The sequence below is a fragment of the Mariprofundus ferrooxydans PV-1 genome (assembly GCF_000153765.1).
GTDB lineage: Bacteria > Pseudomonadota > Zetaproteobacteria > Mariprofundales > Mariprofundaceae > Mariprofundus > Mariprofundus ferrooxydans.
In genome coordinates, this window is sequence record NZ_DS022294.1 from 620,836 (window position 1) to 678,506 (window position 57,671).

Annotated in this window: 51 protein-coding genes, 1 tRNA gene and 3 pseudogenes (1 of these 55 running past the window's edge); 25 read left to right on the forward strand and 30 right to left on the reverse strand. The window is 50.5% G+C overall.

Annotation, left to right across the window (positions count from 1 at the left end; genetic code table 11):
• Window positions 1-227 (reverse strand): hypothetical protein (locus SPV1_RS14605; protein WP_231288255.1); only part of this gene is annotated, 227 nt, incomplete at its 3' end.
• Between the two features lie 361 nt (window positions 228-588).
• Between SPV1_RS14605 and SPV1_RS02860 the strand changes: the two genes are divergently transcribed.
• The 7 genes from SPV1_RS02860 (at window position 589) to SPV1_RS02885 (ending at window position 8,904) form a co-directional block, all read left to right on the forward strand.
• Complete coding sequence (locus tag SPV1_RS02860; RefSeq protein WP_018293984.1) at window positions 589-3,132, forward strand: PAS domain S-box protein; 2,544 nt, start codon at window positions 589-591, stop codon at window positions 3,130-3,132.
• Window positions 3,133-3,141: 9 nt separating this feature from the next.
• Complete coding sequence (locus SPV1_RS02865) at window positions 3,142-4,782, forward strand: recombinase family protein (protein WP_269146629.1); 1,641 nt, start codon at window positions 3,142-3,144, stop codon at window positions 4,780-4,782.
• An 88-nt stretch (window positions 4,783-4,870) separates the two neighbouring features.
• Window positions 4,871-5,125: a hypothetical protein gene (locus SPV1_RS14090; protein WP_231288256.1), complete on the forward strand. Its 255-nt coding sequence runs from the start codon at window positions 4,871-4,873 to the stop codon at window positions 5,123-5,125.
• Window positions 5,126-5,846: 721 nt separating this feature from the next.
• A complete protein-coding gene (locus SPV1_RS02870) occupies window positions 5,847-6,965 on the forward strand; it encodes an AAA family ATPase (RefSeq protein WP_018293981.1) in 1,119 nt (372 codons plus the stop codon).
• Complete coding sequence (locus SPV1_RS02875) at window positions 6,965-7,714, forward strand: metallophosphoesterase (RefSeq protein WP_009849597.1); 750 nt, start codon at window positions 6,965-6,967, stop codon at window positions 7,712-7,714. The genes SPV1_RS02870 and SPV1_RS02875 overlap by 1 nt, the downstream gene beginning before the upstream one ends.
• A 198-nt stretch (window positions 7,715-7,912) precedes the next feature.
• Window positions 7,913-8,458, forward strand: a complete 546-nt coding sequence (locus SPV1_RS02880; protein WP_009849598.1) for an HAD family hydrolase — start codon at window positions 7,913-7,915, stop codon at window positions 8,456-8,458.
• Window positions 8,446-8,904 (forward strand): hypothetical protein, encoded by a 459-nt coding sequence (locus SPV1_RS02885; RefSeq protein WP_009849599.1) that lies wholly within the window; start codon window positions 8,446-8,448, stop codon window positions 8,902-8,904. Before SPV1_RS02880 ends, SPV1_RS02885 begins: the two co-directional genes overlap by 13 nt.
• Window positions 8,905-9,145: 241 nt before the next feature.
• Here SPV1_RS02885 and SPV1_RS02890 read toward each other — a convergent pair whose 3' ends face one another.
• Window positions 9,146-10,573, reverse strand: coding sequence for a MobA/MobL family protein (locus tag SPV1_RS02890; protein ID WP_009849600.1), 1,428 nt, complete (start codon window positions 10,571-10,573; stop codon window positions 9,146-9,148).
• A gap of 264 nt (window positions 10,574-10,837) precedes the next feature.
• Here SPV1_RS02890 and SPV1_RS02895 point away from each other — a divergent pair, with 264 nt between their 5' ends.
• The 5 genes from SPV1_RS02895 (at window position 10,838) to SPV1_RS02915 (ending at window position 17,421) form a co-directional block, all read left to right on the forward strand.
• Complete coding sequence (locus SPV1_RS02895; protein WP_009849601.1) at window positions 10,838-13,474, forward strand: hybrid sensor histidine kinase/response regulator; 2,637 nt, start codon at window positions 10,838-10,840, stop codon at window positions 13,472-13,474.
• Between the two features lie 40 nt (window positions 13,475-13,514).
• The gene (locus SPV1_RS02900) at window positions 13,515-14,297 is read left to right on the forward strand and encodes a phosphate ABC transporter substrate-binding protein (RefSeq protein ID WP_231288257.1); all 783 of its coding nucleotides are present in this window, start codon (window positions 13,515-13,517) and stop codon (window positions 14,295-14,297) included.
• A gap of 53 nt (window positions 14,298-14,350) precedes the next feature.
• The gene (locus SPV1_RS02905) at window positions 14,351-15,457 is read left to right on the forward strand and encodes an ATP-binding protein (protein ID WP_009849603.1); all 1,107 of its coding nucleotides are present in this window, start codon (window positions 14,351-14,353) and stop codon (window positions 15,455-15,457) included.
• A gap of 65 nt (window positions 15,458-15,522) precedes the next feature.
• Window positions 15,523-16,125, forward strand: coding sequence for a DNA-3-methyladenine glycosylase I (locus SPV1_RS02910; RefSeq protein ID WP_009849604.1), 603 nt, complete (start codon window positions 15,523-15,525; stop codon window positions 16,123-16,125).
• A 108-nt stretch (window positions 16,126-16,233) separates the two neighbouring features.
• Window positions 16,234-17,421, forward strand: coding sequence for an SPOR domain-containing protein (locus SPV1_RS02915; protein ID WP_009849605.1), 1,188 nt, complete (start codon window positions 16,234-16,236; stop codon window positions 17,419-17,421).
• A gap of 119 nt (window positions 17,422-17,540) precedes the next feature.
• Here SPV1_RS02915 and SPV1_RS02920 read toward each other — a convergent pair whose 3' ends face one another.
• Window positions 17,541-18,467, reverse strand: coding sequence for an NAD-dependent epimerase/dehydratase family protein (locus SPV1_RS02920; RefSeq protein ID WP_231288258.1), 927 nt, complete (start codon window positions 18,465-18,467; stop codon window positions 17,541-17,543).
• A 90-nt stretch (window positions 18,468-18,557) separates the two neighbouring features.
• On the opposite strand from SPV1_RS02920, the gene SPV1_RS02925 reads away from it, so the two are divergent.
• The 3 genes and pseudogenes from SPV1_RS02925 to SPV1_RS14825 all read left to right on the forward strand — a co-directional run bounded on the left by SPV1_RS02925 (window position 18,558) and on the right by SPV1_RS14825 (window position 20,209).
• A complete protein-coding gene (locus tag SPV1_RS02925) occupies window positions 18,558-19,460 on the forward strand; it encodes a LysR family transcriptional regulator (protein WP_009849607.1) in 903 nt (300 codons plus the stop codon).
• 231 nt (window positions 19,461-19,691) lie between these two features.
• Window positions 19,692-19,958 carry a TfoX/Sxy family protein gene (locus SPV1_RS02930; RefSeq protein WP_196795092.1) on the forward strand — a complete coding sequence of 89 codons (267 nt, stop codon included), beginning with the start codon at window positions 19,692-19,694 and terminating at the stop codon, window positions 19,956-19,958.
• Between the two features lie 32 nt (window positions 19,959-19,990).
• A pseudogene (locus SPV1_RS14825) lies at window positions 19,991-20,209 on the forward strand (helix-turn-helix transcriptional regulator).
• A 56-nt stretch (window positions 20,210-20,265) separates the two neighbouring features.
• Here the strand turns inward: SPV1_RS14825 and SPV1_RS02935 are convergent.
• Window positions 20,266-21,132, reverse strand: a complete 867-nt coding sequence (locus SPV1_RS02935) for an AraC family transcriptional regulator (RefSeq protein WP_009849609.1) — start codon at window positions 21,130-21,132, stop codon at window positions 20,266-20,268.
• A gap of 258 nt (window positions 21,133-21,390) precedes the next feature.
• On the opposite strand from SPV1_RS02935, the gene SPV1_RS02940 reads away from it, so the two are divergent.
• Window positions 21,391-21,945: a hypothetical protein gene (locus SPV1_RS02940; protein WP_018294625.1), complete on the forward strand. Its 555-nt coding sequence runs from the start codon at window positions 21,391-21,393 to the stop codon at window positions 21,943-21,945.
• Window positions 21,946-22,273: 328 nt separating this feature from the next.
• Here the strand turns inward: SPV1_RS02940 and SPV1_RS14775 are convergent.
• Both SPV1_RS14775 and SPV1_RS02950 read right to left on the reverse strand, forming a co-directional pair.
• Window positions 22,274-22,660, reverse strand: a pseudogene (locus SPV1_RS14775) (GFA family protein); the annotation flags it as partial.
• Between the two features lie 183 nt (window positions 22,661-22,843).
• Window positions 22,844-23,428: a superoxide dismutase gene (locus SPV1_RS02950; protein ID WP_009849612.1), complete on the reverse strand. Its 585-nt coding sequence runs from the start codon at window positions 23,426-23,428 to the stop codon at window positions 22,844-22,846.
• Window positions 23,429-24,043: 615 nt separating this feature from the next.
• On the opposite strand from SPV1_RS02950, the gene SPV1_RS02955 reads away from it, so the two are divergent.
• The 7 genes and pseudogenes from SPV1_RS02955 to SPV1_RS02985 all read left to right on the forward strand — a co-directional run bounded on the left by SPV1_RS02955 (window position 24,044) and on the right by SPV1_RS02985 (window position 33,498).
• Window positions 24,044-24,120 (forward strand) — tRNA-Arg (locus tag SPV1_RS02955).
• Window positions 24,121-24,654: 534 nt separating this feature from the next.
• A pseudogene (locus tag SPV1_RS02960) lies at window positions 24,655-24,962 on the forward strand (YkvA family protein).
• 250 nt (window positions 24,963-25,212) lie between these two features.
• Entirely contained in the window at window positions 25,213-25,545 is a 333-nt protein-coding gene (locus tag SPV1_RS02965; RefSeq protein WP_196795093.1) for a hypothetical protein, read from the forward strand.
• Between the two features lie 104 nt (window positions 25,546-25,649).
• Window positions 25,650-26,876 (forward strand): TolC family protein, encoded by a 1,227-nt coding sequence (locus SPV1_RS02970; RefSeq protein WP_196795094.1) that lies wholly within the window; start codon window positions 25,650-25,652, stop codon window positions 26,874-26,876.
• 11 nt (window positions 26,877-26,887) lie between these two features.
• Window positions 26,888-28,027 (forward strand): efflux RND transporter periplasmic adaptor subunit, encoded by a 1,140-nt coding sequence (locus SPV1_RS02975; RefSeq protein ID WP_231288259.1) that lies wholly within the window; start codon window positions 26,888-26,890, stop codon window positions 28,025-28,027.
• A 10-nt stretch (window positions 28,028-28,037) separates the two neighbouring features.
• A complete protein-coding gene (locus SPV1_RS02980) occupies window positions 28,038-31,163 on the forward strand; it encodes an efflux RND transporter permease subunit (RefSeq protein ID WP_040881425.1) in 3,126 nt (1,041 codons plus the stop codon).
• On the forward strand, window positions 31,156-33,498 hold the full coding sequence (locus tag SPV1_RS02985; protein WP_040881426.1) for a heavy metal translocating P-type ATPase: 2,343 nt from the start codon (window positions 31,156-31,158) through the stop codon (window positions 33,496-33,498). The genes SPV1_RS02980 and SPV1_RS02985 overlap by 8 nt, the downstream gene beginning before the upstream one ends.
• Before the next feature lie 326 nt (window positions 33,499-33,824).
• On the opposite strand, the gene SPV1_RS02990 is transcribed toward SPV1_RS02985, so the two are convergent.
• The 4 genes from SPV1_RS02990 to SPV1_RS03005 all read right to left on the reverse strand — a co-directional run bounded on the left by SPV1_RS02990 (window position 33,825) and on the right by SPV1_RS03005 (window position 36,526).
• Window positions 33,825-34,205 (reverse strand): YkvA family protein, encoded by a 381-nt coding sequence (locus SPV1_RS02990; RefSeq protein ID WP_009849619.1) that lies wholly within the window; start codon window positions 34,203-34,205, stop codon window positions 33,825-33,827.
• Between the two features lie 68 nt (window positions 34,206-34,273).
• Window positions 34,274-34,990: a sulfite exporter TauE/SafE family protein gene (locus SPV1_RS02995; protein ID WP_009849620.1), complete on the reverse strand. Its 717-nt coding sequence runs from the start codon at window positions 34,988-34,990 to the stop codon at window positions 34,274-34,276.
• Window positions 34,991-35,125: 135 nt separating this feature from the next.
• Window positions 35,126-36,247, reverse strand: a complete 1,122-nt coding sequence (locus tag SPV1_RS03000) for a nickel/cobalt efflux protein RcnA (protein ID WP_009849621.1) — start codon at window positions 36,245-36,247, stop codon at window positions 35,126-35,128.
• Window positions 36,248-36,256: 9 nt separating this feature from the next.
• Window positions 36,257-36,526 (reverse strand): metal-sensing transcriptional repressor, encoded by a 270-nt coding sequence (locus SPV1_RS03005; RefSeq protein ID WP_009849622.1) that lies wholly within the window; start codon window positions 36,524-36,526, stop codon window positions 36,257-36,259.
• A 265-nt stretch (window positions 36,527-36,791) separates the two neighbouring features.
• Between SPV1_RS03005 and SPV1_RS03010 the strand changes: the two genes are divergently transcribed.
• Window positions 36,792-37,445 (forward strand): class I SAM-dependent methyltransferase, encoded by a 654-nt coding sequence (locus tag SPV1_RS03010; protein WP_009849623.1) that lies wholly within the window; start codon window positions 36,792-36,794, stop codon window positions 37,443-37,445.
• 131 nt (window positions 37,446-37,576) lie between these two features.
• The gene (locus tag SPV1_RS03015) at window positions 37,577-37,885 is read left to right on the forward strand and encodes an HU family DNA-binding protein (protein WP_009849624.1); all 309 of its coding nucleotides are present in this window, start codon (window positions 37,577-37,579) and stop codon (window positions 37,883-37,885) included.
• 82 nt (window positions 37,886-37,967) lie between these two features.
• Here SPV1_RS03015 and SPV1_RS03020 read toward each other — a convergent pair whose 3' ends face one another.
• The 20 genes from SPV1_RS03020 to SPV1_RS13895 all read right to left on the reverse strand — a co-directional run.
• Window positions 37,968-38,453, reverse strand: a complete 486-nt coding sequence (locus tag SPV1_RS03020) for a hypothetical protein (protein ID WP_196795095.1) — start codon at window positions 38,451-38,453, stop codon at window positions 37,968-37,970.
• Window positions 38,435-39,094 carry a hypothetical protein gene (locus tag SPV1_RS03025; RefSeq protein ID WP_040881428.1) on the reverse strand — a complete coding sequence of 220 codons (660 nt, stop codon included), beginning with the start codon at window positions 39,092-39,094 and terminating at the stop codon, window positions 38,435-38,437. Before SPV1_RS03025 ends, SPV1_RS03020 begins: the two co-directional genes overlap by 19 nt.
• Window positions 39,095-39,152: 58 nt before the next feature.
• Window positions 39,153-40,604: a hypothetical protein gene (locus SPV1_RS14470; protein ID WP_009849627.1), complete on the reverse strand. Its 1,452-nt coding sequence runs from the start codon at window positions 40,602-40,604 to the stop codon at window positions 39,153-39,155.
• 340 nt (window positions 40,605-40,944) lie between these two features.
• Window positions 40,945-41,598, reverse strand: coding sequence for a hypothetical protein (locus SPV1_RS03040; RefSeq protein ID WP_155806616.1), 654 nt, complete (start codon window positions 41,596-41,598; stop codon window positions 40,945-40,947).
• Window positions 41,599-42,197: 599 nt separating this feature from the next.
• Window positions 42,198-43,478 carry a sigma-54-dependent transcriptional regulator gene (locus tag SPV1_RS03045; RefSeq protein ID WP_050754703.1) on the reverse strand — a complete coding sequence of 427 codons (1,281 nt, stop codon included), beginning with the start codon at window positions 43,476-43,478 and terminating at the stop codon, window positions 42,198-42,200.
• Window positions 43,459-44,949: a sensor histidine kinase gene (locus SPV1_RS03050; protein ID WP_009849630.1), complete on the reverse strand. Its 1,491-nt coding sequence runs from the start codon at window positions 44,947-44,949 to the stop codon at window positions 43,459-43,461. The genes SPV1_RS03045 and SPV1_RS03050 overlap by 20 nt, the downstream gene beginning before the upstream one ends.
• Window positions 44,950-44,963: 14 nt before the next feature.
• The gene (locus tag SPV1_RS03055) at window positions 44,964-45,389 is read right to left on the reverse strand and encodes a ferredoxin-thioredoxin reductase catalytic domain-containing protein (protein WP_009849631.1); all 426 of its coding nucleotides are present in this window, start codon (window positions 45,387-45,389) and stop codon (window positions 44,964-44,966) included.
• A gap of 11 nt (window positions 45,390-45,400) precedes the next feature.
• Window positions 45,401-46,039 (reverse strand): CBS domain-containing protein, encoded by a 639-nt coding sequence (locus SPV1_RS03060; protein WP_009849632.1) that lies wholly within the window; start codon window positions 46,037-46,039, stop codon window positions 45,401-45,403.
• Window positions 46,040-46,132: 93 nt separating this feature from the next.
• On the reverse strand, window positions 46,133-46,834 hold the full coding sequence (locus SPV1_RS03065; protein ID WP_196795096.1) for a lycopene cyclase domain-containing protein: 702 nt from the start codon (window positions 46,832-46,834) through the stop codon (window positions 46,133-46,135).
• Between the two features lie 21 nt (window positions 46,835-46,855).
• Window positions 46,856-47,620, reverse strand: coding sequence for a cytochrome c biogenesis CcdA family protein (locus SPV1_RS03070; RefSeq protein ID WP_009849634.1), 765 nt, complete (start codon window positions 47,618-47,620; stop codon window positions 46,856-46,858).
• Window positions 47,621-47,674: 54 nt separating this feature from the next.
• Complete coding sequence (locus SPV1_RS03075; protein WP_009849287.1) at window positions 47,675-48,826, reverse strand: IS4 family transposase; 1,152 nt, start codon at window positions 48,824-48,826, stop codon at window positions 47,675-47,677.
• Between the two features lie 129 nt (window positions 48,827-48,955).
• The gene (locus SPV1_RS03080) at window positions 48,956-50,212 is read right to left on the reverse strand and encodes a hypothetical protein (RefSeq protein WP_009849635.1); all 1,257 of its coding nucleotides are present in this window, start codon (window positions 50,210-50,212) and stop codon (window positions 48,956-48,958) included.
• 6 nt (window positions 50,213-50,218) lie between these two features.
• Window positions 50,219-52,750 carry a heavy metal translocating P-type ATPase gene (locus tag SPV1_RS03085; protein WP_009849636.1) on the reverse strand — a complete coding sequence of 844 codons (2,532 nt, stop codon included), beginning with the start codon at window positions 52,748-52,750 and terminating at the stop codon, window positions 50,219-50,221.
• A 24-nt stretch (window positions 52,751-52,774) separates the two neighbouring features.
• The gene (locus tag SPV1_RS03090) at window positions 52,775-53,548 is read right to left on the reverse strand and encodes an HD domain-containing phosphohydrolase (protein WP_009849637.1); all 774 of its coding nucleotides are present in this window, start codon (window positions 53,546-53,548) and stop codon (window positions 52,775-52,777) included.
• Window positions 53,545-54,024 (reverse strand): response regulator, encoded by a 480-nt coding sequence (locus SPV1_RS03095; protein WP_009849638.1) that lies wholly within the window; start codon window positions 54,022-54,024, stop codon window positions 53,545-53,547. The genes SPV1_RS03090 and SPV1_RS03095 overlap by 4 nt, the downstream gene beginning before the upstream one ends.
• Window positions 54,014-54,502: a c-type cytochrome gene (locus SPV1_RS03100; protein ID WP_155806618.1), complete on the reverse strand. Its 489-nt coding sequence runs from the start codon at window positions 54,500-54,502 to the stop codon at window positions 54,014-54,016. Before SPV1_RS03100 ends, SPV1_RS03095 begins: the two co-directional genes overlap by 11 nt.
• Window positions 54,495-55,655, reverse strand: a complete 1,161-nt coding sequence (locus tag SPV1_RS03105) for an NAD(P)/FAD-dependent oxidoreductase (protein WP_009849640.1) — start codon at window positions 55,653-55,655, stop codon at window positions 54,495-54,497. The genes SPV1_RS03100 and SPV1_RS03105 overlap by 8 nt, the downstream gene beginning before the upstream one ends.
• Window positions 55,652-56,596: a patatin-like phospholipase family protein gene (locus tag SPV1_RS03110; RefSeq protein ID WP_009849641.1), complete on the reverse strand. Its 945-nt coding sequence runs from the start codon at window positions 56,594-56,596 to the stop codon at window positions 55,652-55,654. Before SPV1_RS03110 ends, SPV1_RS03105 begins: the two co-directional genes overlap by 4 nt.
• Before the next feature lie 4 nt (window positions 56,597-56,600).
• Window positions 56,601-57,341 carry an SLOG cluster 4 domain-containing protein gene (locus SPV1_RS03115; RefSeq protein WP_050754705.1) on the reverse strand — a complete coding sequence of 247 codons (741 nt, stop codon included), beginning with the start codon at window positions 57,339-57,341 and terminating at the stop codon, window positions 56,601-56,603.
• Window positions 57,342-57,377: 36 nt separating this feature from the next.
• Window positions 57,378-57,671 carry the 3' portion of a hypothetical protein gene (locus SPV1_RS13895; RefSeq protein WP_009849643.1) on the reverse strand. 180 nt of this gene lie beyond the right edge of the window, so only the last 294 of its 474 coding nucleotides appear in the window; the start codon falls outside the window, past its right edge — the gene reads right to left on this strand; its stop codon occupies window positions 57,378-57,380.

A 57,671-nucleotide genomic window follows, 5' to 3' on the forward strand; every position in this document is an offset into this window, starting at 1 on the left:
TTAGGCCTCTGCTCTTCCTCAAACAAACGGGAGTGACTTAATGTCACCTCCCCTTTCGCGTTAGGCCTCTGCTCTTCCTCAAACAAACGGGAGTGACTTAATGTCACCTCCCCTTTCGCGTTAGGCCTCTGCTCTTCCTCAAACAAACGGGAGTGACTTAATGTCACCTCCCCTTTCGCGTTAGGCCTCTGCTCTTCCTCAAACAAACGGGAGTGACTTAATGTCACGTCTCCCTTTCGCGTTAGGCCTCTGCTCTTCCTCAAACAAACCGTCGTGACTTAATGTCACCTCCCCTTTCGCGTTAGGCTTCTGCTCTTCCTCAAACAAACCGTCGTGACTTAATGCTACTCCCCCTTTCACGTTAGGTCTCCGTCTCTATCTATCTCATTCCTGCAGTCCTAAACATAACTGTTACCTGCCTGCGCTAATGTCCAAATGATTGTGACCTGAATCCAGCTTCATCGGCGTAGATCGCATGAAGAAAATGAACAGAAGGAGGGGGCAACCGCCCGGCTAACCTTGTTTATATTGAGGCTATTCTGTGTAGTGGCTATAATTATCAATCAGGGTTCACCCGTGGAGGTATAGATGCAAGGAGAGGCCGACAGGGTAGAGACTGGAGAATCCACACTCGACTCTCTGCATTTTTTCGAGGGCCTGGACCGGATAAACAGAGCCATCCAGGGAACTAGTGACCTGAATGAAATGATGCGCAATGTGCTCGAAGAGGTGCGTTCCATCTTCGATTGCGACCGCGCTTACCTCCTCTACCCATGCAATCCTGACTCAGATTCGTGGACAGTGCCGATGGAGTCTACCTCTCTGGAATATCCCGGTGCAGGCATCATGAATGTCGATACCCCCATGGACCCGGAAGTCGCGGAGAAAATGCGCCTTCTGCTGGCATGTGACGGAGCCTTAAAGTTCGGCCTCGGTCCTGAACACCCTCTTCCCTCCAATATTTCTCAACGATTCGGAATCAAATCCTTCATCGCAACCGCCCTGCATCCGAAAAGCGGTGACACATGGGAATTCGGCATTCATCAATGCTCCCACAGCCGTATCTGGACAGCCGGAGAGGAGCGACTGTTCTTGGAGATCGGCCGACGACTGACCGACGCTCTGACCAGTCTGCTGGTCAGGCATGAACTGCAAGAGAGCGAGGCCAAGTATCGCCGTTTTGTCGAGACCTCCAGTGAGGGAATCGTAGGCCTGAACAGCAATCACATAATTACGTTCATCAATGCACGGATGGTCGGAATGATTGGCTATAGCACTGATGAACTTATCGGACATCAACTCAGCGATTTCATATTTGAGGAAGATATCGCTGATCACGAGCGGCATATGACGCTGCGTCGCCAAGGGACTTCAGAGCAGTACGAACGCCGGTTACGCTGCAAAGATGGCAGCGAATTGTGGACACAGGTCTCGGCAAGCGTCATCAATGGTGATAGCGGAGAGTTTCAGGGCTCCTTTGCGATGCTCACCGATATCACCGAACGTAAACGCATAGAGCAGGATATTATCGCCCGCGAATGCGACTTCCGCACGCTGGTTGAGAACAGCTCTGATCCTATCCTGCGCTATGACCGCGACTGCCGGCGTACCTATGTCAATCCGGTGATTAATCAGATCAGCGGCAAGCCTATCGATTCACTGCTCGGCTACACACCTGAAGACACCCAGCTACTGAGTGACAGCGAAGCGAGAAACCTGACGACAGCCATCCGCCAGACGTTCGACAGTGATCAGGCATGCCATGTCGATTTCAATTTTATTGATCTGAATGACGAGATCCACGGCTACGATATGCTGTTAGTACCGGAACATGACGCCGATGGCCAGGTAATGACCGTGCTCGGTGTTGCCCACGACATTACCGAACGCAAACAGGCAGAGCGAAAAATTGCTGAATCCGAACAGAAGTTCCGCAGTCTGGCAGAAAGTTTGCCAGACAACATCATCCTCTATGATCGGCAAGGATTAGCCATATACATCAACCCATCTCTTGAAAAAATGCTAGGCGAAAATGCTGTAAAACTGATCGGAAAAAGCGTCCGTGAACGTCACCCAGACGGCAGTTATGAAGCCTACGCACAGGCCATTGACAATGCACTCACCAGCGGTGAGGACGATGAAATTGAATTTGTTGTCCCCAATCTGGGAACGGCGACGAATCCTGTTATTCATCAGATTCGCATTGTCGTCGAGCATGACGAACAGGGTGAAGTGACTGGTGTGCTTGCCATTGGCCGCGACATCAGCGAACAGAAAAAGGCCGAAAGAGAGTTAAATGAGAAGCAACGCCTGTTGCTGGAGGCACAACAGATTGCCCATGTTGGGAACTGGCACCACGATCTGGTAACCGACGAGATGTACTGGTCGGAGGAGTTTTTCAACATTCTCGGCATCCCTCCTCAAGAACCCTCTCTCGAATTGGGCCTCTCGTTTATCCATCCCGATGATAAGCAGAAGCTGTTCAACGATATTGAGCTACCTGTCAACAAGGATGGCGATTTTGAACAGGAGTTCCGCATCATCAGGCCGGATGGAGAGATTCGCTGGATTCATAGCCGCTGGGTACGCATCAACGGTGAGAATGGAAACGAGATCAAGCGTGTCGGTACGCATCAGGACATCACCGAACGCAAACAGGCGGAGCAGGAAATGGCGCTGCTTGAGACAGCTGTAAACCGATCCTCCGATGCCATCTATCTCATGGACGATCAGACCACACTCTTCCACTACGTCAACGATGCCGCCTGCCGTGCTCTGGGCTATAGCCGGGAGGAGCTTCAGACCATGAGCCCGCCTGATATCGATCCGGATATCACTGACCGTAAAAACAAGGAGCTGACAAAAGAGGTGGTAGAAGGTACCCCCATCGCCTTTGAGACCCACCATAAGACGAAAGATGGGCGAATATTCCCCGTCGAAATCCATGCCTCCTCCTTCGAATATGGCGACAAGACCTTCAGTCTCGCAGTAGCGCGCGACATCACCGAGCGCAAACAGGCCGAGGAGCAACTGCAGCAGGCCCAAAAAATGGAGGCACTCGGCACGCTTGTTGGCGGCATCGCTCACGACTTCAAACAATTCGGCTACATTAGCGCAAGCGCCTGCCGATAGATAGTAGGCTTGCCAATAAGGAGCTTATTATATGCAAAGAAAGCCTATTCCTATATCAGATTTTCCACGCCACAACAGTTGAAAGGTGACAGCTTACGCCGCCAACTTGAAGCAAGCCGTACCTATGCGGAAAAGCATGACCTAATTCTAGACGATAGCCTACGTGACATTGGAATGAGTGCGTATAAAGGAAAGAACGCTACTGAAGGGGCACTGAAGGACTTTATCAAACTGGTTGAAGATGGCCATGTCGACAAGGGTTCTATTTTGATTCTGGAGAGTTTGGATAGGTTATCCCGCCAGCAGGTTTTCACGGCCTTGGGGTTATTTTCCTCTCTCCTGTCAGCAGGTGTTGAAATCGTTACTTTGGCGGATGGACAGCATTACACTTCAGAAAGCATCAACGATGTGGGTCAACTTATGTTTAGTTTGATTTCTATGAGTCGCAGCCATGAAGAATCCGCCGTAAAATCCAAACGCATATCAGCGAGTTGGGAGAACAAGCGTAAACTAGCGGTGGAGTTCAAACGACCTATGACCAATCAATGTCCAAAATGGTTGCGTATATCAAAGGACAGAAGCTGTTTTAAAGTGATTGAAGCTCGTGCAAAGGTCATTAGATGTATCTTTGATCAGAGCATCGCAGGGACAGGACAACGGAAGATTGCAGCGGGATTGAATGAGCGTGGAGTTTCTACTTTTAATGGTGGTGATATGTGGCACTCGTCATACATTGCTAAGATCATCCGTAGTAAATCAGTTATAGGTGAATATCAGCCCAAGCAGAAAGGTGAGCCAATTGGTGAATCTATTCCTGGTTACTATCCGGCTATTGTAAGCGAGGGTATTTTTGATAAAGCACAGGCAGCCCGCGTCAGTAGAATAAATCCTTCATCAGCAGGTAGGAAGGGAGAAAAGTTTTCCAACTTATTTTCAGGTATGTGTAAATGTTTGGAGTGCCATTCGACCTTTCGTATGATCAAGAATGGTCGTTCTCATTTATTTCGCTGCAATAGTAACTATATGGGAAATGGTTGTAAGTGCGTCAAACGCTGGCGCCATCGTGATGTTGAAAATGCAGCATTGCTTGTAATAAGTGAGAAAATTGATTGGTTCAGTGCTTTAGGCGGCCATACAAGCAGCAAGCAAAAACTGGAATCTGAAGTAGCGATACTGAATGCAAAGCTATTGGATGTTGAAAAGCAGGTTAGTCGCTTTGCCGATCTTTTTAGCTTAGCTGAAGGTTCGATGATGACAGATGCTCGGAAAAGGTATGTGAAAGCCATGCAGAGCGCTGATGGGGTTCGCCATGATATTGAGGTAAAAGAGGCAGAGCTTCGCACCTTCACGCCAGTTCAGCATAACCTAGATAGGCTGAACCGTATTATCTTCGAACTTAGGTCAGAGACTGATGTGCACAAGCTGTATGAACTGCGTGCACAGATTAATGGGATGTTCCGTGATGTAGGGTTAAAGCTCTATTTCAATGAACATGGTGTATTTTATTACCTCAAGAAAACGAATCAAAAAGGTATTGTTTTGATTGATGAACATAAGGAAGTTCTTTCCATGGGGGCTGATCTTGAAATGCTCCAACGCTCTTTTTCTGGAATGAATGAATGTATTGAAGAGGTAAGAAATTTAGCCTGAAGTTCTTTGTGCACAAGGCGTGCACAAGAAATAGCTAAAGTGGGGATAAGTTCAGTCGATAGGCTGTAAAATACTATTGGAGGTGCTTATGCCAAAACCATCAACGAAATCATCAGGAATCAGAATGCCCACAGAGCTTTATAACTGGATAGATCAGTATGCTGCTAAAAAGAGAGTGTCTCGCAGTCAGTGCGTTTGCGACTTAGTTAAAAAAGCCAGAGGAAGTCTTTCCCGAAGAGTTGAAACTAAACAGCCATGGACGATCCATGCTGCCAAAGCAGGTGAATATGTTTCGGTTGGCATCATTCTGGTGGACATTCAATGTATGGCCGGTTTGCTGTAGCTAATATAAGTGTAGTTTCTCTATAAAAAGATAACTGGCATTTCAAGTGGAAGCTTACCCATTGCAAGAGTATTTAAGTTTAAATAGATAAGCTTGTCCTTAGAAATGGTAGTGAAAGCACATGATTTTGATGGAGTTGTTTTAGTTAGTCGACTTTTTTTTGTCATGTCAGATGCGTTGAAAACTAATGACAATAAAAAGTTGACTTTAGGCTCACAGGATTGAAGTGGTTTTTTTTATAATCTATCAGTCGATTTTTTGTTGTTATGACATATCATAAAAAAGTAGAATCCGCTTGTTCTTTCTACTTTTTTTTGCATATACAATAACAATCCAAAAAGTGACTCCTAGCTACGTTGTTTTACAGCTTAGAGTTCATACCGATGCGTGATTAGTATGAATCCTTAAATTGAGAATATGTTTTATTAAAAGAACGAGCCTTGATTATTGATATAAAGAACCAATTCCTAAAAGTCAAGTTAAAAATTTATGTAAATGATTGTAAAATAACGACATTTAGCTTGACAAAGCCGAAATATTTGATATATTAAATCACCACTTATGCATTTTTAACTTTGTGATAACTATGAATCTTTGAGGTGGTACTTCCCATGCAGATTAAAAACTAACCCTTTTTAGAATTACCTATGCCTACAATTTATTGATATTTTTTTACCGCTATTTCGCGGATGGATTGCTATTGCCCAATGGAGAGTTACTGATGCCTACAAAAGAAGAGTTAGACCAGATATTTGCATCACCTAAGAAGCGTGAAAGGAAATCAGAAGGTTTCGCAAAGCGAGGTTCATTTAAAAATTTAAACAGTACTGAGGATATTCACGAGCCTGCATATTCGATGTGTCTATTTGATAGGATGGAAGTACTGCAAAAGTTAAAAACAGTTGGACAGCAAAAAGATTCCCAAGAGATTCAAGCTTGTCTTAGAAAGATGCAAATAAATGGAGGACAATCGTTTCTTGCTCCCCTGCCAGCAGGTTATGAAGCATTGCTTGATAACTTGCTGAATATGTACCCTCATTTTCACAACGTTGTTAACTTTATTAAGCAGCGAATGCGGTTAAATGCGCTAAAAGAACACCCCGCCCTAGAGTTTGGAGCATCTATTCTTTTGGATGGTCCTGCAGGCTGTGGAAAGACTTCTTTTCTGATGAAATTGAGCAGAATCTTTGAAACGGAATTTGCTTCGATTTCATGTGCAGCAGCCACAAATAATTTTGATTTAACTGGCTTGTCAGCAGGCTGGGGAAATGGTCGTCCGGGTAAAATATATGATTTATTGATTAATTCTAGATGTCCTAATCCAGTGATACTTCTCGATGAAATTGATAAAACCAATAGCCAAGCTGAAAAACAGAATTTCACAGGAGCCTTATATGGACTACTAGAAAAAAATAACGCCAAATCATTCCAAGATGAGTTTATAGGAATAGCGATGGATGCGAGTAAGATTAATTGGTTTGCCACAAGTAATGATACTACCTGCTTAGATGAGCCTATTCGTGATCGGTTTGAGGTTATCTCGGTTAGTGCTCCAAGCGAACAGCATTTGGAACAAATTATTCCCCAGTTATTTCAATCTACTGTATTGGAAATTGGTCTTCAAAGTTCTTTTGCAATAGAGCTGAATGAGAGTGTGGTTAGAAAGGTGCTGTCATACCGCAATATTTCAATTCGTCGCATCCAGTCTGTTCTAAAATCTGGCTTAGCAAATGCGGCATGTCGTGTGAAAAGAGGAGAAAAAAAGGTGTCATTATTAGCATTAGATATTCCTGAATATCACTCGATTGAGACAAAACAAAAAATAGGATTTATTCACTGATGAAGATACATATCCTTTCTGACTTGCATCTTGAATGTGCTTCATTTGAGCCTGCTGTAACTTCTGCTGATCTGATAGTCCTAGCTGGAGACATTGGTGTTGGTGTGACTGGTATTAACTGGGCGAAAGAGTGTTTTCAAGTTCCTGTACTGTATGTACCAGGCAATCATGAGTTCCATGATCCATCGATGTTGATGGATGAGCATATAGCTTTGATGCAACAGGCATGTTCGGGATCAAATGTGATGCTTATGGATAACAAAACTACAGTAATCAATGGAGTACGGTTTATTGGGTCTACTCTATGGACTGACTTGCAAAAATTTAAATCGATACTGTTTTGTGATGCTGACAGAATTATATCGGAGTATGAGATCAACCAACATGCTGGAGGTTTGAAGCATTTTGATTGGGTGTATGCACAAACACTGTTTGAAAGAAACAAGCTGTGGCTTCAATCTGAATTGGCGCGATCATTTAATGGAAAAACAGTTGTGGCAACTCATCATGCACCTTCGAGGAAAAGCATAGCTCCTCAATATAAGGGGAATGATTGGAATCCATGCTTTGCATCTGATCTAGAGTCATTAATTCTTGATGTGGACTTGTGGATTCATGGCCATACGCACAGTAGCTTGGATTATGTATTAAATGGCGCTCGCGTGGTCTGTAATCCTCGGGGATACCCTAACCCTTTAGGTGGGTGGGAGAATGGATTTTTTACCCCGTCGATGGTGGTAGAGATATGAAAGCATTCAACTTTCATGCCCTGATGGCTGTTTCAGGGTCATGCTTCCTATATGGATAGTGATAGTGATTGACCTTGGATATGTCGATAGTCGAATGCTTCCAAACATGATGATTTCAACTGTGTGGGATTTGAGCCTTCAGAATGATGTGGTTGAACCGATAAATAATGAGTTAACAAGATATTGAGGGATTAGGGCATGAATAACAAAAAACTACTGATACTGGATATTGATGAAACATTAATCCATGGCTCCCAGCATCGTTTGGATACTGAACCTGATGCTATATCGGATTGGTGTTATCTTTATAAGCGGCCACATGTTGATTCGTTTATGAAGTTTTGCCGTGAGCATTATAAGGTAGCTATTTGGACTACTGCATCGCCTGAGCATGCCAAGTTGGCTTTGGGGGCGATATGCAGCCCTGACTATCCCTTTGAGTTCATATGGACGGGCAATCGTTGCACTCAAGTTGTTGACTCAATCGGCATGTGTGATTTTGGTGGTGGTTATCATTGGGTTAAAAACTTAAAGAAGGTTAAGCGCATTGGTTTCCGTCTGGAACAAACAATCATGGTTGATGATACGCCATCGATGCTTGAGAAGAACTACGGAAACCTGATCCAAATTGAAAAATTCTTAGGTGCTCAGGATGACCATGAACTTCAGCGGTTAATGCCATATTTGCTTCAATTAAAGGATGCGGACAATATTCGAAAAATTGAAAAGCGATGTTGGCGATAGAATTTCATATATATAGTACTGATGACTGTATTGAGGCATATGGTTCAGTTCGATATATTGAATGCCATGATACTAAAATAAAAGAGGTTGAAAATATGAATCCATGTTTGGAAGATGTATTATATGAATTATTTGAAAGATTGCCACATATTGATAATGATCAAAGAATGGATCTTTATACTGAGTTAGAAAATAGTGATCAAAATATTGATACTTTTTTGCGTATTACTGTTCGAATAAAAAAAGACCTTCAGGATTTTCAAAAGTCTCTTGATGCTGACAAGATAAGAGAGGCACTTGAAAATGATGAAGACTTAATTGATATTGAACTTGATAACACTGCAGGAGAGTTAATTGAAGCGATTGATAAAACCTATGAAATTCTTGGAGAGTCATGGAAAGATATTCCTGTTGATATTTTTGAGGAATGTATAAGTTTAGATTGATGTTTAAGTGTAAAAATATGAGTCGACTTTTTTTTGTCATGTCAGATACGTTGAAAGCTATGACAATAAAAAGTTGACTCCCTATACACCCTCTGAATATAGGCATATTGTGAGATCAAATTAATTAGTCGATTTTTTGTTGTTATGACATATCACAAAAAAGTAGAATTCGTTTGTCCTTTCTACTTTTTTTTGATATACAATAACAATCCAAAAGTTGACTCCTAAACGCCCCTGCTTATTAACTGACTGAACCTGTGGATGATAATGCGAGGGTAGACTTTGGCATATCGATATTTGGATGTTTCTGCTGTAGTAACTTCAAAGACTGGTGCGTACTACGTAAATTATCTGAAATTTGGGAGAGCCTGTTCTTCATTGTGTGAAGTTCATCCTTCCTTTGTTGACTCTTTGTTTGTTCAAACTCAAGCATAGAGGCTGCTTTATCAATTAATTTTGGATGGGCATATGCCGTGTCTAGCAGTTTATTATATTGATGTTGGGTTTCTCTGAGTGCACGGTCGGCTTGCTTCATATACTGAGTTTCAGTACTCCTGAATCCATGATTCCACCAGCAGGATAATTTTGCCCTGATATTTGACAATTTTATCGGAGCATTCTTGATTAGAATGTAGGCATCATAGCGTTTTTTTGCTTTTGCATGTTCTATGCTCGCGTGGTTCATGGCAAGGTGATAAACGCTGCCTGACTTGGTGTTGGAAAGGTATGCTTGAATAGCTTGCTGCAATGTTTGAATCATAGGTTTGGCAGAATTCAATTGATTAAGTTCTTTGCGAATAATCTGTTTGTCACCAATCAATTTTTCATAATGATGAAGCAATGTATCACGTTGAACCTTTGCCATATCAGATAGAAGATATTGGTTTTTCTGAATAACTTTTTCCCATCGCTGGTAGCGTTCATTCTTGATGATATCTGGTTTAATATCTTCCTTGGACTCATCAGCCTGTTTTTTTGTTCTTCTGTGTAGGTTCCAGGATTCTGCGCCGACCTTAGGCTGTGGAATCAGATCAATACCTTGATCTGCATAACTTCTACAATCAATGCGTGCAGGTACATCAAAATCAGCCAAGGTCTGGTTACACAGAACTTCCCATAATTGACGAATTTCCAGTAGCTTATCACTGGATTTAGCAGGTTGTATTCCACGACCTCGTGTTTTTGCCTGCCATGAACGATCTTTGCGGCACCCTCCACTTTCTGGTCTCTTGTTATTTACGCGTTTGAAATAATGTTTTTGATCGCGCTCATGACCATCATCAATACGCTCAGAGAATTGAAGGTGCACATGAGGATTCATAGCACCATCACTGGCTTTCGTATTGTGAATGGCAAAGCTGAATGCATGGTTATTTCCGCATGCTTCTTCAGCAAGCTGTTTTGCCAAATCTATTTGCTGAGCAAGCGGCAGCTCCCTTGGCAATGACACTTCCAATTCTCGATAGACAGTGCCATTGGCACGCTCAAATTCATCCGATGCCTGCCAGAACAAGACTGGCTTGTCGGCAGCCCATTTGGGCATGTTTCCATGCTCAATATGAACTACGCCTCGCTTATGTGCATACTTTTCAATTGCACAAATATAAGTGAAGTGACGGGCAGCATTACCCTTCTCTCCGATCTTCAATGTTAAATGATACGTTGCCATCAGGGCGCACCTATTCCTTATAAAATTGAAATAGGTAACGTAAAAAACAGAACTCAAATAAATTAAATATGCATGGGATTTTAAGGGCTTGCCCTTAACGCGCCGTTTCTCGCTAGAGAAACGCCTAAGCGCGCTCTTTAGGCCAGAGGGGCCTGTTGCGTAAATCTATTTATCGGGAGATAATTAGAAAACTTGAGAAATTAAAATTCTCTTGCCCCCCCCCTGCAAGTTTCATACCATATCGGGTGAGGAGATAGGAGGGCTATGTTGAAAAAACGGACACTAGAATTTCCCGTAGCCGTAGCCGTAGCCGTAGCCGTAGCCGTAGCCGTAGCCCTTTCTCAACTTAAAAGCCATCTGAACGAAGAAGCAATAACCAACCTTACCACTGTCAACAATAGTATTCAAATCTCATTACATCGGCAAATTCGAGAAATATCCCTATCATCCCAACAAATCCTGAAGAATGAGTTGGTATATCAAAATATATACAAGTTGCTTCAGAAACCAGACATATCCAAAGGTGAACGATTCAATTTAAGAGAATTACTTGCTAAACATATATTCCCTCAAGGGTATAAAGGATTTTATTTGATTGGCAAGAACCACAAGATTCTTATTTCGATGAAGGAGCATGATACTCACAAACCCCCACCTTCTGTCGTGTTGAACGCAATTGAACGATTAAACCAAGGAGAGCCTTTTATTGTAACACATGCTTTTGTGTTTGATGGAAAAACCTCAATGTGGGGAATCGCAAGCGTAATGAACGATACGGGAAAAGTGTTCGGTTATTTTGCGCTTTCTCTAGGTGCTGATTTTCGTTTCTCATCAACAACTTTAACATCAGGTATCAGTTACGAAACAGGAGAAACCTATCTTGTCGATGAGAATGGCCTGATGCTTTCAGAGTCACGATTCAAGGAACATCTGGTGATGACTGGGTTGCTCGCTGAAGGTGAGCCGAGCACAAAACATCTGAGAGTAGCCGACCCAGGTGTTAACCTGCTTGAAGCAAATAATGAAGTGGAGTTACCAAAAGATAAGTGGCCATTAACATTCGGGGTTCAACAAGCCCTGACAACCCACCGCATGGGGTGGAGCACCACTGGTTATAGAGACTATCGCGGCGTACCCGTAATTGGTGTGTGGCGCTGGGATGTTCCATTACAGGCGGCAATTATTACTGAAATCGATGAGGATGAAGCGCTAGATAAGTATGTATATGTGCGCAATGTCATGCTGGCTTTGTTGTTGGTTGTCGTAATAGGAAGCGTAGTTGCTGTGATGGCGTATAGTCGCCTGCGAGTCCGCTCTGAACGGGAAGCCAACTATCACCGGAATTTATTGCTTGAATCCACAGCAGGAGCGATTTACGGCATCGATATGGAGGGACGCTGTACATTTGTTAACCGGGAGTTTCTTAGCTTGCTTGGATATGAGGAGCAGGAAGTTCTTGGCCAAACAATCCACAGCCTGATTCACCACTCTTACCCTGATGGTCGTCCCTATCCAGTAGAAGAGTGCAATATTTATAAGGCGCATCAAAACCAAAGCAGAATCCACAGAGACGATGAATCTTTCTGGACGAAAGACGGTGAAGAAATCAAGGTGGAATACTGGGCCCAACCATTGCTCGAAGATGGTAAGGCTGTAGGAAGTGTTGTTACTTTTGTCGATATCACTGAGAAAAGAATGCTTGAGTGTGAGAAGGAGCAATTAGAAAAACAGGTTCATCACTCACAGCGACTTGAAAGCCTAGGAATCCTAGCCGGTGGAATTGCACATGATTTCAATAACATTCTCGCAGCAATTCTTGGAAATGCGTCTTTGATATCATCATATGTTATGAAAGACCCTCTTCGCGCAAAAGAGAGGGCTGATAGAATTGTTCAATCTGCAGAAACAGCCGGTGTACTATGCAAACAAATGTTGGCTTATTCAGGCAAGGGGCAATTTATATTGAAATCAATTTCACTGTCCCCTCTGGTGGAGGAAATGACTCACCTGCTGGAAGTGTCTATTGATAAGTCAGTTGTTATTAAATATTACTTGGCTGACAGGCTGCCCAAGGTCATGGTTGATGAGGCACAAATACAGCAAGTTGTAATGAACCTCGTAACCAATGCCAATGAGGCAATTGAAGGTAAAAGCGGCGTTATTTCAATCACAACTGGAGTTATGTATGCTGATGAGCAATATCTTTCAGATTGCCATGCTGGAGAGCACACATCAGCAGGAAGATTTGTCTATGTTGAAGTAAGTGATAACGGCTGCGGCATGGATAAGGAAACAGTGCAAAAAATCTTCGACCCCTTCTTTACAACAAAAGTGACTGGCCGGGGACTTGGAATGAGCGCGACTTTGGGAATCGTGCGCGGCCACCATGGGGCTTTAAAAGTGTACTCCGAGAAGGGGCGAGGCACGACCTTTAAGTTATTGCTGCCAATTAGCAAAGAAGAGCACATTCATACCGACACAGCCACCAAGCAAAGCAATATTTTACCTCCAAGGTTTTTGGAAAAAGCTGTGTTAGTCGTTGATGATGAAGAAACAGTTCGTGAAATGGCCTGCATGATGCTGGAAGAACTAGGATTTAAAACCATCCCTGCATCTGATGGTGAGGAGGCGCTATCCTTGTATCGACGCCATCAAGGTGACATATGCCTTGTCTTAACAGACTTAACCATGCCTCACATGGATGGTAGGGACTTATTTATTCGACTGAAGCAACTAAATTCGGATTGTCACATTATTCTAAGCAGTGGCTATAACTCTCAGGAAGCGATTCAGCAGTTTTCGGGTAAGGGGCTGGCAGGATTTATCCAAAAGCCTTATACAGAGGACACTCTAAGGCAGGAAATCATTAAGGTGCTTGGAGAAGAAAGTGATAATGCCTAAGTCTATATACCTCACGCTCATAGCTATTTGTTTTTCCTGTATGTTATTGCAGCAGGCTCAGGCAGAAGTCATCACAATAGCTGGTTCATCAACCATTCAGAAATTCATCAAGCTGGCTGCGAATGTTTACTCATCTCGCCACCCAGATATCCAATTCATTATTGGCAGTGGCGGTTCTACTGCGGGTTTCGCAAAAGTAATCGATGGGCGTATTCAAATAGGAATGATGAGTCGGGAATTAACTGACGATGAAAAAAAGAAACTTGGTTCAATCCAGCATCTTGTGGTGGGTTTGGACGCAGTCGTTCCGGTTGTTTCACGGGAAGTATTTCAAGCAGGAATCAAACTAGTCGATTTACCTACGCTTGCTCGGATATATCAAGGGAAGATAGTAAGCTGGAACCAATTAGGGGGGGCAAATCGAAAAATTTTAGTTGCTGACAAAGAGGTGCACAGGGGAACTCGCTTTGTCTTTGCCATGGCCGTGTTTGGCGACCCGAAAGCACGAGCAACTAAGAGAGCAATTATTCTTGGCGATAATCAGGAAGTGCTCAATTTGGTGTCATCGAGCGACCAGGCAATCGGTTATGTCAGCTTCGCTTATGCCAGCGGAGATGTGAAGGCTCTTTCCTTGAAAGTTGACGATAAAGTCATTTCTCCTACACTCAGTAACATCAGGAATGGTTCTTTTCCTATGGCACGGAAACTTTATCTATTAGTTCCCAAGAATGTCCCCGGTTACGTTGCTGATTTCGTCCGGTTTGTTCAATCTGAAGAAGCCATGGCTCTTGTGAAGAAGGCGGGTTACATCCCTGTAAATTGATACTTCCCCTTTGTGAAGTCGAATCTCTAAGAGATTGACCAATGTAGCCTAACATGAACAACAAGCTGGCAGCCATCACCGGCAACCTCTATCTGGCCCGGAGCGGTATCGACTCTCGCTCCGAGACAGCAGCACGCCTGCAATCGGTGGAGACATTGAGCTTCGAAGCAGCCAGCATGGTACAGCAACTGCTTACCTTCGCTCGCAAAGGCAAGGTCGAGCAGAAGCCTCTGGCACTAGTCCCTTTCATCAAGGAGACGGCCAAACTCGACAGCGTCGCCATTCCGGAAAACATACAATTTTCCATGAGCTACTGCGAAAATTCCCTGCTGATAACAGGCGATATAACCCAGCTGCAACAGCTCTTCCTTAACCTGCTGACCAATGCGCGCGATGCACTGGAGGGAGTGGATCAGGCCCGCATCGACCTGTCGCTGCAATACTACGAACCCGACAGCGACTTTATCGAACGCCATCCGGAAGCAGAAAATAAGGATGCCTTTGCCTGTATGCGACTATCCGATAACGGCCATGGCATCGCGCCTGAGCACATGGAACAGGTGTTTAATCCGTTTTTTACCACCAAGGAGGTGGGAAAAGGCACGGGGCTGGGACTTGCAATGGCATACGGCATAGTGACATCACATCACGGGGTCATTGAGGTTGAGAGTACACCCGAACAGGGTAGCTGCTTCTCAATTTACCTGCCTCTTCAAAGCAATGCAAATACAGTGCTACCGATAGAACAACAGCAGGAGGTCATCAACGGAGATGGCGAAACTATTCTGCTTGCCGATGATGATGAGAATGTACTGCAGACCTTCGCTAAGGTACTGACATCGATTAATTACCGTGTGCTGACCGCTCGTGATGGCCGCGCAGCGCTCGAAAGCTACAGGCAACACAGGGGTGAAATAGATCTGGTCATACTTGATATCATTATGCCCAAATTAACAGGCCCGGATGTGGCCCGGCAGATCAGGGAGATAGCTCCTGGTGCAAAACTGCTTTTTGCGACCGGTTACGATAAAGAGTCGGATCATCATGGCATGACAGGCAATATCGAGGTTCTGGATAAACCATATGATCTGGCAAAGGTCAGCAAAAGCATTCGGCGCATACTGGAGCGGGAATCGACCCGAAAGGCCGATCGCCGCTAACGCTGCTGCCAGCACGATGACAAACCGGTAATTTCCGACCAGAATCGGATAACAGGAGCAGATTGATGAGCCATACGATTTTGGGACCAGACAGGCGGCCCCGCTGTAGCTGGTGCAATGCTGCACCGGAGTTTTTCGACTATCACGATCGTGAGTGGGGCTTCCCGGTCGCAGATGACCGGCGACTCTTCGAAAAGCTCTGCCTGGAGTCGTTCCAGTCCGGCTTGAGCTGGCGCACAATACTTGCCAAGCGCGAGCATTTCCGCGCCGCCTTCTGCGGCTTCGATTTCGAGCAGGTTGCACGCTTTACTGAAAGCGACGTGGCGCGCCTACTGGGCGATGCCGGCATCGTCCGCCATCGCGGCAAGATCGAGGCGACGATCAACAATGCGCAGAGGGCTTGTGAAATGGTTGAACGGGAAGGCTCCATCGCCTCCTTCGTCTGGCGCTATGAAGCAAGACACCCGGCAGAGCCGCAAACTGCCTCGACCTCGCCGGAATCGGTCGCCATGTCCAAAGAGCTGAAAAAACGCGGCTGGAAGTTCGTCGGCCCGACCACCGCCTTCGCCTTCATGCAGGCCATGGGGTTGGTCAATGATCATGTCGAAGGCTGCGTAATCAGAGATGAAGTGGGGCGCGCCCGCAAGGCGTTCAAACGCCCCTGCTGATCGCAAACAACTAGCGGCTAGTGATTCAGGTTAGCTGGGGCATGGACATCCTGCCGCGGTAGTGAAACACTCGCCAGCTTACGGAAACCCAGAGGATGGAGGGGGCAAGTGTCCGAAGATAATTCCGGCAGGAATAAACAAGAGCAATCATCTAAACAGGCGGATGGCGATCAGGCAGCTTACCTCGACTCGCTCATTGCCCAGTTTAAGGATGACGTCGATGAGGATTTTGCAAACGATGCGGATGGGCCACAGCCATCAGCCGGCAGCGAGCCCGAACTGATCGAACCTCCCATATCCGAGCCGGATGAATCACCATCGCAGGCCACATTGCCTGCAGTGACCGAAAAAACCGACACAACAACAGACCCCACCATCGTTCTGCTGGCTGGCTTTATTCTCGCAATCGTGCTCAGCATGGTTCTCTGGCTGGCTCTCAATGGTGACGATGATGACAAGCATGCCGCCACCGATATCGGGCAACCAGTTTCACAGACAGCACCCGCACAAACTACAGTGCAACCGGTTACGCCTGCCGTCATGGATCAGCAAACGGCACCGGAAAACGACACAACGCAACCCGTCGAGGCGGATCAGGTTGATGAGCATGCAGTCGCACCGGAGCAGAGCGCGGAACCTGCTGCTACTTCTGATCAGGTCGAGGAACCTGCTACCGCACCGGAGCAGAGCGAAGAGCCTGCTGCTACTTCTGATCAGGTCGAGGAACCTGCTACCGCACCGGAGCAGAGCGCGGAACCTGCTACTACTTCGGATCAGGTCGAGGAACCTGCAGCCACTCCGGATCATAGCGAGAAACCTGCAACTGCGCCGGAACAGAACGAAGAGCCTGCTACCGCACCGGATCAGGTCGAAGAGCCTGCTGCCGCGCCGGAGCAGAATGAGCCGTCAGCACCCACGATAGAGCAGAAACAATCACACACCCCGACGCAGGCAGCGTCGCCCCCTTCCACCATGCTGCACCTGTATATCGACCCGGTCTCGCGCAAGGTAATTGCGCCCAAGCCGGCCCATACCCGCATCTCCTGGGCTGTCAATTTAACATCGATTTCCAATCTCGCTATTGCCGAAAAAATAGAGCGAAGCCTCGATAACAGAGGCATTAAAACCGAACTGGTCTGGGTCACGATTGGCAACAAGTCGTTTTATCGCATACGCATCCCCGGCTTCGCCAGCAAACGGGCAGCCATACAGGCACTCCGGACATATAAAAAAGAGCGGGAGTTCAGTGATGCCTGGATAGAGAACTACCACCCGCTACCCCGCACATCGGAGTAAGCCCGCAGTGTGCGACAACACTTATGCCTTCGCGATCCATGGGCTGATCAACAACGTACAAGGTGTCGTATCGCGGATATATTGAGCGAATCAATACGGAAAAGAGAGAAACTTATCAGCTAGCCCTGCTGATATTCTGTAAGCGCTGTCCGAATATCTGTTGATGGCACATCCCTATGCAAAAAGGTGCGCAGCTTGGCATCTGAGAGAAGCAGCTCCTCGTTCCATAGGTAACGCATCTCAATCAGGCCACTACAAAGGGTCGAGAATGGCGATGCGAGCCTGATCGCCCACCATGGGAAGGGTTTGATGCGTACCCTCTTTCCATATACATCTTCCATCGCTTCCGCTATATCACGAATGCTTAGGCGCATTCCCTGAAAGTGGAACAGATTGAACGCCTCCAGTTCATCGACTCGTTGCAGTAGCCTGATGACCACTCTGGCAGCATCCGGGACGTAAGCCCAAGTTCGGCGCAATGTTTCAGCGCAGGGAGACGCGAGGGTGATTCCCCTTCTACCCTCCCTGATCAAGACAGGCAGCCATGAAGTTCCTGAATCTTTAGCGATGAAGTCACCCATTCGCAGAATAATGACCTTTGCTCCGTGCAGGGCTGCAGTTTGAAGGCGTTGTTCCATCGCCCTGCGTATCTCCCCCTTCTCCGTGCGCGGCCGCTGCACGGCCTGCTCGTCGAACTCCGGTCCGTCAGCCGGGTCCAGGGCATAGACATTGCCGGGAAAAACAATAGTGAGGCATTTTCTTTCGGCCATATCGGCAACCGGCTCAAGGCATGCTATCGCTTTTTCGCTCCAGTCGTAGTTGGGCGGATTCACCCCGTAGATAATAGTATCGACCTCTTCGCATGCATGAGCCAACGTTGATCTATCCAGCACATCACCCTGTATAACATGTACCCCTTCAAGGGCCGCGGGTAGTCTGGAAGGGTGACGCATCAGGGCTGAAACCTGAACACCGGCTGCTTTCAGGGCGATTCCCACCTCTCTGCCGAAGGTGCCGTTGATGCCGATAATCAGTACATGATCCATGTTACGCTCCTTGTCCGATCCGGACATCGCCACTATGGTTATCCGTATTATGATATGGAATAGATATATATTGATGGTGGCCATACATATATGAATAGCATTCCCTGGGAGCTGATCCGTTCCTTTCTTGCTGTTGCCGATGCGGGAAGCCTGTCGGCAGCGGCAAGATCGCTCGAGCTTTCGCAGCCGACGCTGAGCCGCAATATCCAGACGCTGGAGAGTCATACCCGTCTAAATCTGTTCAAACGCACATCGCAAGGCCTGAACCTCACCGAGGAGGGCACGGCGCTGGTTGAAGCGGCACAACAAATGAACAACTCTGCCGAAACCTTTGCACGCCAGGTTTCCGGACTCTCCACCGAATTGAACGGAGAAATTCGTATCAGCGCCAACGAGATTGTCGGCATCTATCTGCTGCCTGCCGTTATCGCCGCATTCCGCAAGCAGCACCCGGCCGTACATATTGAGATCGTGATCAGCAATCGCGCCAGTAACCTGAACAAGCGCGAGGCTGATATTGCACTGCGAATGTTTCACCCCAAGCAACCCGACCTGGTCGCCCGACGACTGCCGGATATGCCGCTCGGCTTTTATGCCCATAAAAGCTATCTCGATCAACACGGCACACCTGAAAGTTTCAATGAACTCAGGGAACACGCGCTTATCGGCTTTGACCAGAATCGTGATTTTATTGATGGTGCCCGCGCCATGGGATTTACCTTCTCTAACAATGATTTTGAGTTACGAACAGACAGCCTGATGCTGCAAATCCAGTTGGCATTGCAGGGCTGCGGAATCGTTGGCACTCATGTAGGAGTTGCCAGACAGTGGCCGGAAATGAAACGGATCCTTGAATGGGCCCCCATACCACCACTGGAATTCTGGGTTGTCTGCCACGCCGACACGCAGTACAACGCCCGCATTCGCGCCTTCAAAAGGCATCTGATTGCATGGTTCGCAGACGATCCCTATCGCGGGCTGAATTTCTCCTGAACCGGCAATCCAGTTCAGCGAGGTGGAGGCGCGGTCCGACAAATGAGGCCTGATACATATTACTGTCAGAAATGGACCCAAGAATGCATGATACATGCACACATGGATGCCCCCCGCAAGCACCGGGCCCATTCGAACTGCCGGAGGAGTAAGGCATGGCTACATCACAAAACACCATTGATTTTCTGCTCGATCAGCTGGCCGAATTGCATTCCGCCTCAGCAAAAAAAGATGTTCGGCGAGTATTGCCTCTATCTGGACGGGAAGCCCGTGGGGCTGGTCTGCGATGACCTGCTGTTTCTCAAGCCTACCAAAGGTGGGCGAGCACTACTCTCAGATATCGTAGAAGCTTCGCCCTATCCGAAGGCACGCCCACATCTGCAAATCGATCCCGATGCGTGGGAAGATAGCGATTGGTTGTGTGAACTGATTGTGGCAACAGCGAAAGGGCTGCCGATACCAAAGCCGAAGAAAGCAAAGCAGCCACCCACGGCCTGATCCGAAAGGCATGCGAGGCCCGTCGCAAGATCTTGATCCACTACCGCGATATAAAAGAGCAGCAGACCACGCGCACCCTATGGCCACTCGGCATGGTCGGCTGAAGCGATCACTGGACACTGTGAGCCTGGTGCGGGCTGCGCGATGAATACCGCAACTTCCGCTTTGATCGCATCCGGAACATCGAGCTATTGTATGAGCATCACCCTCCGCATCCCGGATGCAATCTGGAGTACTATCTGACCGAGTGATCGGCATTGGTGATAAGCAGAAGCCGGCATGACCCGCCGGCTTCTGCTGCTACAAGCTACTTCAACGGCAGGTAAATATCGGTGATCAGCTCATGTTCCTCCACTTCCGTGAGCAGGTTCAGGTAGTGGAAAAAGAGGTGAGCATCACGCAACGCCTCCCCACTCTCCGGCAACCAGTCCCGGTAGAGATAATAAACCTTCTCGCCAAGCCCCTCGTGTGGACCGTGATGACGAATCACGGCGCAACGGCCGCCCGGAATCACCCCGCTCTTCACACCTTGCGGGTTTGCGGGCACATCCGAAGAAACCTCACCACAGATATCGAAACGGAACTGCTCCGCCTCCACCGTAGCCGGATCATCATAGACCAGACCCAGCGTGCGACTCGTTTTTACCGGTGATAACCCGCTCTGTTTGCGCCATTCGATAAATCGCATCACCGAATCGTTGACCCGCTCCGGCGCTCCGCGGTGCTCCAGCACCGCCACCCTGGTTTCTGCAAAATCGACTGTATTTACTTCCATTTTCTCGCTCCTTTGCCTTGGCGGCGGTTGGAACCGCTCGTTCCACGGCTGCCATAACGGCTTTTTTCTGAACCCGGAGGGCGATTGTCCGAACGATTGCTTAAAGGCACGCGAAAAGGATTCCGGGTTCTCGAAACCGGCATCCAGCGCAATATCGATGATCCGCTCCTCCTTACAGAACACCAGCCGGTACGAAGCCCGCCTGAGTCGCATCATGCGGATATAGGCGAAGACGCTGATACCGGCATATAGCGAAAACTGTCGATGGAAGTGGAACTTCGAAAAGTTGGCTACCCGGCTCAACTGTTCAACATCGAGCGGATCAGCCAGATGATGGTCGATATAGTCGAACACCTTTTCAAACCTTTTCGCATATGCCCTTGTCGTTATCTCATTCACTGACACTCTCCTCACAGCCGCAATCCTGCCGCGTACCGTAATGCCAATCCTGACCGATCTTGCTCATTCGCCTGACAGGCACTTTTTTCCAGTTCCAGCAAAATTTGCCACACCGGGTTTGATATCCCGATCATAAAAAAACCTGTAACGCCTTGCTTATCAAGGAAAATCTTAGAACAATCGAACACATGCTCAATCGGCTCAAAATATGCTTTATATTCAATTCTTCATATCCCTGACGATTCAAAGGAGAGGCCAATGATTGGAGCAATCAACGCAACCACCCCCCACTATTTCACCCCTGCTTCTGCAAAAACCGATGAAAAAATAACAGCTCCTGCCAGGGCCGATGATTCAGTTACCCTTTCCCAGACATCGCAAACAACCTCGGGGTTACTTTCCAACCTATCGGGACTCAGCCTCGACCCAAATTGGCATATGGCAAATGCCAAGTCGGATTTACAGGCACTCATGACAAAGCTCGGCATTCCCGCCTCAACGAAAGTCGACATTCAATCGAACAATGACGGCACATTCGTCGTCACCTCAGACGATCCGAAAGCTGCCGAGATCGAACGTATGCTCAACGATGGTAGTGCCCGGGCGCTACGCAACGACCTGATCGGTATGGAGAATGCCCTGAAGATCCAGCAAATCGCTCATGCAGTAACCAAAGCCCAGCAACAGGCCGATGCCAATCCGGCCATGACCGATGCGATTTACGCCCGTCTGCCGGCCATTGCCGCACAGATTACAGCACAGAGCTTTTCTCTGAGCTTCGCTAACCAGAAGCTGGATTACACACTGGCCTGAGCGGCCACTATTCCGCAGTAGCGCAGCAGATAACCTCGGCAATCTCGACCGAATAGCTTTTGTACCACCTCTCGCGACCCTGCTGCTGTGCCACGCGATGTTCAGTATCAGCCTTCCATGCCCGCATGGTTTCGAGGTCGGGCCAGTGGGAGATTGAAACCTCCACACCATTTTCCATTGTAGAATCAAAACCGGTGCAGCCGTAGACCTGTATGGCGCGTTCGCGCATGCGTGCGGCGGTCACGCCATATTCGGCATCCATTTGAGCAACCTTGGCCTTGAAGATGACAACGTACCCCTTTGACTCCTGCTCCAGGCGATTGGAGCCAGGGCCGGCCTCAAATCGGGGCAGACCGTCGCCGATCATTTCCCACGGGGCTTTGGAGCCGGTAAAAATATGGAATGCCGGTTTCTGCGCCGGCACATCATCAAGAATACCAAGTCGCACATTGCACTTGCCAGAATCCAGCTTGCGCGAAAACAGGCTGGAGCCGCAGTTGCGGCAGAAAGCGAGTTCGGTGCTTTCCGATTTGCGGTAAACCGAAATAAACGCCTCACCAGCAACAATACGCATCGCCGCACCATCGAGCCCGCCGGCCGTAGCGCAGGCTGCACCCGAAAATTTACGACACTCCGAGCAGTGGCAACTGCCGATATATTCGAAGTGGTCCGGCAGCTCGATGTTCACCTTGCCGCACAGACATGACCCTTTCAGCCGCTTAACGCCTCACCTCCACTCTTATCCATGTTTACAGTAGTGAAATAGTGTCAGCTGCCGGCTGTGTCGGCAAACAGCCTCGCCCGCGACACCCGGCCAAGCCTATGTCGGCATTATTGCCTCAGCATGGCCGTCCCGGATGAGCCGGAGAGGATAGGTTGTCGTATTGAATGGAAGCGATCAGGCCGCAAGATTTGCTGCAGCAAACTCCCAGTTGACCAGTTTCCAGAAGGCCTCGATATAGGCCGGCCGGGCATTGCGATAATCGATGTAATAGGCGTGTTCCCATACATCGCAGGTAAGCAGCGGTATGAGACCGTCCGTCATCGGGTTGCCTGCATTGGCGGTGTTGACGATAGCTAACGCGCCGTCTTTCTGTTTCACCAGCCAGGTCCAGCCGGAACCGAAGTTGCCGGCAGCAGAGGTAGAAAACTGCTGCTTGAATGCAGCAAAGGAGCCGAAAGCCGCTTCGATGGCCGCCAGCAACTCAGCAGCCGGTTCGCCGCCGCCATCCGGCGACAGACAGCGCCAGTAAAAGCTGTGATTCCATACCTGTGCTGCATTATTAAACAGTGGGCCGTCGGCCTGGAGAATAATATCTTCCAATCGCGAACCCTTTTCGAATTCGGTGCCGACAACCAGATTATTCAGGTTGGTGACGTAGGCATTGTGGTGCTTGCCGTAGTGGTAATCCAACGTCTCCTGCGAGATCAGTGGCGCCAGTGCATCACGGGCATAGGGAAGTGGGGGTAATTCAAATGGCATGACAGACTCCTGTTCCGGATGATATCTTCTTAACGCTTTAGTATAGACATAGTTTCAGCCTCATGCACAACCCCTCTCATAACCGCAGGGTAAAAAGTAACTCACCGCGTCAGCCCCACAATCCAGTATGTGCGGTAAACTTGAACAATCACCTGCTTTAATACCACATGCATCGCCCCCCTTAAAGGGACTTGCCATGATTCAGCGCAAGGATCGTCCGGAGGCCGGAAACCTCCGTTTTTTTTGCCCCGTTCCAGCCGAGATAAATATATGTTGTTCCATTTTCATGACAGCTCATTAGCATCCCCCGGCACGTATCATGAAGTTTTTTTCGTGGACACGCTGATTGATGTGTCAGCCATACTGATATGTGATACTTTGCAACCTATTTCCAATATGCACCCTTAGCTCAGCTGGATAGAGCATCGGCCTCCGAAGATAACGGTCATAGTGGGCATTTAAGAGGTGTGACCACGAAGAGATGAGGCCCGCAAATGGTTTCATGCCTGCAGGGTCGAAGGTCAAAAAAAGGCGTGACCAGAATGTGACCACATCGTGACCAGCCTGTTTCATTTGCTTAAAAATAACAGTAGATTACGCGTGGTCACGAAAACTGCACTCTTAGCTCAGCTGGATAGAGCATCGGCCTCCGAAGCCGAAGGCCAGTGGTTCGAATCCACTAGAGTGCACCACTTTCCCAAATAAAATCAAGCACTTAAACAATGCACGCAAGCCCAGCTTGGTCACATGATCTTGGTCACCATTTGGTCACGGACTCGCAGATATGTGACCAAATTCAACGCCAATTTACATCGTACAATTGGCACCATCATTGATCAATGCACTATTGCTAATCAATCCAAGCATATCGCGAAGGGCTGTCTTTAGGGCCTTCTCGTATTACTCCATCAGATGATGCAGTAAATGGCCCGCTTTCCGTAATTCAAAGCAGTAGGATGTGCTTCAACATTTAGTTAGGGATACTCTGAAAAACTCATCGCTTATGGTAGCCTGAGGCCGCGGAGGTTTTCCATGGATCAGATGAGCTTTGCTGAAGCGGAATATGAGAACAAGTGAGCTGGTTCCCATCCTTTGGACAGGTTCCTGTAGTTTAGTAATGTGCAAGAAGAGGTTAGACAACAGTATCTAATGTATTTAGCTGGAGTTAAAATTTTGCGATGTTGAAGCAACTAAAGATTTGAGCAAAATCAATCAAGCGGGACATCATGGCTCTATACTTGGCAGCAAAGGATGCGCGGGTGCCTTGGTATGCAAAAGCCTTGGCGGCATTTATCGCCACTTATGCGCTAAGTCCAATTGACCTCATTCCTGATTTCATTCCTGTGATTGGATATCTCGATGATTTAATAATCCTTCCGTTAGGGATTGCATTGGTGATTCGGATGATTCCTGAAAATGTCATGGAAGATTTGCGGAAACAAGCAGAGGAAGCATTAATCGAACGTCCCGAAGTATTCTTGGTGCAGTTTTTGTTATATGCGTTTGGTTAGTATGCGTTGCTTTGGTTGGGTAGATGATTTGGAAAGAATAAGCTCACTGATGTATTGGAATGTGGTGAGTTGCTTTGCCACCCTCACCTGCGGTTTTCATTTATAAACTTAGTGACCGAGTTTTGCCGACTATTGCCTGTGGCGTGATCGGCAAGGTGCGGCCAAAATAGCCACTCAGGATTCAATATTCTGCCCCAGAATTACGCGGAATTGCCAAACAATCAATGCCACCAAAAATGCACAATCAGAACAATTCTTGTTGACTCGAAATGCATGGCTTACTACCTTGACGCCATGCGAATGCTGGCGTGGATAGCTGTTTTTTCTCTGCAACTGGGCATGTTTGTCTGCGGAGCAGGCATTGATGTGTGCCAGGCAGCGGATGCTCCTGCGCATATGACATCGTCACAGACAGATCATAACCATGACAGTAGTCCTATTGACCAGACATGTGCAGCCCATGCCGCGCATGTGTTTCTGGGGCAGGCGATCAATAACCAGGGCACATATGATGTGCCGCTTAAACTGGTCAATATTCCGACCTCGCTCAATCTCCCCGAGATTGCACACTTCATAGACCAACCTCCCAAGTTACTGCACAGCTGAATCCTGAGTGAAGCATCCGGGGGGCGCATCTGCGCGCTCGTCCGATGCCTTGTGCCCAGTGTTTCAGCATCCCCGTTTTGCAATACATATCACAGGGGGAAACTGTGCGTACAACGTTCATCATCTCAGGCATGCTGGCATGCCTGTACCCATGGGCAGCCATGGCAACCACGCTCCAACAGGCTATGGATATAGCTAGCGGCAAACACCCGCAACTGCGCATGGCCGAGCAAGCGCTTGAGGCAGCACGCGCTGATCTGACCGAGCAAAGCGCCTATGCCTATAATCCACAGCTGTCACTGGAGCCACAACGCCGCAAACGCAATGGCGGCGGCACCAGCAATGATTATTACATCACCCTGTCGCAAGGCGTTGAGTTGGGCGGCAAACAGGGTTACCGGCAACAAAGTGCACAGGCAAATGTCGATGCCGTGGGTCAGCGCGCGAAAGCAACGTACCTGCGTTTGCAAACCGAAGCAGCCCGTGCATTTGTCGACCTGTATTATGCCCAAAAAACCTTACTATTGCGTCAGCAGCAGCGGGATGTGCTGCATCAGGTCAGTCAGGCAGTCAAACAACAACTTGTCGTCGGGGAATCCAGCCAACTGGATGCGAACCTGGCCAGTTCAGCCTATACCGCAGCCCTGAATGCAGCGGTTGTGGCGCAACAGGCGCTGACGCAAGCCCGCATGACTTATGCATCCGCTCTGGGGCAGGCGCAGTCGTCATCAGAGCTTGTGTTGCCACAGCTTGCTACCGACTGGCAGGCGCCACCTGATGCATACGAGGTGGCGTTAGCATCCCGTCCGGATCTGGCATCGATGCGAGCGCAACGGGTCGTCTCGAATGCACAGGCCGAACTGGCCGGAGCCCAGCAAATTCCGGATATCACTATCAGCGCCATGTCCGGACGGGAGGCCGGCGACCAATTAGTCAAGTTGGGTGTCAGCGTACCCTTCCCTGTATTTAACAATCACAAAGGAGCATATCGGGCAGCTCTGGCGCGGGCAGATCAGGTCAAAACAGGGCTGGCATGGGCAGAGCAGCAACTACGAATGTCCGTCAAGGCCGCATTGACAAACCATCATGAAGCCATGCAGGCGCTGGCCGGCATGACGAATGCCGATGAAGCAGCGAGAAGCACGCTGACGCTGGCTCGTCAGGCCTACGATGCCGGGGAGCTGGATCTGGAAGAACTGGTCGTACATATCCGTCAAAGCCTGGACGCCCGCTTGACCGTGGTGGAAATCATGCAACAGGCATGGCTGGCCCGCATCGGGCTCGCCGAAGTGCTCGGTCACCCGGAATATATCCTACAAGGAAGCAAATAATGAAGACACCGATGAACTTTATATTAACACTTGCACTGCTACTCTGTCCTGCAACTGCAACGACGGCGGAACAAGGCGATCAGGGTGAGGCTCAAACACAGACTTCCAGCGTCACGTTAAGCCCGCAACAAATGCGACAGATCGGGTTGAAAGTAGAAATAGCTGCGCTAAAGCCCCTGCCGAAAACCATTCAGGCTCCGGGTACCGTGCGCTTTAATGGCTATCATCTGGCCGATGTTACCAGCCTGGTTGATGCCGTTGTCAGTCAGCGCCATGTGCGTCTGGGAGATCAGGTAAGCAAGGGGAAGAAGCTTGTGACATTGACCAGCTCTGCTCTGGCGCAGGCAGAGGCTGTGTTTCTGCAAGCTCAGGCCGAGCATCGGAAAAGCAGGCAGGAATGGATACGTATCAAGGCACTGGCCAAACAAAAAATCGTATCGCAATCGCGTCTGCAGCAGGTGGAAACGACCTTCCAGTCGGCACAGGTATCACTGGCCGCCTCCCGGGCCTCACTGGCCTCCTATGGTTTACGCCAACAGGATATTGCGGCATTGCAAAAACAGACGGACTACGGCGCACTGACGCTGCATGCTCCTATCGCCGGCACCGTCATTCAGGATGACTTTCGTATCGGCCAGCAGGTAGCCGCCGGCACATTATTGATGACAGTTGTGGATGAAACAACGGTATGGGTGGAAGCCAAAGTACCTGAATCACAACTGTTCGATATTCGTGCGGGGCAAGCGGCCATCATCCGCAGCAAAACCCATGCAGATATCTTTTATGGCAAGGTAGCCAATATACATCACCAACTGGACCCGATAACCCGCACCGGGGGGGTACGTCTGGAAGTGAAAAACCCCGACGACAGCTTGCAGCCGGGCATGTTTGTGCAGGTGGAAATTAACGCTGGCAGCGGAAAAAAAATGCTGCTGTTGCCGGTAGAGGCCGTTCAACGACTGGGGGGTAAACTGGTTGTCTTTATTGAAAAAGGATCCGGACGTTTTGAACGCAGGGAGGTCCGTGTCGGCAAGGCCAATATGGGGCTTATGCCTGTTATCGAGGGTGTAAAGACAGGGGAATCCGTGGTCGTCAAGGGTGCTTTTGTTCTTGCTTCAGAGCTGGCCAAGTCCAGCTTTGAAGCAGATTGAGGCTACCAATATGTTTTCAAAATTAATTGATGCGGCTGTCAATAATCGCCTGCTGGTTCTGTTGCTACTACTGGGCTCGATGGCTTATGCGCTGTTCATCGTGCCCAAGTTGAATCTGGATGCCTTTCCCGATGTCACCAATGTGCAGGTGACGATTAATACTGAAGCCCAGGGGATGGCCTCGGAAGAGGTGGAGCAACTGATCACCTACCCGATTGAGGCAGTCATGTATGCACTGCCGGATGTGGAGGAGGTACGTTCGATCTCCAAGACAGGGCTTTCCGCAATTACCGTGGTGTTCAAGGAAGGGACGGACATCTATTTTGCCCGCCAACTGGTATTTCAAAAGCTGCAGGATGCGCGTCAAAACGTCCCGGCATGGGCCGGTACGCCCAAAATCGGGCCTAATACCTCCGGTCTCGGGCAGGTATTCCAGTATATTATCAAGTCCGATCCGGCAGCAGAGTTCGATGCACTGACACTCAGGGCGCTGAACGACTGGGTGGTGAAGCTGATGCTGATGCCGGTTGAGGGCGTAACCGATATTCTCTCCTATGGCGGCGAGGTGCGCCAATATCAGGTACAACTCAATCCGGAACAACTGCTTTCCTATAAACTGCATCCAAATGACGTAGCCAAAGCCATTGAAGCCAATAATCGTAATGCCGGAGGCTGGTATCTGCCCCAGGGTGACGAGCAACTGGTGATTCGCGGCGTCGGCTGGATTCCCAGTGGGGAAGATGGCTTAAAAGCGATTGCAGCTATCCCGGTCAAAACAGTGAACGGCGTATCGGTCCGTGTGCGCGATGTCGCAAGTGTGGCGTTTGGCGGCGAGATTCGTCAGGGCGCGGTCACGATGACCGAGCGTGCAGACGACGGGGGTGTCAAATCACTCGGCGAGGTTGTTGTCGGCATCGTGCTCAAACGCTTTGGTGCCAATACTAAACATACCATTGATGACGTAAAAGCGCGGCTGAAAATAGTACAGAAGGCGCTACCCAGGGGCGTGACCATTCAGCCGTTTTACGATCAGTCCGAGCTGATTAACAAGGCCGTGTGGACGGTGGAAAAAGCACTGCTGGAAGCATTTGTACTGATCATTATCGTGCTGTTTCTGTTTCTGATGAATCTGCGGGCAGCCACACTGGTGCTGCTATCGGTGCCGATCTCGGTTCTGGCGGCGCTGGCTGTGATGCAATATTACGGCATATCGGCCAATTTGATGAGCTTGGGCGGACTGGCCATTGCCATCGGTATGATGGTGGATGGCTCCGTGGTCATGGTCGAGAATATCTTCAAACACCTGGAGAAAACGCCGGCAGGAGATCACGGCATTGCGCTGCGTATCACCGAGGCGGCAAAAGAGGTGGCGCGCCCGGTGCTGTTTGCCGTGCTCATCATCCTGCTGGTATTCACTCCGCTGTTTTCTCTCGAAGGCGTGGAGGGGAAGATGTTTACGCCGATGGCGCTGTCTATCTGCTTTGCCATGTTCGCATCCCTGCTGGCGGCGGTCTTTGTAATGCCTGTGCTGGCAACCTATGTGTTTACCAAAGGCGTGGTGCACAGGGAAAGTCCTGTGCTGGCGCCGATTGCCCGCGCCTATCACTGGTTACTGGATAAAGCCCTGAATGCGCGCAAGACCGTGGTGGGCGGGGCGGCACTGGCATTTGTGCTGACCCTTTGCATCGTGCCGTTTCTCGGCACTGAGTTTGTACCGGAACTGGAAGAAGGAACGCTAACCATTCGCGTAACGCTGGCGCCATCTTCTTCCCTTGAGTATGCCAAGGGCGTGGGCCAAGAGCTTGAGCAGACACTGATGCAAAACTTCCCTGAAATCACCTACGTCTCAGCCCGAACAGGGCGTGCGGAAATCGGTGGCGACCCCGAACCGGTCTCCAATGTGGAAATATTCGTTGGACTGAAGCCGGCCTCTGAATGGACCAGCGCGAGCAACCGGATGCAACTGCAAAAGCTGATGTACGAAAAGATGCAAGTGATGCCGGGCATCCTGATCTCGTTCACTCAGCCGATTGCCATGCGGGTGGATGAACTGATATCGGGCGTCAAGGCGGCGCTGGCGATTAAATTGTTCGGCCCGGATCTGAAGATTCTGGCGGAAAAGGGCAAAGAGATCGAAACCTTGACCAGAAGTGTTGAAGGCACGCGTGATGTGGCGATGGAACAGATCGAGGGCGAGGCGCAACTGGTGATCCGCCCTGATCGCGCCAAACTCGATCGTTACGGCATCCCGGTGGATGATGTGATGACACTGGTTGCTGATGCCATTGGCGGAGTATCTGCCGGACAAGTGATTCAGGGTAATGAGCGCTATAATATCTATGTACGGCTGGCCAAGACGTATCGCGACAACAGCGAGGTGATCGGGAATCTGATTCTGCAAGCGCCGGATGGCGCATGGGTTCGGCTTCAGGATGTGGCCTCGATTGGCGTGGAACAGGGGCCGCCGATGATCAGGCGCGATGACGTGCAGCGGCGCGTCGTGATCCAGAGCAATGTGGAAGGTCGCGATATGGGCTCTCTGGTGGCCGAACTGGATAAGCGTATTCAAAACGAGATCAAACTGCCGCCGGGTTATACCGTGGTGTTTGGTGGTCAATTTGAGAACCAGCAACGGGCACAGGCCAGATTGATGATTGTGGTGCCGTTATCGTTGCTGATGATCTTCCTGCTGCTTTATTTCATGTTCCATTCGTTGGGTCAGGCGACGCTAATCATGCTCAATGTACCGATGGCGCTGATTGGCGGGATTCTGGCGCTGTTTATCTCGGGCCAATATCTCTCCGTGCCATCCAGCATCGGCTTTATCGCCCTGTTCGGCCTGGCCGTGCTCAATGGCGTTGTGCTAGTCGATGCGATCAACCGGCACCTGGATGAGCATGATCTGAATGACGCTGTTCGTCATGGCGCAGAGAGCCGTTTGAGGCCTGTATTGATGACCGCCATGATTGCGGCACTTGGCCTGATTCCCTTGCTTCTGGCGACAGGTATCGGTTCGGAAATTCAGAAGCCACTGGCAACTGTGGTTGTGGGCGGCCTTGTTTCTTCCACCCTGCTGACGCTGTTTGTTTTACCGTGCCTGTATGAACGATTTAGCCGGAGAAAACTCAATGAATGAACGATCAAGTCTCCGTATTCAAGGTATGGATTGCCCTGACTGTGCCGCCAGGATCGAAAAAGCGGTGGTGCGGTTACCGGGAGTGGCCAATGTACGCGTGAATTTCATCGGTGAAACGCTGAGTGCAGAGGTAAACTCTGAGGAATCAATGCAACGCATGCGCAAGGCAATATGTTCACTCGGCTACAGTGTTGAGGAGGATGGGGAAAAACGGGTGACCTCCGTGCTTCAGGTTAAGGGTATGGATTGCTCCGAAGAGAAAGTGCTGGTTGAAAAAGTGTTGACGGGGATACCCGGACTGGAGCGCTTTGATGTCAATCTGATGAGCCAGCGCCTGCGTGTCATCCATGATCCGAATATTTTACCTCTCTCCGGGATTATCAGGGTGTTGGAAAATGCAGGTCTTTCGGCCGCCCCCTTTGGGGCAGCGCAGCCGACTGAAGGCCGCTGGAGCCGTTACGGCCGCGAAATTTCCACCGGCACGGCCGGCATACTTACGGGCGTGGGCCTCCTGTTGCACTTCATGGATGCTGGAAATGTCTGGGAAATCACGGCGTACAGTCTCGCTATCGCCAGCGGCGGCTGGTTCATCGCCCGCAAGGGTCTGGCCGCCGCCCGTCACCGTTCTCTGGATATGAATTTCCTGATGATGGTGGCAGTCATCGGGGCTATGGGCATTGGCGCCTGGGATGAGGGCGCCATGGTGGTATTCCTGTTTGCTCTGGCTCAAATGCTGGAAGGTCGCGCAATGGATCGGGCCAGAAGCGCCGTGCGTACGTTGATGGATTTAGCGCCACCAACGGCCCGGTTAATACGGGAGGGCAAAGAGCTAAGCGTATCGGTCGATGAAATAAAGGAGGGCGATGTTTTCCGCCTGCGTCCGGGTGAAAAAGTACCTTTGGACGGTGAAATCATCGACGGCAGCTCCGCCGTGAATCAGGCGCCCATCACCGGCGAGTCGGTGCCTGTGGACAAGGAATCGGGCGACATTGTCTATGCCGGTTCCATCAACAGTCAGGGTAGTCTTGATGTGCGAGTCACCCACAAGGCGAGCGATACCACCCTCGCCCATATCATCCACCTGATTGAGGAGGCGCAGGCGGCGCGCGCACCATCTCAAAGCTTCATCGATCGCTTCGCGCGCATTTACACCCCGGCAGTGCTGGTTCTGGCGGTACTGATCGCCGTGCTCCCGGCTTTATTGATGGGACAGAGCTTTGGCGAGTGGTTTTACCGGGCACTGGTGCTGCTGGTCATTGCCTGCCCCTGCGCGCTGGTTATTTCCACGCCGGTGGCTATTGTTTCCGGATTGGCGCGCGGCGCGCGCGATGGCATCCTGATCAAAGGCGGTGCGCATCTGGAGAATGCCGGGCATATCAAGGCGCTTGCTCTGGACAAGACCGGAACGCTCACTGAAGGGCTGCCCCGTGTACAGGATATTGAACCGCTTAACGAGACACCCAAGGATGAATTGATCCGCATCGCAGCCAGTCTGGAGGCGCGCTCAGAACATCCTCTGGCTCAAGCTATCCGCGATTATGCAAGCGCTTGCGGTATCGAATCCGAACAGGTCAGCGAATTTAAGGCTCTGACCGGGCTCGGCGTTCAGGGGCGGGTGCAAGGGCAAGACTTTCTGCTGGGTAACCACCGCTTATTCGAGGAGCGCGGGTTGTGCACGCCCGAGGTGGAGGCCGTACTGAAGCGGCATGAAGCGGCAGGCAAAACCGTGATGATTCTGGGTAACAGCAAACACGTTATGGGACTCATTGCCGTTGCTGACAACCTGAGGCCCGAAGCACGAGCCACAATCGAGGCGTTGCGAAGCCTGGGGATCCGGCAGATCACCATGCTTACCGGGGATAACCGGCGCACCGCTCAGACTATTGCCCGCGACCTGGGCCTTGACGACATTCAGGCAGAGCTGATGCCGGTCGATAAGGTCGCGGCAGTGAAGAAACTCGTCGAGCAACATCACAAGGTTGGCATGGTGGGTGACGGCGTCAATGATGCCCCGGCCATGGCCGCAGCCACGACGGGGATTGCCATGGGGGCGGCGGGCAGCGATGCGGCACTGGAAACCGCTGATGTGATCCTCATGAGCGATGACCTGACCAAGCTGCCTCTTGCCATACGTCTGTCGCGCGCCACCCTGGCAATCATTCGCCAGAACATCTTTCTTTCTCTGCTGATTAAAGCTGTGTTTCTAGCGCTCGCCCTGACGGGTCATGCTACGCTATGGATGGCCGTATTTGCAGATATGGGCGCCAGCCTTATCGTTATTGCCAACGGCCTGCGCCTGCTGCGAATCAAGCATGCAGCCGTTGATATCCGATGATTTGCTACGGAAAGCCAACGTCGACTGGCCACCGTTATCGTAGATGGACTGGTATCTTCCACCCTGCCGACCCTGTTTGTTTTACCCCGACTATATCCGTTTTCAGCCATCAAAAAAAACTTAAGGAAGAGTGAAGAAGCTTTATCTTGTTGTCTGTACATTGATGTTCGGTTTATCGCCGCTTGCAGGGTGGCACCATGCAAAAATCCAGAAGTTTGCCTGATGCCGACAAAGATAAGTGTTGAACGCTATATCGGGGCACACCTGTACCGGAGTGGCCGACAGATACACCACCATCCGGAGTGGCATCGAAGCGCTGAGGGTGGTTAGCCCTTCTTCCATATTATCCAGCCTGCCCAAGTAAGGCAAACGAGCCAAATTAAAACAACAAACACCGCTCCAATAATACTTCGGGGTCGTTCAGTTAACATTTCATCACCACGTTTGCGCAAGTCATTCATAACGCCTGCTGGAATCATTCGAATCACCAACATGATTCCTAACGGAACAATTATCAGGTCATCGAGATACCCGATCACAGGAATAAAATCAGGAATTAAATCAATTGGACTTAGCGCATAAGCTGCAACGAATGCAGCTAATGCTTTTGCATACCACGGCACCCGCGAGTCCCGCGCTGCTAGGTAAAGCGCCATGATGTCGCGCTCGATTGATTTTGCCCAATTTTTTAGTTGTTTCAACATCATAAAAATTTTAACTCCAGTCACCTTCCCTGGCTCATCGAGCCCTTGGTTTGGTGATCAAATGGTTGCTTCTACCCATGTACCAGCATATAGGTAGCAATGGCAACTAACGATATGGACACAAACCGTTGAAACTTATCGCGCGATAAGCGCTCTACAATTCGCTTCGCTGTCCACGTTCCAATAATCATCGCAGCACTCATTAGTCCAGCAAGAAACCAGAAAGATTTGTCCAAGACAACGAAATGTTGATAAACAAGCATCTTTGTACTATGCATCGCAATCGCTGTCATCGCTTCGCTGGCAATGTACGAAACTGGTGGTAATCCGAGCGAAAGAAAAATAGCTGCGGCAAGCGGGCCTGCACTGCCAACCAGTCCGGACAGGAATCCGGCTATGCTTCCGCCAATAATCAATAATAAAGGACTGCCCGTGAGGTTTAATAAATTGAAATATTTTAATGCAACGAATATCAAGATGACTGCTCCAATGATGCGTGCAGCCGATTCATTCGGAAGCTCTACGAATGATAGTGCCCCCAAAACACTGAACGGAATAGCTGTCACCAAAAACAGTCCGACCGGTTTCCAGTGAATTTGATTGAAGCCAAAGCCAGCCCTTGAGAGGTTGCCTACAAGTTGAGCAATGGTTAATAATGGAACTGCCTGAGCCGCCCCTACTTTTATTACCAGTAGAGGCATAAGTAATAGAGCGCCGCCAAAACCTGCCGCACCTGAAATTGCAGCGGCGACAAATGCCCCTATAAAGAGAACAAAAGAATCTAACAACTGTCCATCCTTTTTAGCTAGAAATGTAGTATATGAAGTGACTTGTCAGGCATATCTTGGGCCGAACATGATAATTGCCAGATCAAGTAAACAAACACCAACGCATGAACAAGGTTTCGATTCGGTATATAACAGTCAAACCAAGGCGCGTAAACCTTGGTAGCCGATGTATAAACCGACAAGCAGAATCAAGCCCCCGGAAAAATACGGTGCTTTGCGGGCGAATTCACCGAATCCACTCCAACGACTGGATACCTGTTTGACGCTCAGGGCTGCAAGCAAGCCGGATGTCACCAGAGTGAGCGCCAGGCCGACGCTGAAACTCAAAACCAGCGTTGCGCCGAGCGCGATCTGCTTTAATTGCAAGCACAGCAGCAGCACGGTGATGGAGGCCGGACAGGGAATGAGTCCGCCCGTGAGGCCGAACATCACGATCTGCCCGGTTGTTACTTCCCGATTGGCAAAGCGGTGGCGGATGTCGTTGGCATGAGCCAGTTCGTGCGGATCCTGGTAGCCAGGCGCTATCACATCCAGCCCTTCATAATCCTTGATAGCGTGGTGATGGTGGTCGTGCTCGACGAATTCAACATCATAATCGTGGCCATGGTGATCATGCCCTAAGCGCAGGCGGGCAATAAACTCATGCGGCTCGGGGATCTCCTGAGCCGACTCCATGAAGCCATCCTGCTGAACGAAGGCAAACGATTGGAAGCTGCCGTCCGCTCGCTCTGTCTCAATGGTCACCTGATCGGCTGTCCATATCTGGTCGCCCTTCTCGGGATATAACCGGAAGCGCGGCGGAACGCCATCTTCGAACACTGTCAGGCGCACGATGCCATGGCCGGTGTCGATCAGCCTGGGTTCATCATGATGGTCGTGGTTATGTTCGTGTTCGTGATCATCTTCAGCGAACTGCTGCTGCCATGTTCGCCATATCATCCATGCAGCAACGCCAACGATTAGCACGGCGGAAGCGACTTGCAGGTAAGGCTCGCTGGTTTCCGCATTCCATTGTTGTCCGAAATACATGCCGCCAAGTGCGATGATCCACACTACGGATGTATGAGAAATTGTGGCAGACAAACCCAGCAGGATTGCCTGTGTCCGCGTACCGCGTATCGCAACGATGAATGCGGCCATCATGGTCTTGGAATGCCCCGGCTCCAGACCATGCAGGGCACCCAGCAGGATTGCGCTGGGGATAAACAACCAGGCATTGCCTGCCCCCTGCTGTAACAGCGTGGCAAAATCAGTCATGCGATGTCCTCACAGGTATTTGGTAATGGCTTTGAACTCTTGTATGGTGTTATCCGCACTCTGCGTGCCTTCTCGCACTGCATGCTCAAGGCAATGGTCGATGTGATCATGCACCAGGGTTTTCTTGGCCTTATTGATGGCACTTTCGACAGCTTGCAATTGTTGAGCAATATCCAGACAGCCACGCCCATCCTCAATCATGGCAATAACACCTTTAAGGTGGCCCTCGGCCCGTTTGAGCCGTTTGATGATTTCGGGGTGAGATGTATGTGTTGTCATGTCTATATCCTCGGCTTCATCCTATACTGGGGGATAGGTTAATAAGCGCATCAACAACCGTCAATTGGCGGTTTCGACAGAAACAATTGTTCAAGCACTAATGACAATCAGGTATTGTGTGACGATTACACTGGTAGCAGACTGTCGCAGCGTGGGTTCCCAGTTTAGGGTATGCAGAAGTGTTTATTACAGCTTGAAAATGCGGTCATTAATGCATTCATCCGAACACGTCAAAATCGGATATGTACATTTAGTAGAGGGATATATGACTTCGCCGAATCAACATTGGAACAAGATATTCTCCACCAAGACCGACCCCGAACTCGGTTGGTATGAAAGCGATGCCTCGCAGACGGTAAAATTTCTCGACCTGATTCCGCAGCGCGAAATCTCTGCGGTTTTCCTCGCCGGTGCAGGAACATCCATGCTTGTCGATGAACTTCTGGACAGGGAGCATAAGCTCATACTGAATGATATTAGCGACGAAGCCCTGAATAAGCTGCGAAATAGAATAGGAGTGCATGACAGATTGACATGGCTTCACCATGACATCTCCAAGCCTCTGCCTGATAACACTCCTCAGTCCGACATCTGGATTGATCGAGCCGTTCTTCACTTCCTGCTCGAAGAAGCAGACATTCAGGGGTATTTCTCCAACTTACATTCAGCGATACGCCCTGGAGGATACGCATTGCTGGCAGAGTTCTCGACCACGGGTGCGCCTAAGTGCGCAGGTCTCGAACTGCATCGCTACTCCGTCGAAGAAATGTCAGAACGCATGGGCGCAGGATTTGAACTCGTCAAACATGAAGCCTACACATTCATCAACCCGTTTGGAGACCAACGCCCTTATATCTACGCGCTTTACAAAAAAACATTGCTCGACAAGTTACCCCACTCAGAACATCGGACCGATTAAGTCAGCTTAGCAGTTCAACTGCTTGTCGAAAAACATCACACTTCCACATAATCCAACACTAGCAATTTATTGACAGGTAATGGGGATGCCTACGTATAGTTCGTATCTCATAGAAAGCATTGGGGGAACACATGAATAAAACAAATTTGATTAATCACGTGGCTTCATCAGCAGGCCTTAGCAAATCAGCAGCAGGCGATGCTGTTGAAGCGGCCATTGGCGGCATTATCAATGTGCTGAGCGATGGCGGAACAGTTAGCCTTGTAGGGTTTGGTAGATTTTCTGTGATTGCTCGTGCCGCACGTACAGCACGTAACCCACGCACTGGTGAAACCATTGAAGTAGCTGCATCTAATGCACCAATATTCAAGCCTAGCAAAGCACTGAAAGACGCAGTTAAGCAAGGGCGGGTACGCACGCAAGGATTTTCAGTTTTGTAACAAATCAGGGACATCGACATACATGAATGTAAACTTGGCAACACTCAGGACATGTTCTGTTCCAGCGCCTGCTGGTCCAACTTCAGGGGGAAGAGATAAAAAATTCAGGATATTGAATACTGGATACATAATGCTTACCTGATACATCGAACGCAATTGTGATAAAGTGCCGGCCCGGTTCGTGACTGAGATTATACTGAGTCATATACCAGTCTCCCATCCGCATCATGGGTAAGCGTGGTTCATAACTACCATCGGGGTGTTTTACGTCGGAATAAACCGTCAGGTTCGTGAGCGGTTTGCTGTCCTGAAGGATGCTTACCATCAGGTGATAATTTTTACGGCTATACCCCAGTCCTTCCGGTGCCGGCATGATATGAAAAATGATTTCGTAGCCATCGCGGATACCTTTGCGTGCGGCAAAGAAATCCTTCTTGTGATCCATATGCAGTGTTGTCGCGCTCGATGGCTGAGCTGTTTTCACCGATTCTTCGGTCAGCACGGCACAACCTGTTAGTAATACAGCCGCGCTTAACAGCATAGCATAGATCATTGATCGAATGCCCATGAAAACAATCTCCTTTTTTTAAGACCTATGCACTCTACGGCCATCACAGCAAACAACGCAATAAGTGAGCCTAGCAAGAGAGCAACTGCCGGGCCAAACAGCCACAGCACACTTTCTTCAGCAGCCTGTGGCCCCAACTCCACGGTGCGAAAGCCCATCAGAATCCAGGCAGGTGGATACATCAATGCACCCAGACCGAAGGTCCAACCGAATACTTTTTGCCAACATGATTTCAGAGCCGTAGAGGCCACCAGTATGAGCATGACGATGGCCATGATACCCACCCCCATGAAGTGAATATGACCGCGCAGCAGCCGCTGCATCGCATCCATGGCCAGACTACCGGAATGGCTGTGCTGATGAGCATCAGACGCATGCGATAATTCGTTGTGACTATCCGATGTGGCAGAGTGGGCATGTGGGCTCGCACTTTCCGCATGAGTGTGATCCATATCCAGCTCCTGCATGTGGTGCTGCACTTCAACTGTTTTGATGCTGGCTTCCTGTGCTTCAAAAGCGCCATGCAGCTGCTCATGATGGGTGGCAATGTAAGCCGCCCATAACGTGCCCATAATCAGCGCCAGCACAGCCATGCCCAGACCATGATGCACATGCTGCATGGATTCTCTTAAACCATTCATTCCCATCCCCTTGAATGTTAATAATAGGGGAGGACATAAAGCCCTCCCCCTTCTTGTTCTATAGTGCCAAATCAATACCGGCGATGATTGTATTCAGGGTGCTTTGCTGTCTGACAATGGTTGATCCTGCCATCATATTCATCCCCATCGAGGTCACCAGGTTTTTGCTGTTCGTATAGGTTAGAAATCCTTGTACGTTCTGGGCCACCTGATACAAACCATATACAGTGAAATTCTGGGTTGCTTTTGGCGTGACCGAAGTCAGCGCATTGGCCTGCAACTCGGCCCGGCTATAGTCCCACTTGGCGCCGAGCATTATTCCGTCTTTAACCAGCCACTCACTGGCAACAGTAAAGCCGCGCACATCTAACTTCTGGCCAGTTGCCGCACTTGTATTGCTACCGAATGTGAATGCGCCATACAGCTGCATTGGCTCGCCATAGTTAATCGCAAAGTCCATGCCATAACGGGTAACATCTGTGAACTGCATGGAATTCGCACTGGCCAGACCTGTAACAGGATCCAACGTGCCCATAGCCATATACATCGCAGCGTCTCCGCCCATGGTATCACTTACCCAATTCTTCGCCTTGTAGCCATAGACGCCGATGATGTGGTTATCCATGATCTCCTGTGCGACACGCCCGTAATAAGCGGATCCCCGCTTACCTGCCACTTTAGCATTAATGGCGTTGCCCAGAGCATCGGTAGTACCGTTTTTACCATAGGTGAAGGCCGAAAAATTATACAATGTACCTACGCCGGAATCGCCATTGGTTGTGCCGTGAATACTGATGCCTTCACCCATCATCAACATGGTGCCGCCAGCCATCTGGGCCGCATCTACAGCACCGAACCCGAGTGGACGACGGGACATCATTGTCATGCCGTAGCCGACATCATTCTGCACACGTCCAACACGCACTTTGAACAGATCATTGACGTAGTAGCCCCCCTCCAGCATGCCGATGCCATTCTGGTTGGCATCCATCCACCAGAAAGCGTTGTCATACGACCCAGATGAAATCAAGCCTAACTCACCAAAGCCCACTTTGTTATTGGTCGACCATTCACCAGCCTGGAGGCCATTCTGAACGCCTTTGGTGAAGCGGGTCGCCTGATCCAGCATACCGAAGCGGTGCCCTGGCATAACAGGCTGACCGGCTGCATCTGTTATTGGCCCGGCACCGGAGAACAGAATCTGCGAACGTACGGTGAACGGGAAGTTGCTGGCGAATACCGCCGCCGGAGATTCAGCTCCTGTATCCACATTCTTGCCCGGGCCACCCTGCATATCCAAGTCTTCTTTCCCCTCCGCAAAGCGGAAGCCGCGCTCACGGAAGGCAACACCCATCTTGCTCAGTTTGGGGAACATCGTATGGCAAGAATTGCAGGACAGGCCGTATTTACGTGCAAATACGGGGATGGCATCAGCATCTTTCGCAAAGAATGCGAGCGAACCCACAAGGGTGAAAGCGCCGACGACCGTAGTCATCATTATTTTTTTCATTGATAATACCCTCCATTGTTTTATCTACTCGCACAAAAAGAGCGAACAACGTTTAAAGAGAAAGTTTGCTGCCAGCTCTAAAACCACTTGCGAAAAAACATGAAAGACCTGTTTTTTTTATAGATAACAGCATGTTATGATGATAATTTCCGACACGGCGGCATCCGGCCATTCCCATATTCGAGAATCTGACGAATAGCCATTCCTGAAAACGGGAGATGCGGGAGCACATTTTCGGTTGCCCTGTAGTCGGCTGCCGGAGCCGGGGAAAAACTAAGGCAGCAGATGGTGGCACCATGGAAACGGGAATTTATTTAGGCTCCGGACTAGCAGGCACGCGCTAGAATTCGTACCCCAGCGCCAGACGGACTATATCCTGACTGACATTGGTGAGGCCTATTGCGCCGCCGAACTTCACCGAAATATCATTGCCAACATCCAGCATTATATTAGGTGCCAGATAGTGCTGGGTGACGCTGGGATCGAGCGTGAATCCCTTGTCGCTGTCACCGGTACCGCCGAACAGTTCGAGCCCGAACATCACCCGCGGATCGAACCTGTAATTCAAGCCGAGTGCGTATCCGAACGCCGTCACACCGGTATCGAGATCGCTTTCGTTCAGCCAGTTGAAGGAGAGGTCCAAGCCATCGACCAACTCGCCGCCCAAGATCAGGCGGCTTTCGAACACCCTTTCGCGCGGTCTGGCCTTGACCCGTGGCGTCGCATCCTCGCGGCCGGACATCTCCATCACATAGCGGGTGTCCGACGAAAGATCCTCATACTCCAGATAAATCACCGGATTGAGAAATGTGCCGTAGTCGAAAAGCCGATACCGATTCTCCCACCTGAAGCCGGTGAAGCGATAGGCGTTTGCACCGGTCTTCTGCCCCTCGACCATGAATGCGGTGGCGAGCCGGTCGGTGATGCCGAGTTCTAATTCCACCATCTGCGCCGCATAACGCTTGCCGTCCGGGTTCTGTGCGATATCATTCATGAGCATAAGCTCCCTTTCTCCGGCCTCAGGGGTATGGTGGGTGTATAATACGAAGTTAGCGCCGTCCCCGGCTCGTGCACAGAAAGGGAACATCGATATTACGACGAGAAATGCAATCAAACTGTAAAGTGATCTTGAATAATACATGAGTAAATCCTCCTGGTTTATGATAATGATTATCACTATCTGCACCACAGGAAAAGCAAATGTTATACCAAGCAGGAATTGGCTTTATATCGAGGAAAATAGGCCGTTTCCTCCCCAATTCCGGGAATAAATGGTAGCGGCGCTCCCGTGCGTGGGAATTAGGGTTTGTCCTGCACAGCGTGCAGTTAGACAGGAACGGACGTCATCTTGCGATTTGCAAGATTAGTAAGATAGATAGTATACCGAAGCTCGTAGAGCGTCGTTGAATGATGCTCGATGCATCTATCCCAGCCACTTCGACTGTTGCTTGGTTTTGTCGTTTTTTCACACCTGTTACGGAAGACTCGTCAACATCAGTACTGATACCAAAAATATTTGGCAGTCCATCTCAACCTCCTGTCTCCCTCCGCAGGAACAAAAGTGATGTCAACATAGTACTGAACTTCGGGAGTTTACTCCTCCAGTTTGCGATACAAGGTAGACAAGCCAATGCCTAACCGGCTTGCGGCCATGATTTTATCGCCTTCGCAGTCATTGATCACTCGCTCTGCCCACGAGCGCTCGAAACGGCGTATGGCTTCGGCCAGTGTCAGGTCCAAATCATCTTCCAACGATTCATCACCGAATATGAGGACTCGCTCCAGATAGTTTTTCAGCTCCCGGACATTACCCGACCACATCCGTTGCTGAACCTGTTCAGCAACACTCAGGGGCATGTTGTTTACCTGTCGCCCCATTTCAATGGCCAGATCCCTGTAAATGCTTTCAGCCAGCGGCATCAGGTCATCAGGCCGGCTGCGCAGCGGAGGCACTTCAATGGACAGTACTGAAAGGCGATAATAGAGGTCCTGGCGGAATGTCCGGTTTTCGAGCATGTCTTCCAGGGCCACGTTCGTGGCGGCAACAATTCGGCCCTTGAAATGCAAATCACGGGTGCTGCCCAAGGGTCGAAATGTACCATCGTCCAGTACATGCAGTAGTTTGGCCTGTAGATGGAGCGGCATTTCACCTATTTCATCCAGAAACAGCGTGCCTTCGCCCACTTCGTTAAACAGCCCTTTTTTGTTCCCGTCAGCACCGGTAAATGCGCCCTTGTGGTAACCAAACAGTTCGGATTCCAGCAGGTTTTCCGGAATAGAGGCGCAATTAATGCTGACAAAGGGGAGATTGCTGCGCTGACTGCTGGTATGTATCAGCTTGGCCAGCAGCCCCTTGCCGACACCGGTTTCCCCGGTAATCAGCAAAGGAGCATTGGAGCCCGCTGCCTTGGCAGCCAGCTTCCGGATTCGCTGCATCGGTGCGGAATCACCCAGTACCGCCAGCCTGCTTTCAGCAAGCTTCCGCTCCGACTTGCGTTTGACCTGCCCTTTGAGGCTTTGCATCTCTTCCAGGCGCCTCAAGCGGGCAAACAACTCATCGAAACGCAGTGGTTTGGAAACATAATCATAGGCCCCTTCCTGAATAGCCTGAATAGCCACATCACGGCTGCCGAAAGCCGTCATGAAGATAAAGGATGTATCAATTCCGTTGTGCTGGCAGTAACGCAGAATCGTGAAACCGTCGCCATCCGGCAGATTGATGTCGGATAGCACCACCGGTGGCTCTTCAGCCTCAATCATCGCGATACCCTGCTCCACGCTTTCTGCTTCCAGTACATCATAGCCATCACCCGCGAGCATCTGGACAATACCTTCGCGTATACGCCGCTCATCCTCAATAACCAGAATCAGCATGTTCATCACCTTCCTTTGCTACGGGTAGTGTTATTCTGAACGTACAGCCTTCAGGGCTATTGGCGAACAACACCAGATCGCCATCCATCTGTCGAATCAGGTCCCGACTTATAGACAAGCCCAACCCGGTACCATCACCCCTTTGCTTGGTGGAAAACATCGGTGAAAAAACCGCCTCCACGTGGTCCGAATCAATTCCCCTGCCCTGATCGGATACATCCAGCCATATCATTCCGTCCTGACTCTTCGCATTGATACGAACAAGTGCTCCTTCGGGGGATGCATCAATTGCATTGAGCAGCAGGTTTACCAGCACCTGCCTCAGCATATCCTCACTACCAGACACCGAACCAATACCGGGCTGCGGCCTGTACTCCAGATTCACATGCCGGGCTTTTCTGACCAGCCCGACCAGTTGGATCGAGCTACCAACCACGCTTGTCAGGTCGATAGCCTCCAGTACGGCCTGAGACGGCCTGCCGAACTCCAGTATATTGCGGATAATTGCCTCGGTACGCCGCAACTCATCGGAGACAATCTGCAGGTCTGCTTCCGCCTCGCTTGATTTTCCGTTCTTGAGTTTGCGACCGGCCACATCCAGCGACACGGATGCAGCGGCAAGTGGATTGCCGACTTCATGGGCAATATTTGCTGCCATCAAGCCCAGCGCCTGCATCTTTTCCTGATGCGACTGCAGGCTGCGGGCACGAACCAGCGCATTCTGATGTTCCCTGATAGATTCACCCATAGCATTGAGCGCCCGTGACAGGTCTCCCAGTTCATTATTCCCGAATTCAGGGCAATGAACAGTTAGTTCGCCTTCACCTATTTTGGCCACGCTGGAGCGCAACAGGAGCAACGGCCGAATCATGCGTGTATACATATAGACAGTCAGCCCGGCCAGCAGGGCAAACAGCACAAGCAGAGATACGGCAAAGTCCTCACGCAAATCCAGATGCAAACCTTCCACAAGCCGCATGGCATCATTCACGGAATCATCCATATCATGATGTTGCTGCACCAATAAACTGGAAAGATCAGCCAGCTTTTTATCCAGTTCCTGCATCAGGATAGGACCTTCCATATTGCCGGTCGCAAAAGGCAGAGAAAAAATCTTTTCGGCCTGCTCATCGACACCGTGCACAGCACTACGAATATGTGAGACCTCAATCCCCTGGCTGGCAGCATCATCTATTTCCTTGCCTAAATACTGCTGTGATGCCCGGTAAAGATTGCTATATTGATCAGAACCGTTGATCAGAAAATCATGTACAAATGCCGCCTGTTTACGAATGCTCATCTCCAGTTCGTGCAATATATGGCTCTTGTGGTTGACTGATTCCAGGTGCAGTGCCCGGTCATGAATGGTCGAGATATCCCTGAGTTGATGCCAGCCCACAAAAGCCATCATGAAAAACACGGCGAGTAGCCATAATGCCACCACACCGGAGAGACCGCGCAAAAAGTTCATGACTCTATAGCTCACTAGCTCGGACGACTGAGGCGTTCATCTTCACGTGCATCCGCCCGATGTTTCAGCGGACGCCCTTTATCCGGTGTCGGATCCTTGACCTCACCATACGTCTCCCGGCCTTCATGATATGAAGGCAAATACTCTGTGATGGGCAAGCCCTGCTCCGTGAAAAATAACAGGCAGTGGCAATATTTGTAGACCTGCATATCATCACAGGGGCAAATCCATGTGCGGTGCGTCACCTCTTCCCCCTTGTCAGGATAGAAGCGACAGGGGCAGAGCAGTTTGTTCAACTTATCCTTATGCTCAGCCAGTCCCAACTTTACCGACTCGGTCACGGTCGGACCCGGATGGGTGCATGTGCCGGACTTCAGTGTGTAACTGGCGACCAGTCGATCAACTGCATCCAGGCTTTTTTCACTGGGTAACTGCCTCATATCGTTTCTACTCAAACCCATAATTCCAGCGCAAAGTGGTGCATCACCGCTTGCAGGATATCACTGCGTGAAATAATTCCGGCCAGAGTTTTCCCATCCATGATAGGAATCGCTCCGATTTTCTGCTCGACAAAAAGGCGGGCAATATGGCGGGCATCAGTATCAATGGTCGTTGTCAGCACCGGCGCTTTCATGATGGTATGAACCGGAACGACCTGTTTGTCGGTGGAACAATGCATACACACGGAACCGGAGCCACACAGGCAGCGAATGAGATCCCTGTCAGAGAGCAGGCCGACCAGTTGATGATCGTGGTTCAGGACCGGGATATGTCGAAAAGCGCCGTTTTCCAGCATGCTTATTGCATCAGCCACGCTGGAGCCCGCCTGAATCGAGATAACCGGCGAAGTCATGATTTGCCCGGCGCGAAGCAACGGGCTCTCTTTCTCTCCATACGCCAAAGTCTGGTAATGTTGATTCGCAGCGCCGCTGGTACGCTCCCTGTGCTGCTGCTCAGATTGCGTTGTATGCTGTTTGGCGTCGATTGCCAGCTCGGGAGATATAGCAACTGTTTTTGTCACCTTGCCCTGAGCAAAGAGTTTTTCCAGATGGATGGGGTCAGTGATGCCCGGGCCGTATACCGTAAACATAATCTTATCTCCTCAACCATTCTTTTCTAGACAGGCTCTCCGGAAGCATGGTGAATGCCCGCTTTATTTCGGCTTCCAGCGTTCTGCCGTACTTCACTTTCTCCACGTAAAATGCTCATAAACGCCGGACCAGTACATGCCGAAACCAATGGCAAACAACAACTCCTCGACCGGCATAGAAGCCATACTTATACCGGAAAGCGAAGCCAAATTCCATACTCGCTCAATATAACCGGGCGCACTCCACTCCAGGCCGGCAAGAAAGAGCGCGTAATAAAGCAAAAACAACAAGCCGCCAATCCAGCTTTTTCGTTTGATATCAGGACGGCATAGCATGTTGGCCAACGCACCGATAAACATAGCAACAATTGACGGATAGATCGGATTCCACGGCAAAAGATAAAGTATCGGGAAAGAGACAAATGGTGCGGCAAGAGCCGTATAGTGATGCTTGTGAAGTGGTCTGCTCTTCTCAGCCTGTGAAACGGGTTGAGGCGCCTGCTGAGTGATCAGGTTGTAAGCAACAGAAGCAATGCCTCCAATGCCAAAACAAAAAATCAAGCTCTCGATATCAAACCCTGTGCTTGCAGCCAGGTTAAACAAACTGGGAGGGTGCCAGTACTCCGGCACAAACAAAGGCTCACTGAGCCCGAACGGCATGGTAAACAGGCTGGCCCATAACATCGCCCGACGATGCCTTGGAAATAACAGATACACGATCGCCCATGGCACAAGAAACGCACTTGACCACAACAGCCATACATAATGATCTGAAGCGAGATGCCATCCCATCATTGGCTCATCATGGATAACATGCTATTTAGGCACCGAGGCAAAGGCCCCCTCAATGTCAGCAAGTGCAGGAAACCAGTCAATGATCCAGCCGGATACGATGTTAAAGCTGCCGAAGAAGATAAGCAGTCCGACAATGATCAAGAGGACTCCGGAAACCTTCTCAACCATTGCAAGATGATGCTTAAAACGTTGCGACCAGCGCAGGAAAGAATCCGTGGCTAAAGCCGCCAATAAAAACGGGATTGCCAAGCCCAGCGAATAAACTGCCAGCAGGGCAATACCACGTGTCATCTCAGACTGTGCGCCGGCAACGGCCAGAATGGCACCAAGGATAGGGCCAATGCAGGGCGTCCAACCAAAGGCAAAAGCGGCTCCCAGAATCAGAGCGCCCATACCATGCCTGGCATTTACACCGCCTGCCTCAAAACGAGCCTCCATCATCAGCAGCGGGATGCGAATCAAGCCCGCGTAGTGAAGTCCGAATATCACGATGATAGAGCCGGCAATCTTTCCTAGCATCTCCATATGGGCCATCATCCATTGGCCAAGGAGAGTTGCAGATGCGCCAAGAGCGATGAAAATCAGGCTGAAGCCGCCTACAAACCATAAGGACTGCGCCAAAGCATGCCGCCGGACACTTGCAGCCTCATCATCCTGCTGGCGAAGCTCGTTCACGGACACGCCGGAAATATAAGACAAATACGCTGGCACCAGCGGCAACACGCACGGTGATAAAAAAGATAATAATCCGGCTATCAAGGCTCCGGCGAGCGTCACTTCAATCATTCAATCTCCATTTGTTTCGAGTATTATTTAACATAAAATCACACTGTTGTCCGGTTAAGCATTGATGAGGCACATTTGTCGCTGATTTATGGCGAATCGTCGCTTTGGCGGCGGTGGGGAATCAGCCAGCAATTCGAGCAAGTTTCGTCGCTGCATGAGGTTGACGGAAACGAGTCTCGCCAGTTGTTGCATGGATCGGCTTGCAGGCAGGATCCTTCTTGCCATGTGCAGCAGCAGATAGGCGATCATGGCAATGATAATCTGGATTTTGACAGCGTTCTCGGATGTGCCGATGAAGCGTTTGATCTTCAGGTTCTGTTTAATCCACCTGAAGAACAGTTCAATTTGCCAGCGCTGTTTGTACAGGGCTGCGATGGCTCCGGCGGAGCGCTTCAGGTCATTGGTGATAAAGACAAGCTTCTTGCCATCTTCCTCATGCACGAAGCAGATGCGGCGCAGGATGGTCGGACATTCCTTCCTGCCTTTGGCCGATGACAGACGGATATGCTGGTCTTCCAATACACCGTCATCTGATACAGGGAGCGTTGCCACTACCTCGAATTCCGCGTTGCGCTTCATGCGGCTGACGAAGCGGATATCCCTTTGTGTCAGGTCATGGAACCATGCGTAATCGTTGTAGGCCCTGTCGAACACATAAGTGGCGCCGGGCAACAGGGGCATGTGCTCCGCAGCCTTCTTGTCATGCTTTTTGGCTGCGGTGATGGAAAAGAAGGTGGGAACCTGCGCATCAGGGTCATACACCGTATGCACCTTCACGCCCGATTTGCCGGTGCGGAAGCTCGCCCATTCAAACTGATGCTTGCACAGGTCAATCGTCGTGGAGTCAATCAGCCGAACGGCATCCTTGCGGTGGATGCCCTTGCCGCGAAACTGATGCAAAAGCCAGTAAAACAGCTCCAGATACATGCCCGCAGAGCGCTTCACATTGGCATCAGCAAGCGTGGAACGCCTCACCGAGCCTGCTCCCAGGTGATAGTGCCTGCTGGCGTGACTTTCCCATGCCGAAACCACATCCCGCAGAGACTGCCGGGAGCAAAGCTGCGCATAGAGCATGACGCAAAACTGCGTCCAGCAGGACAAACTGCGGATACGCCTGTCACCATCATAACGCCTGACAACCTCCTCAAAACGGTGACGCGGAATCACTCTGAGCAATTGATGAAAAACCGTGTTAGCATGCTTCATGGTCTGAATTCTCCGGGGCGTAGATTTGCTGTCTCAATCACAATAAATCTACCATATCCCTTGGGAATTCAGACCTTTTTTTATCCCTCCGGATTCCTTAACCGGACAGCCGTGATAAAATCAGTTAGCTCACTCTGCTTTTTTGGCGATTTTCTTCAGGATATCTTTGGAATCGCCAAACGTGCACATGGCATCGCAGTGCTTCCGAAGATCGGAAAATAATATGTAATGCATATCCACATCCGTATGGGTTGCGCGCACAGATGGTCTCGCCATTAATAGCTGCAGCTCTTTTTCGCGCTTGTCCGGGATAACGATATATAGGGATGAGGCTGATGCCGGGAAAGAATGGTGCAAATCTATCATTCGCCCAATGCCTGAAGTGATGGTTGTGCATTTCTCCACCTCAAACGCAGCAGCCACGCGGTGGCTGTCCTTTTCAAACCAGAGCACATCAATCAGTCGAATAGTCTTAGCTGTCGCTTCGTTCACTGGCAATCTGGGAAAGACATGCATACTCATTGAACCCAACGTTATCCCTGCGTGACACCGGGAACGGTCATTGCTGGCGCAGATCACATCATAACCCAGCGCACTACCGATTTTGAGTAGATGGGCCTGCATCTCCGAATGCAGATTTCCCTGTTCGCCATCTTCTTCGACCTCTTTGCGCCGCTTACGAAGACTCTTTTCAACCTTTTCACGCTCAGCGTCAGTCAATGTATGCTCATTCCCGACCAACAGCTTATTGCTTCCGATATCGAACAACAGCCCGGCTATGGCTCCGAGATCGGAAGAAAGCAGGCTGCGATGCTGCTGATTCACCTCAAGCATCACTGCACGCATGGCGAGGTATTCAGACCATGAACCCAGCTTCCTCTTTTCGCCGAACAGGCGGTTAAACCCATTCACAATAGCTGTGTTGAATGGAGGCAACAGGGTCGGGTGCAGAAAATAGAGAATATTTGCTACAGCTGGTCCGAGCCCCTTAATATTCAGACCATCCAGCCGAATAATCTCCTTGAGCAGCTTTTCTTCATTTGTAGCCTTTAAACACCAGTCTAAAAAGGCTCCGAATGCACGCTTGTTCTGTTCGTTTTCATAAATATCGGGAATCCGGAGTTTTGGTTTCCAGTAAAATGGATGCGATGCCCCGGCAAATACCTGTTTCTGCTCGCTGATACAGGTGATGACAAATTCAAGCGATGATCCTTTGAAATCGTTCGGGAACGAATCATCGCGGATGTCGTCAACGACTTGTTGAACGCCCTTGCGAATGGAACGAAACGCCTTCAACCGCTCGTCATTATTTACAAACCATGTGTTGTAAACGGACTCGCCATCACGTTTATATCGTTCGATTACTGTTTTTATTGGCTGATTCATCAGAACCTACAACTTAGCATTTCGCAGCCTGAGGGCATTGGTAATCACCGACACCGATGAAAAACTCATCGCTGCAGCAGCGATGACTGGCGACAACAGCAGCCCGAACACCGGGTAGAGAACCCCCGCGGCGACCGGCACTCCGGCAGCATTGTAGATGAAAGCGAAAAACAGGTTCTGGCGGATGTTTCGCATCGTAGATCGAGAAAGTCGAACCGCGCGAACGATACCGCGAAGATCGCCCTTGATCAGGGTCACCCCTGCCGACTCCATCGCCACATCGGTGCCTGTACCCATAGCGATACCAACGTGGGCTTGCGCCAGCGCCGGCGCATCGTTGATGCCGTCACCGGCCATGGCCACGATCTTTCCCTCATCCTGTAGTTTTTTGACCACTGCCGCTTTCTGATCCGGCAACACATCAGCTTCAAAGCGATCAATGCCGAGTTTCTTCGCTACCGCCGCCGCCGTATTGCGATTATCTCCCGTCAGCATCACCACCTCAATGCCCTCGTCATGCAATTCCTTGATTGCATCCGGTGTAGAAGCCTTGATCGGGTCGGAAACGCCCAGCAGCCCTGCAAGTTCTCCGCCCACGGCAAGATACATGACCGTCTCACCGTCACGCTGGTGCTCCTCAACCTGCGCCTCTGCGGTAGCAGTATCAATGCCGCTATCCTGCATCAGTTTGGCATTGCCCAGCAGCACGGCTTTTCCTCCAAGCGTGGCGCTTACTCCTTTGCCCGTCACTGCCGCAAACCCTTTAACTGCTTTCGGTTCCAGTTTGCGCTCTTTCGCTCCGGCAACAATCGCCTCGGCCAACGGATGTTCGCTGGCCTTTTCCAGACTGGCCGCCATCTGCAACACCTGATCCTCGCTCAGTTTCCCCACAGCCTTGACGGTCGTCAGGGAAGGCCGGCCTTCGGTCAGCGTGCCGGTCTTGTCCACCACGACCGTATTCACCTTTTCCACGATCTCCAGCGACTCGGCATTCTTGATCAGCACGCCGGCGGTTGCGCCGCGACCTGTGCCGACCATGATTGAGATTGGCGTAGCCAGCCCAAGTGCACAGGGGCAGGCGATAATCAGCACGGCCACGGCATTGATAATTGCATGCGCCAGCCTCGGCTCGGGGCCGACAAAGAACCACACGGCAAAGGCGACCAGCGCTACACCGACCACGGCAGGCACAAAATAGCCGGCTACGGTATCGGCCATCTTCTGAATGGGCGCGCGTGAGCGCTGCGCCTCGGCCACCATGTTGACGATCTGGGCCAGCAAGGTTTCAGCGCCCACCTTCTCTGCCCGCATCAAGAGCGAGCCATTGCCATTGACGGTCGCCCCGATCAGCTTTTCTCCGGCAAACTTCTCTACCGGAACCGGTTCCCCCGAAACCATCGACTCATCGACATTGCTCTCGCCCTCGGTCACCACGCCATCCACGGGCACCTTTTCTCCGGGACGAATGCGCAGTACATCCCCCGGCTGCACATCCTCCAGCGGCACATCGGTCTCGCTTCCATCCTTCCCAACACGCCGCGCGGTTTTCGGCGACATGCCAAGCAGCAGCTTGATGGCTTCATTGGTGCGCGAACGGGCGCGCAACTCCAATACCTGCCCGAGCAGCACCAGTGCTGTGATCACGGCCGCCGCCTCGAAATAGACATCAACCAGCCCGCCCTCCATTTGCATAACTGGCGGGAACAGGCCTGGGGCAAGCAACGCAACCATGCTGTAAACCCATGCCACGCCGACACCCAAACCGATCAGCGTGAACATATTCAGATTCCAGGTAAGCACTGACTGCCAACCGCGCACAAAAAAGGGCCAGCCACCCCACAGAACCACGGGGGTAGCCAAGGCAAATTCTATCCACTGTACCGTACCCATGCTCAGACCGGAAGGCAGCCATGCCGGTGCCAGATCGGCGACCATGGCCAACAGAAAAACCGGCACCGCCAGCAGTACGCTGACCTTGAATCGACGGCTCATATCATCGAGTTCCGGATTCTCTTCATCGAGCGTCACCGTACGCGCCTCCAGCGCCATACCGCATTTAGGGCATGACCCCGGTTCATCGCTGACCACTTCCGGATGCATCGGGCATATATATTCGATTTTTCCACTGCTTACGGGAACACCCATCGGCTCAAGCGCCATACCGCATTTGGGACAACTGCCGGGGCCATCCTGTTCAATCTCAGGGTGCATCGGGCAGGTGTAGCGACCAGCACCTGTTTCGGTCGTCGCTTCGACAGCATGCCTCTCCTTGTTAATGTATTGAGACGGATCGTCAGAAAATTTTTGTAGGCACTTCTCGCTACAGAAACGATAGCTGTGATCAACATGTTTGGCTCGATGCGGTGATTCGGGTTTGACATGCATGCCACAGACAGGATCAATGGTGAACTGATCCGGCCCGGCATTGAATTTACCCTTACAACCGGCGCTGCAAAAATGCCATGTATGGCCGTCATATTCAGCTCTATGGGGAGAATTATCTTTGACGTTCATGCCACAAACCGGATCAATATTCATTGCTTGTCTCCTTGATCTTCATAGTTACTCTTCATTACAACATCTGCAGATGGCAAGGTAGTCGGAAAAATTATCCAGGAACAATGCCGCAAGTGTTGGGTCAAAATGTTTTCCTGTTTGTTCGGAAATATAGTTTTTTATTTTATCAATGGGCCAGACAGGTTTATATGGGCGCTTGGATATTAACGCATCAAAAACATCACAAAGACCCACAATGCGTCCTTCAATCGGTATTGAGTTACCATTTAACCCCTTCGGATAACCAGTACCATCCCACTTTTCGTGATGGGTTAATGAAATGGAACAGGCCATATTCATCAATTCAGATTGCAGGTTTCTGCCAATAATGTCGGCGCCAATTTCCGGATGTTGCTGCATTATGCGTCGTTCATTGGCATCCAGCGGTCCTTCTTTTAATAAAATATATTCGGGGATACCAATTTTCCCTATATCATGCATGGGTGAGGCCATTTCAATCAGCTGCGCATGCCTCATATCAAGCCCGGAAACCATCGCCAGACGTTTACAATAACTCGCCATTCTGGAGATATGTCCACCTGTCTCATTATCCTTGTACTCAGCAGCTCTGGACAAACATTGAATGGTTTCGCTTCGGATCAGTTCCAATTCTTTATTGCGTTCCTGAATGCGCGATAGTTGCATATCAATGTAGGTATCAGCATGTTGCAGAAAGCTCTGTTTGCACAGGTCTGAGCAAAATGCGTAAAGTACATTCTGGTGCTTGGTCGAATAATCTGAACCGGAAACTTCCATACCACACACAGGGTCAATCATCATGGTTTTCCATTCAGCCGTTTTGCGTTATAAAACGGGCAATCGTGATCCATGCCGAAATCACAGCGCTGAAAGTATTTGCTTCTGCCTTCAGATATGTGGGCATTTTCACAGGCTGCCAGTGAAGACAATAGTGATATTAATTTTTCAGGTTGAAACTGCTCAGTCAGCGAGTAACACAGTTGACTGGCAGCGAAGATGTGGTACTCATCATCGGATTTGCCGGTAATAATGGCAATTTTGAGCAATGGGTATGTTCTTCGGATTTCAATGGCCAGGTCATAACCGGACATCCCGGGCAGATTGACCTCACTCAATACAGCAATTGGTTGTGCAAACTCGGGATCCTTGAGGAACTGAAGATAGTGTTCGGCAAAGTCAAAACAACGAACATCATAACCGGCATCAGATATGATGGTTTCAAGAAGATCGCGCAGGCTTTTATCATCATGGATAAGGTGAAACATGTTATTCGCCATCAGTGTTTGTCTCCTTGCCGGTCATCGGTACAGGGGCAAACGGTATATCGGAGGATTTGCGATCCGCCGCCCATAAGCGGTAGATCTCATCGCTCCATAAACTCTGGAACCATGCGATGGCCGCCCGCTGCTCGGCTTCACTCAGGCTGCTCTTGAAACCCGGCATCTTGCCATCATACAGCGCACCACCCTGCTGTATGATCTCTACTAACAGTGGCAGCCGGTGATGCCAGGCATGGGCGCTGCCATTCAACGGCGGCGGCGGATAAGAACCATCAGGCAGACGCTGTTTCCAGTCTTTCACCAAACCCTGCGCCTGCAGTCCATGACACTGCGCGCAATTGTCGGCAAACACCCTGGCACCGAGTTCAACCTGCTCCGGCGAATACCAGCGCACCGCTTTATCCGACGACGACGCATTGCAGGCCGGCAGCGCGACCATGCACAGACACATAATCAGCAAATTCGTTCTAGACATCGGCCTGCCCCCTGGCGCAACGACACCAGGTACAGGTGCAGCCGGGATGAGTACAGTTTTCATTCTTGCGCTTGCTGGGCAGCATCCGGTCGGCCCATGGAAACAGCAGGCGCGTAAACCACTGTTCCCTATGCTGCTGGCCAAGCCAGCCGCGAACATCACGGCATTTGGTAAGATGCTCCAGAAACCGGACATAGCCTTTGTCTCCCAGCCGGGAAAACATATAACGATTGACGATGCCGGCCCGCATCCGTCCGCCCAGCACCTGCCGCCACATCTGATCATAGGCCAATGGTTGATCCCGTAGCCATGCTTGCGCAGCCAGATGACCCGAGATCATGGCATAGCGCATACCGAAACCCCACAGCGCATCCTGAAACCCGGCAGCCTCCCCGGCATAAAGAATCTTGCCCTTAATAGCAGATTTCGGATAACTGACATTGCCCAGCCCGCCGAAGCGTTTGGCATGCTCGCCCATTGAGAAGCCGAGGCGTTGCTGAAAGAACGCTACAGTTTTTTCAAGGTGAATATGTTCCCGGTGAAAATCATCATACATGCAACTGGCAAGGGTCGCATGGCCCTGATGAATCAGCAGATATGCATACCCTTTGGGTGCCAGATCATCCGAAAGCGCCGCGTAGGCTCCATCCTGCATATCGGTGTCAAACTGGTAGTCGGCGGCAATCACGTCTCCCGCCTTCGGACCTTCGGCGCAAATGCCGCCGTCTGGCAGCTTGCTGATACGGTCGCCAAACCTGATCTCAACGCCCAATTCCAGCGCCTGCCTTAGCAGGGCAGTGTCCAGGGAATCTGGCCCGCTGCCGCGATGTACCAGATAAAACAGCGGCACATCGCTGCTAAGATGGAACTCCCGCCCATCCGGCGAATAGGCGATCAGTTCGCGAAATGCAGTATGGGGAAAGTCCGGTTGAATGCCCATACTGGCCAGTTCGCCGAGGATGTCGGTACGGCTAGTCCAGTTTTCCTGACCCTGAAAGTCGCCATGGAAGCGGGATCCGACTGATGTTTTTCGCTCATGCACAATAGCTTGGCCGCCAGCCTTGGCGTACGTGATGGCTGCGGCAAGACCTGCCGGACCGGCGCCGGAAATATGCAGTACCGACCGTCTACCTGCTGTTTGTTTGACATTCAACAATGGCAGCCTCCACCCATACCAGGCGTAGCAGGAGGTAATACCTCTCCAAACAACGCTGATGGATTCAGCCGCAACGTTTCCAGATATGGCGCGAGCAGCTCCTCCGTCTGGCTTTTCGCTGCAGCCTGGACATCCGGACCATGCTCTGTTTGTGGCCATGGCAGTTCCGGCAGCGATGGTTCAAGCACCACAATCAACGCCTTGCAGCCGCAAGGGCAACGACGGAAGGTCAGCGGCAGGTCGGAGAGATACCACGGCCGGTTGCGGAACAATAGCGTGTCAATAATCTCCAGGATCGGCCAGCCATCCTGCTCGGTTGCATCGATGCCACGGAACCCCCTGGTGCGCGTCGCGACATGGTGCACGATCAACACATCCAGTTCATGGCGACAACATATTGCATCCGTCGGCCCCAGGTCTATGACGCCGCCATCGCAATAGAAGATCCCTTCGATCTCAACCGGCTGGTAGAGCAGCGGGACCGTAGAGCTGGCTGCAATACCCAGCGCCAGATCCCCTGCTGAAAACATCTGCTTTTCGCCGGTCGTCAGGCTGGTGGCTATCGTATGGAAAGGGATGCGGCATGCCTCGAACGAGTCAACCGCGATGTTGCGGCGACAGAAATCCAGGGCGTCATCCGTTGTCGCTATGCCGGTGAATGTTCTACCCCTGTGTAGCATCAGTTCCATAAGCGCGCGTCGCCATGAGCCCGGGCGCCAGAAGTGTTTCCGTTCCATATGCGCCAGTGCTTCCAGCCACTGCTCCAGCGGCGTGCCGCTGGCATGAATGCCGCCGACGAGCGCGCCCGCGCTGCATCCGGCTACCGCCGAAAGCTGGATATCCATGCCCGCCAGCGCCTGCATAAAACCGCTATGGGCATAGACGCCGCGCACGCCGCCAGCGCTCAATACAAGGCCTGTACGAATTGACTCCCCCATCAATCTAGCCTGCCGCGTCCATCTGCTCGTCGCAGAAACAGGACGGCCGCCTGAACTGATGCGTTTCGTAGTAGGTCAGCAGGAGGGAAACCAGCGTAACCGGATCGGCATCATAAATGATATGCGAACCGGTATCCTTGCCGAAGCTTGCAACAATAGCCGGCAGCTGACTGGTGATGCCTCCGGATCCTCGCAGGACGCCAATGAGTTTGCCTTCATCAAAGGCAATGGCAAATTCGCCTAGCGTGCCGGAACGTCCGCCGACTATGATCACCATGTCGCTGGAACGGATGTTTGTTACTTCGCGCCCCATCAGCCCGCTGCCCGTATAGATCAGCACATCATAGGCGTCGGCAGGAGAGTAATATTTATGCACATGCTCATCCAGGCTCAGGGCGGGCGAAATCCCTACGGATGTGCCGCCGGCTTCCCTAACCCCTTCAGCGCAAGCGTATGGCAGGCCGGGGCAGGCGCCGGTGATCAGGACAAGACCACGCTCGGCAATCGCCACACCCAACTGATACACCTGATCCTTGATATCATCATCCTGATTCGAATCCGCAGACCCCATCACGCCGACTGTCAGTCGCATGCCGGGCGCCTTGTTGAGAAATGCCTGAGGCCGTTCCCGGAATTTGTCACGGCACTCTTCGGAGCAGAAGTAATAACTGCGGCCGCCGAATTCGCTCATCGCTACGGCATGGCTGGGGGTGATCGTCATCAGGCAAACCGGGTCACGTATCATCAACACCTCCATTTAGCATGATGTTGTTCATGCGAATCAATGTCCTTTCATATCAACAGGCATATCCATCATCATGGACTGCTGATCCATCATCTGTTTCATCATCTGCCGCATCATGCCCATGCCTGCTTGCATTTTGTCCATGCGCTTTTCCATGGGCATCGAGGCTCCGCTGCTGCCTTTACCGCCCATCATACCCATATTGCCCATCATGCCCTGCATTTTATCCATGGCCTTGCGCATTTCCCGCATATGCTCTTGCATGAGACTGCGGCGCTGCTTAGCGCTCTTTGCCTGTGAATACTGTTGCGCTGTTGCATGCATCTTATC

Bases quoted from the DNA above. Each gene is read 5' to 3' on its own strand.
- SPV1_RS02860 (WP_018293984.1), top strand. From the start codon at position 589: ATGCAAGGAGAGGCCGACAGGGTAGAGACTGGAGAATCCACACTCGAC.
- SPV1_RS14090 (WP_231288256.1), top strand. From the start codon at position 4,871: ATGCCAAAACCATCAACGAAATCATCAGGAATCAGAATGCCCACAGAG.
- SPV1_RS02870 (WP_018293981.1), top strand. From the start codon at position 5,847: ATGCCTACAAAAGAAGAGTTAGACCAGATATTTGCATCACCTAAGAAG.
- SPV1_RS02875 (WP_009849597.1), top strand. From the start codon at position 6,965: ATGAAGATACATATCCTTTCTGACTTGCATCTTGAATGTGCTTCATTT.
- SPV1_RS02880 (WP_009849598.1), top strand. From the start codon at position 7,913: ATGAATAACAAAAAACTACTGATACTGGATATTGATGAAACATTAATC.
- SPV1_RS02885 (WP_009849599.1), top strand. From the start codon at position 8,446: ATGTTGGCGATAGAATTTCATATATATAGTACTGATGACTGTATTGAG.
- SPV1_RS02890 (WP_009849600.1), bottom strand. From the start codon at position 10,573: ATGGCAACGTATCATTTAACATTGAAGATCGGAGAGAAGGGTAATGCT.
- SPV1_RS02895 (WP_009849601.1), top strand. From the start codon at position 10,838: ATGTTGAAAAAACGGACACTAGAATTTCCCGTAGCCGTAGCCGTAGCC.
- SPV1_RS02900 (WP_231288257.1), top strand. From the start codon at position 13,515: ATGTTATTGCAGCAGGCTCAGGCAGAAGTCATCACAATAGCTGGTTCA.
- SPV1_RS02905 (WP_009849603.1), top strand. From the start codon at position 14,351: ATGAACAACAAGCTGGCAGCCATCACCGGCAACCTCTATCTGGCCCGG.
- SPV1_RS02910 (WP_009849604.1), top strand. From the start codon at position 15,523: ATGAGCCATACGATTTTGGGACCAGACAGGCGGCCCCGCTGTAGCTGG.
- SPV1_RS02920 (WP_231288258.1), bottom strand. From the start codon at position 18,467: ATGGATCATGTACTGATTATCGGCATCAACGGCACCTTCGGCAGAGAG.
- SPV1_RS02925 (WP_009849607.1), top strand. From the start codon at position 18,558: ATGAATAGCATTCCCTGGGAGCTGATCCGTTCCTTTCTTGCTGTTGCC.
- SPV1_RS02930 (WP_196795092.1), top strand. From the start codon at position 19,692: ATGTTCGGCGAGTATTGCCTCTATCTGGACGGGAAGCCCGTGGGGCTG.
- SPV1_RS02940 (WP_018294625.1), top strand. From the start codon at position 21,391: ATGATTGGAGCAATCAACGCAACCACCCCCCACTATTTCACCCCTGCT.
- SPV1_RS02950 (WP_009849612.1), bottom strand. From the start codon at position 23,428: ATGCCATTTGAATTACCCCCACTTCCCTATGCCCGTGATGCACTGGCG.
- SPV1_RS02965 (WP_196795093.1), top strand. From the start codon at position 25,213: ATGGCTTACTACCTTGACGCCATGCGAATGCTGGCGTGGATAGCTGTT.
- SPV1_RS02975 (WP_231288259.1), top strand. From the start codon at position 26,888: ATGAACTTTATATTAACACTTGCACTGCTACTCTGTCCTGCAACTGCA.
- SPV1_RS02980 (WP_040881425.1), top strand. From the start codon at position 28,038: ATGTTTTCAAAATTAATTGATGCGGCTGTCAATAATCGCCTGCTGGTT.
- SPV1_RS02985 (WP_040881426.1), top strand. From the start codon at position 31,156: ATGAATGAACGATCAAGTCTCCGTATTCAAGGTATGGATTGCCCTGAC.
- SPV1_RS02990 (WP_009849619.1), bottom strand. From the start codon at position 34,205: ATGATGTTGAAACAACTAAAAAATTGGGCAAAATCAATCGAGCGCGAC.
- SPV1_RS03000 (WP_009849621.1), bottom strand. From the start codon at position 36,247: ATGACTGATTTTGCCACGCTGTTACAGCAGGGGGCAGGCAATGCCTGG.
- SPV1_RS03005 (WP_009849622.1), bottom strand. From the start codon at position 36,526: ATGACAACACATACATCTCACCCCGAAATCATCAAACGGCTCAAACGG.
- SPV1_RS03010 (WP_009849623.1), top strand. From the start codon at position 36,792: ATGACTTCGCCGAATCAACATTGGAACAAGATATTCTCCACCAAGACC.
- SPV1_RS03015 (WP_009849624.1), top strand. From the start codon at position 37,577: ATGAATAAAACAAATTTGATTAATCACGTGGCTTCATCAGCAGGCCTT.
- SPV1_RS03020 (WP_196795095.1), bottom strand. From the start codon at position 38,453: ATGGGCATTCGATCAATGATCTATGCTATGCTGTTAAGCGCGGCTGTA.
- SPV1_RS03025 (WP_040881428.1), bottom strand. From the start codon at position 39,094: ATGAATGGTTTAAGAGAATCCATGCAGCATGTGCATCATGGTCTGGGC.
- SPV1_RS14470 (WP_009849627.1), bottom strand. From the start codon at position 40,604: ATGAAAAAAATAATGATGACTACGGTCGTCGGCGCTTTCACCCTTGTG.
- SPV1_RS03040 (WP_155806616.1), bottom strand. From the start codon at position 41,598: ATGAATGATATCGCACAGAACCCGGACGGCAAGCGTTATGCGGCGCAG.
- SPV1_RS03045 (WP_050754703.1), bottom strand. From the start codon at position 43,478: ATGCTGATTCTGGTTATTGAGGATGAGCGGCGTATACGCGAAGGTATT.
- SPV1_RS03050 (WP_009849630.1), bottom strand. From the start codon at position 44,949: ATGAACTTTTTGCGCGGTCTCTCCGGTGTGGTGGCATTATGGCTACTC.
- SPV1_RS03055 (WP_009849631.1), bottom strand. From the start codon at position 45,389: ATGAGGCAGTTACCCAGTGAAAAAAGCCTGGATGCAGTTGATCGACTG.
- SPV1_RS03060 (WP_009849632.1), bottom strand. From the start codon at position 46,039: ATGTTTACGGTATACGGCCCGGGCATCACTGACCCCATCCATCTGGAA.
- SPV1_RS03065 (WP_196795096.1), bottom strand. From the start codon at position 46,834: ATGATGGGATGGCATCTCGCTTCAGATCATTATGTATGGCTGTTGTGG.
- SPV1_RS03070 (WP_009849634.1), bottom strand. From the start codon at position 47,620: ATGATTGAAGTGACGCTCGCCGGAGCCTTGATAGCCGGATTATTATCT.
- SPV1_RS03075 (WP_009849287.1), bottom strand. From the start codon at position 48,826: ATGAAGCATGCTAACACGGTTTTTCATCAATTGCTCAGAGTGATTCCG.
- SPV1_RS03080 (WP_009849635.1), bottom strand. From the start codon at position 50,212: ATGAATCAGCCAATAAAAACAGTAATCGAACGATATAAACGTGATGGC.
- SPV1_RS03085 (WP_009849636.1), bottom strand. From the start codon at position 52,750: ATGAATATTGATCCGGTTTGTGGCATGAACGTCAAAGATAATTCTCCC.
- SPV1_RS03090 (WP_009849637.1), bottom strand. From the start codon at position 53,548: ATGATGATTGACCCTGTGTGTGGTATGGAAGTTTCCGGTTCAGATTAT.
- SPV1_RS03095 (WP_009849638.1), bottom strand. From the start codon at position 54,024: ATGGCGAATAACATGTTTCACCTTATCCATGATGATAAAAGCCTGCGC.
- SPV1_RS03100 (WP_155806618.1), bottom strand. From the start codon at position 54,502: ATGTCTAGAACGAATTTGCTGATTATGTGTCTGTGCATGGTCGCGCTG.
- SPV1_RS03110 (WP_009849641.1), bottom strand. From the start codon at position 56,596: ATGGGGGAGTCAATTCGTACAGGCCTTGTATTGAGCGCTGGCGGCGTG.
- SPV1_RS03115 (WP_050754705.1), bottom strand. From the start codon at position 57,341: ATGATACGTGACCCGGTTTGCCTGATGACGATCACCCCCAGCCATGCC.